Source organism: Chitinophaga rhizophila (assembly GCF_019492185.1).
Taxonomy (GTDB): Bacteria; Bacteroidota; Bacteroidia; order Chitinophagales; family Chitinophagaceae; genus Chitinophaga; species Chitinophaga rhizophila.
In genome coordinates this window covers 1-57,671 of sequence record NZ_JAICCF010000007.1, presented here as the reverse complement: position 1 = coordinate 57,671, position 57,671 = coordinate 1, and the positions used below count along the sequence as shown (strand labels likewise).

Genomic DNA, 57,671 nt, shown 5'->3' with positions numbered 1-57,671 from the left:
AAGATCCCTGGGCAATATCTCCGGTGAAAGCAGTATACACTGTTACGCCGAGCATAATAGCGGTGCCGATTTCTACGGTGAACATCACCGGATTACGGAACATTATCTTCGGAGATAGTTTCAGGAAAGCCTGTTTCAACGCGCCACTCATGAGGGCAGGTTCAAATAATGCAGTTTTATGAGTATTGTCAGACATATTATTCAATGTTTAGCAAACCGGGTTTTCATAGGATAGTCAAGTTGATAATGGTATATCACAAGATGATAACTGAGGGCATTAATAGGAGATGAAATGTTCGGCTATCGGTCCGAGTGTCAGTGCAGGGAAGAAGGCCAGTGCGGCAATGATCATTATCACGGCATATGTCATGATGCCAAATGTGACAGTGTCTGTCTGCAACGTCCCAGCTGATTCGGGGATGTATTTCTTTTTAGCCAGTATACCCGCAATAGCTACCGGACCGATAATCGGAATAAACCTGCCCAGTATCATTATGATGCCGGTACTGATATTCCAGAAGATATTATTGTCAGTCAGACCTTCAAAGCCGGAACCGTTATTGGCAGATGATGAGGTATACTCATACAGCATCTCTGAGAAGCCATGATTCGATGGATTATTAAACCAGCTGGCTGGCTGTACTGCCCATCCTATTTGCGGATGATGTGCTGCGAAGTATGCGGATAAGGCTGTACCCACCAGTATCAGGAAGGGATGGAAGAGTGCAATAATAGCTGCAATCTTCATTTCTCTGGCCTCGACTTTACGGCCCATGAACTCGGGCGTACGTCCTACCATCAGTCCGGATATGAATACCGCTATGATCAGGAAGATAAAGTAGTTGAGCAGCCCTACTCCCTTACCACCATAGAAACAGTTGGTCATCATACCCAGCATTTGCATAGCGCCGGATAAAGGCATAGAACTGTCATGCATGGAATTGACTGAACCGGTGGAGATGATAGTCGTCATTACCTGCCAGTAGGCTGATGCTGCAACGCCTATCCGCACTTCTTTCCCTTCCATGGCTGCGGCATCTTTCAATCCGATGTGGTGTAACACCGGGTTGCCCGACAATTCAGTGATCATAGCAGGTATCATCAGGGTAAGCATGCCTGCGGTCATTACGCCAAAGATGACATACCCCAGTTTCTTTCTGCGAATAAAGAAGCCGAACGCAAATATCAGCGCCATAGGTATAATCACCTGTGCGATTATCTCAGTCATATTAGTCAGGTAGTTTGGATTCTCCAGCGGATGTGCCGAGTTAGTGCCAAACCATCCTCCGCCATTGGTACCCAGGTGTTTGATAGCGATCATACCTGCTGCCGGACCTCTGGATACCTGTACGCTATCGCCCTGCAGCGTAACGATACTGTCTTTCCCGTCAAAGCTTGCCGGCGTACCGTTGAATACCAGGATAATCGCCATGATAATGCTTAACGGTAGCAGTATACGGGTGATGGCACGGGTAAAGAAAACGAAGAAGTTGCCCAGCTTTTCAGTCGTCTTTTCTGCAAAGGCTCTGAATAATACAGCTACTGCGGCAACGCCGGTAGCGGCAGAAACAAATTGCAGGAAGGTGACTACGCAAAGCTGTGAGAAATATGTTATACCAGATTCCCCTGAATAGTGCTGCAGATTACAGTTCACCAGGAAACTGATAGCGGTATTAAAAGCCAGATCAGGCGTCATGTCAGGATTGCCATCCGGATTAAGCGGCAGGTGCGACTGGAATAACAGTATCAGGAAGGCATATATTACCCATACTAGATTGATGGATAACAGTGCGGCCATATGCTGCTTCCAGTTCATCTCCTGGTGAGGATCAATACCACAGATGCGATAGATAAAACGCTCCGCCGGATTCAAAAAGTCAGTGATTGTCCGTTCTCCCTGCAGGACTTTGGCTATGTATATCCCCAGCGGGAAAGCTATTGCCAGTGTGATAATAAAGGTGCAGACAACACCGGGTATTTCGCTGTTCATGTATTAATCGGTTTGAGATCAGAATTTTTCAGGTTTCAGTAGTACGTATACCAGGTAGATAAATACGAGGACGGATATTATAAGCAGCAATGTCATCATAGTAGGTGCAGTTATATGTTTTCAAAAAAGTCAAGCGATTTATAGAATAGATAAAAGCAGACTAGTATAATCAGCAGGTAGATTGCTATTAACATATGAGTGGTGTTTTGTTGACAGTAAATATTTATACGCCTGGTTTTAATACCTGCTGGATGTAAAGAGAGAAGAGTACAGCCGGCATGATGCGCTGTACCTCCAGCCACTCCTGACGGGTGCAGGACATCCGGAAGCTGGAAAAGGAGAAGATAAAGACATTTTCTATCGCTGTCTTTACCAGCTGGTTGCCGCGATTGTAGATCTTTTCTGCCAACAGCATGCAACGGTGTACCTGCTTTAACTGATGTTGCTGTAACATCTTTGCCGTGTAATTAGCCAATACTTTTACTGAGAGATATGCACTTCCGAATACAGGAGCACGTACAATTTCTTTTTGTATGTCTGGTATTTCATCCGCTATCTGAGCGGCGGCTTCATATTGGTTCATATAACATGATTTACAGGGATAGTTAGGCGAATGCAATGCCCGAAGTGCTAACAGGCTGGCTGGCTGCTATTAATTGATTGATTATTATTTATTTGTGTATGATAGTGTCGCACATCCTGCCATCCGTGCCATTTAAAAACCCTCTCATTTTGAGAGGATGGTTTATCAAATTGGAGGGGATTCGCTATTCAGCTTACCTATTGTCCTGTTCACCGGTTGATTTGCCTTTCCTGCCTGCTTCCCCTTCTCTTTATCTGCCTGTTGGCGTCCACTTGTATAGTTATATCCATCACGTATACAGCAGCTAAACAAGCAGCATTATGAGACTTTTCGGTGTGTTTTTAATCGGTATTGCCCTGGTGGCAATGTTGATTGGTATGGTAGCATTTTCTGACCGGCGGAATGGGCAGGCCATCAGACAGCTGTAGCAGGCAGATAGTAAAGGATTTGCAGTAGTGGAACTGTTTACTTCTGAAGGATGTTCGGGTTGTCCGCAGGCAGATGAACTAATCGGCAGAATAGAAAAGGAGAGTGAGAACAGGCGCTTATATGTGATGGCCTACCACGTAGATTATTGGGATGGTCAGGGTTGGAAAGACCGCTTCAGTGACCATGCTTTCTCCCTCCGGCAGCAGATGTATGCCGCCGGAATGGGCCTTTCAGGCGTGTATACACCGCAATTGATCATAAACGGCACCAGTCAGTATATCGGGTCTGACGAGCATGCGGTGGTCGGGGAGATAGCCTGTGCACTGAAGCGGAATGTTACTGGTGATTGAGGCCGTATTCTTCTATCTTGCGGTAGAGTGTGGCCAGGCCGATATTCAACAGGCGGGCAGCTTCGGTTTTGTTATTTTTTGTATGGTGTAACACCCTGATTATATGCAGCTTCTCAACACTTGCCAGGTCGAATGCAGAAAGAGGCGTGTTAGCCTTGCCGGCAATCTGGAGATCAAGGGGAAGATGGTCTACTGTCAGCTCTTCACCACCGGCCATAATCACCGCTCTTTCCAGGACGTTTTTCAGTTCGCGGATATTACCTTTCCACTCGTGTAGCTGCAGCTTTTCTATAAACTCCGGCGAGATCTTTTGCTTACGCTGATTGATCTTCGCAGAGAACATACCTACAAAATACTCCGCCAGCAGTGGGATATCTTTTTTACGCTCTCTCAGTGGTGGCAGTGTAATGGCAAATACGTGGAGGCGGTAATACAGATCTTCACGAAAATGACCTTTTTCTGCTTCCTGTTTCAGGTCTCTGTTGGTGGCCGCAATGATTCTAACATTCACCTTCGTGGGTTTGGTATCGCCTACTTTGATAAATTCGCCTGTCTCCAGTACACGTAGCAGTTTACTTTGCAGATCGAGCGGCATTTCGCCTATTTCGTCCAGGAAGATGGTGCCAGCGTTGGCTTCTTCTATGAGCCCTTTTTTATCGCGGACAGCGCTGGTAAAAGCGCCTGCTTTGTATCCGAATAGTTCACTCTCAAGCAGTTCCCTGCTGAAGGCGCTACAGTTCAATGCAACGAAAGATTTACCGGCCCTTTTACTGTTATTGTGAATGGCCTGTGCAAAGACTTCCTTACCGGTGCCCGTTTCTCCCAGCAGCAGCACGGTAGTATCTGCCGGAGCCACCTTGCCGGCCTGTTGAATGGCATCCTGTATAACCCGGGAGGTGCCTAATATACTATCGAAGCTGTATTTCTTACCCACCTGGCTTTCCAGTTTTTCAATGCGCTTCTGTAGCTGTACTTTCTCCAGCGCCCTGTTCAGCAAAGGAATTATCCGGTTATTGTCGTCGCCCTTTGTAAGGTAATCAAAGGCACCGTTCTTAATAGCCTGTACACCATCGGGTATATTGCCATAAGCGGTCAGCAATATGACCTCCAGGGAGGAATTTTTCTCTTTAATAGTTCTGGCATAGTCTACGCCGCTGCCATCGGGTAGTTTCACATCACAGAGTATGACATCTATTTCTTCTTTGTCGATTATTTTCTGGGCACTTTTAATATTACCAGCTTCAAGGACATGAAAGCCTTCCAGTGCAATAATCCTTTTCATCAGGCTACGCAGTTTCTCTTCATCATCTATTATCAGGACAGTTCCGGGCATAAAATTATTTGGGTGCAAAAATAGGCATAGAAATTACAAATTATTGCGATTTAACTGTAATCGTCTGGTAATGGGTCTTATATCGGTTAATGTCTTATATCATCGGTACACCAATAGGGCATCAAAAGGGCACTTCAATATCCCCGGGATATTGAAGTGATATCGAAGTGACGACTTGGTGAAGGGTAGGAGTGAAAGGCAGACCCTGTTTAAGGCTATAACAGATAAGGGATGCTTCAGATACTCAGGAGGGGCAAACGGGTGGGTGTGGTCAGACCGGGTAAGCCCGTATTGCCATTACAGGCAACTACAAGCCAGGACCCGGTTTACAAACAATCTCTGCCGGAAGCGCTTAAAGGCCTTTAGGCATAAACTATTTTCATCATGATAATAAAAAGTATTATTTGAGAATAAAAGATAAATTATGCCATTTGCTTTTTTTGATTCTTTTAACATATATTTGAATTGCTAATAGAGAAAGATGTCATGTCGTTGAAATCAGTAGTATGTAGATCCTTTGAAACCTTCTTTCTTTTCATAACCATTCATATTCATAGCCAAAGCCTTCACTAAGAGTTTTTCTTTTATCAGGAGTATTTATCCTATAAAAGCCTTATTTTATTTCATAGCCCACTTCCACTTAAGAGTTACCATTGATTATGCCGTACGATTTATCGTACCATAACGCCATTTGATTTTACCGAACAACCAAACGTTATATATCACCTATTTCTATTTGAATGAGTGAACTTTACTGTCTTGGCCTTAAGAAAAGGCTGAAAATCTGGTGTCTGCTATTGGCAGCTATGACTATTACATGTCTTAGTGTAAAAGCGGAAGGTAGTAAGGAATTGAATCAGAGCGGAGGATATCGTGCTTACCTGAACTCTGCATCTGCAACAAGTGTAAACAATCTGTTTCCTACCACGGGAACGATGAAGGTATATGTCAACGTCGGTGAACGTATATTCGTCGGGTCCAGTGCACAGGGCATCGGTAGTGGTACCATTATTTTGCGCGCCCCTAACGGACAGACGTATACGACAGGTACAAGTACTACCACAGGTCGTATCACTAACCGTACGCAGGAGATTAACGGGCCTAATGTCGGTACACTTACAACAGGATATACACCCGGTATTGTAACAGTAGGCGCTGGACAGGCGGGTATATGGGAGATAGACTTTGTGCCACCGAATGCGGCAACTGCCAGTAACCCAACAGCAATTCTAGCTACCGGTAACTGGACGCAGCCTGCCAGTTCTTCCATGATTGCAGCTTTCGATGTCAGCGTAAGAAATGCCGCAAATACTGCATTTATTCCTGGTCGTCTTTATACTAATATATTTAACGCTAACCTGGGTGCTGCCAATGCAACCTTTAATGCTATCTTCCGTGTCCTGACCAACGATGGTTATATCTATACGGTTAATAATAACGGTCAGGCTGGTTTTGGTTTTTCTTTCCTGGCGAATAATAAAGGTTTCCGCACCACTACCGGCGATCCTACCTACAAAAGCGTAGACGACCTGGCAAATCTCAGACTGAAAGATCCCCGTACTGCAGATACGGAGACTGATATTACACATAAGATCTTTTTCAACACACCGGCGGTAGACCTTCCCGCCAGTGCACCTTCCGTTTCCGGAACGACGTGGCTGCTGACAACACCCCCGGTCATCACTGCCTCTATCCTGAATTTTACCGGGGTAGAGGGAACCCCCGGAGTGGCAGGAACCAATCCCTCGGGGGGTAATATTACTTTCACCGCTTCTTACGCCGCAAACTACGCCGTTGATATAGATATCAACGGCAATGGTGTTTATACTGACGCCGTAGACCGTCGTCTGACAGGTAGTGCTGTAGTAGGTACCAACAGCGTATACTGGGACGGTAACAACGGGCAGGGCGTGAAAGTATTGACGGGAACCTCCACTTATAATACGCGCGTAGTATTGTTTGCCGGTGAGGTACACTTTCCCTTTATAGATTGTGAGAATAACCCTGCCGGTATCATTATTACCCGTACCAACGGCTCCGGCGCTCCCAGCGATATTGTATACTGGGATGATACAGAGCTTACGGGAAGTGGTACGCCGTCTAATCCGCTCAGCACCGCTACTACCGGTATATCCAGCAGTGTGAACGGGCATAGGTTTGGTTCTACAGCATACAGTCTGACAGACTATGGTAATGAAAACGGTATTGATACCTGGTCTTACCTCACCAGTACTCCAATTACTACACCTATACTTATAACCTTACGTGAAGCGGATCTTGAGACTGTAAGTCTTACAAGATCTGCCCCTGCATTGTGTCAGGGGGCAACGGTTACTTACACTGCAGTGGTCAGAAACAATGGTCCAAGCAACGTGACCGGCGCAACTTATCAGTTGAACTATCCTGCGAACCTGACGAACGTCAATGTTACAGCCGCTCTGACCAGCGGCGTAGCTGTTATAGTGCCAGGCGCTACAACTGCTACACAGTATACGGCTTCACTGAATATGAACAATGCTGCCGTGGTGACATTCACCGTTACAGGTACTGTTGCTACCGTGCCTGCCGGAGGTACATTGTCTGTAACATCCGCCGTAATGCGTCCGCAGGACGTGACAGATCCGGATGCTACCAACCCCGATGCTGCGGTACCAACTGATCCGCAGTTAGAGTGTGACGCTGCACCATCAGGCCCAGGCTGTAACAATATCAAGACGGATGCAGTGGTTGTGTCACAGCCACCAACTACTGCGAATGCAGGTCCGGCACAACTACTATGTGCCGCTACATCTGCAACACTGGCAGCTAACGCACCTGCAGTCGGTACCGGCGCATGGTCGCAGGTAAGTGGCCCGGGCACAGCGGTTATCGCCAATGTCAGTTCGCCGGGAACGAGCGTTACCGGACTGGTAACCGGAACCTATATCTTCCGCTGGACGATTTCCAATGGAAGCTGTACGCCGAGTACCAGCGATGTCTCTATTACAGTACAGGCCTCATTGGCTAACAATACTGTCACGGCTCCTGCTACAACAACCTTCTGCGGATCCGGAGACCCGGCATTAATTACAGGTAGTACGCCTACCGGAGGTAGTGGTACTTATACTTATCAGTGGCAGCAGTCCGCCGATAACGTTACCTATACTAATATCGCCGGTGCTACAGGTCAGTCATATGATCCACCGGTATTATCAGGTACAACTTATTTCCGCAGACTGATCACTTCCGGTGCATGTACCACAGCCAGTGCCAGTAATGTGGTGACCATCACTATACAGTCAACTGTTACGAATAATACCGTAACAGCTCCTGCAACAACTACCTTCTGTTCTACAGGCGATGCGGCTGTCATTACCGGCACGACACCGGCAGGCGGAAGCGGTACTTATACCTATCAGTGGCAAAGCAGTACTGACAATACTACCTTCACAAATATCGCGGGTGCTACTACACAGTCCTATGACCCTCCGGCAGTAAGTACAACGACCTACTACCGCCGGCAGGTGACTTCAGGATCCTGTACGACTGCCAGCACCAGCAATGTGGTGACCATCACCATACAGCCTTCTCTTAACGGAGGCGCGATTGCTGCCAGTCAGGAGTTCTGTGTGTCCGGCGATCCTGTAGCCTTTACACAGACAACAGCACCAACAGGCGGTAGCGGTACTTATACCTACCAGTGGCAGAGTTCTGTTATCAGTGCAAGTACCGGATTTACAGATATTGCCGGGGCAACGGCCGCAACTTATGATGCAGCCGCCATCAGTCAGACTACATATTACAGAAGGGTTACCCGCTCCGGCGTATGTACGGATGGATTTAGTAACGTGCTTACTGTAACGGTGAATGCAGCGCTTACACCAGGAGTAGTGGCAGCAGATCAGACCTTCTGTACCAGCGGAGATCCGGCGGTGTTTACACAGACGACAGCGCCTGCAGGTGGTAACGGTATCTTCTCTTATCAGTGGCAGAGTTCTGTAACAGGTACTACTGCCGGCTTTACGGATATTCCGGGTGCCACAGGCGTAACCTATGATGCACCGGCAGTATCGCAAACAACTTACTTCCGCAGAATTACCCGTTCTGCCAGCTGTGCTGATGCCGTGTCTAATGTCATCACAGTAACTGTGAATCCTTCTCTATCTAATAATACGATAGCAGCATCACAGACCATCTGTAGCGGCAGTACACCTGCGACATTAACAGGTAGCACACCAGCAGGTGGTAACGGGGTGTATACCTATCTGTGGGAAGTAAGCACAGGTGGTGGCAGCTTCACCACTGCGCCGGGTACCAGCAATGCACAAAACTATACTGCGCCCGCACCGCTGACACAGACCAGTCAGTACAGAAGAACAGTTTTCTCTGACGGTTGTGCATTCAGCGTAAGTAACGTTATACAGGTAACAGTAAGTGGGACAACCACCGCTGCAAACGCCGGTCCTGACCAGGGACCGCTGAATGCAACAATGGTGACATTAGCAGGGAATGCTCCGGCAACTGGTACTGGCACGTGGACACAGGTGTCTGGTCCGAATACAGCGAATATTGTGAATCCGGCCAATCCTACCACCAGTGTTACAGGATTGGTACCTGGAACCTATATCTTCCGCTGGACTATTAACAATGCGCCATGTACCCCAAGCACTGATGATGTGCAGATCATCATTAATACAGCGCCTGTAGCAGGTAATGACGTAGTTACTACCAACGAAGACGTAGCTGTTAATATTAATATTCTTGCCAATGATACAGATGTAGACGGTACCATTAATACAGGTAGTGTGACGATTGTCAATCAACCCGCCAGCGGTACTGTTTCCATTGCTGCAAATGGTGTTGTTACTTATACGCCAAATGTGAACTATAATGGAAGAGATGTATTCAGTTATACAGTAAGAGACAACCTGGGCACATTGTCAAACACCGCTACGGTTACTATTAATATTACACCGGTCAATGATCCGCCAGTGGCTGTAGATGATGACATTAACCTGGTAGAGGATATGACCATTACCATACCTGCGCCTGGTATACTGGATAATGATAGTGATCCTGATGGAGATCAGCTGACAGCAGTGCTGGTTACACCGGTAACAGTAGGTACACTGGTATTGAATGGAAATGGTTCGCTGACCTACACACCACCAGCCAACTTCAATGGTATTGCCACCTTTACTTATCGCGTATGCGATGGCTCCGGAGCCTGTGATACTGCTACTGTAACACTGGAGGTGGGTAATGAGAATGATGCGCCTGTAGCCGTTAATGATAGTTATACTACAGATGAAGATACCCCGCTGGACATTCCGGCTAACGGTGTGCTGGCTAATGATACAGACGCAGATAACGATGTGCTGAGTGCTAATCTGGTTACCGCACCTGCAAGTGGTACGTTGACGCTGAATGCCAATGGCTCGTTCCGTTATGTGCCAGCGCCTAATTTTAATGGGGTAGTATCCTTTGTATATTCAGCTTGCGACGCAAGTGGCGCATGTAGTAATGCCACTGTGACTATTACGGTGAATAGTGTGAATGATGCGCCGGTAGCCAATGACGATACTTATGCAACTGATGAGGACAGAGTGCTGGACGTAGTTGTACCTGGTGTACTGGGTAATGATACAGATGTGGACGGTAATACGCTGTCTGTCAGCCTGGTGACTAATCCTGCCAGCGGTACTGCAACACTCAGTGCTAACGGCCGCCTGGTATATACACCTGCACCTGATTTTAATGGAGTAGTAAGCTTCAGTTACCGTGCATGTGATAATGGCATACCACAGTTGTGCGATACCGCGCTGGTGACAATAACTGTCAGACCAGTGAATGACACACCGGTAGCCGTAAATGACGCATATATCTTAAATGAAGACACCCCGTTGAACATAGCAGCGCCTGGTCTGCTGGCAAATGATACAGACGCAGATGGTAATACGCTGACAGCAGCGCTCGTAACTAATCCGGCTAATGGCAGGGTTACGGTGAATAGTGATGGCAGCTTTACGTATGTACCAGCAGCAGACTTTAATGGTAACGATGCGTTCACCTACCGGGTATGCGATGGCAGCGGTGCGTGTGATACAGGTACAGTTGTATTGACGATTAATGCAGTGAATGATGCTCCTGATGCAGGAGATGTCAGCTTCTCCGCCCGGGAAGATATACCGCTTAGTATCAATCCACCGGGATTACTGGGGGCCAGCCGAGACAAGGAGGGAGGTGTGCTGACAGCCGCACTGGTTACACAACCAGCCAATGGAACGATTACAGTAAACGCTGATGGCAGCTTTACCTATACACCGAATGCAAACTTCAACGGTACAGATGCTTTCACCTTCTCCGTATGTGATAACGGTACACCGCAGTTGTGCGATACTGCTACCGCAACAATCACCGTGTCAGCAGAGAATGATGCACCGGTAGGGGTGGACGACACTTACAATGGAACAGAAGATACGCCGCTGACTATAGCAGCGCCAGGAGTACTGGCTAATGATACAGATGTGGATGGAGATCCGCTGACCGCTGCTTTAGTAGCCGGACCAGTAAATGGTACAGTTACGCAGAATCCTGATGGCAGCTTCACTTATATACCTGGAAGGAACTTCAATGGAACAGATACTTATACATACCGTGTCTGTGACGGACAGGGAGGCTGTGATACCGCTACTGTAACTATTAATGTAGCAGCGGTTAATGACGCACCAATAGCCGGTGATATCGGGTATACCCTTAATGAAGACGTACCTTTGGTTGTCAATGCCCCAGGTCTACTCTTCAATGATAACGATCCTGATGGGGATCCGCTGACGGCCAGTGTAGTGCGGGCACCGGCTAATGGTACGCTTACACTGAATCCGAACGGTGCGTTTACCTATACCCCAGCCGCTAACTTCAATGGTGCCGACACCATCTTGTACCGGGTATGTGATCCGTCAGGCGCTTGTGATACCGGCATAGTTGTGCTGACCGTGCAGCCTGTAAATGATAAGCCGTTTGCCGGAGACGATAGTTACACCACTGCTGAAGAAGCGGTGCTGACCATAGCTGCGCCAGGTGTATTGACCAATGATACAGATGTAGACGGAGATGTACTGACATCCAGCATCCTCCGTAATCCTTTAAACGGAACGGTTACGCTGAACAGTAACGGCGCATTTGTATACCGGCCAAATGCTGACTTTAACGGAATAGACACCTTTACTTACAGAGCCTGTGATGGTAGCGGCCTTTGTGATACAGCGCTGGTAAGTATTACTGTTACACCAGTGAATGATACCCCACTTGTGGTCAATGACGTGTATTCTGTGAGTGAAGACAATACACTCACGATCGCTGCTGCCGGGGTACTATTCAACGACCGGGATAAGGAGGGCGATGCGCTGACTGCCAGCTTACTGGTTGCACCAGCAAGCGGCACAGTAGTACTGAATGCCAATGGCGGCTTTGTATATACACCTGCGCCAAACTTCAATGGTACAGTTACCTTTACCTACCTGGCGTGTGACAATGGTACTCCTTCTCTCTGCGATACAGGAACTGTAACAATCAATGTTACACCAGTTAACGATCCACCAGATGGCATAGATGATAGTTATACCTTACAGGAAGATGTGCCGCTGACAATACCTGCACCAGGCCTGTTGGCTAATGATACAGATATTGATGGTAATCCGCTGCAGGTAACAGGCATCTTCAGGCAGCCGCTGCATGGTACTGTAGTGGTAAATGCGAATGGTAGCTTCACCTATACGCCGCGGAGAGATTACAATGGAACAGACCTGTTTGTATATAACGTTTGTGATAATAACGTACCAGCCGCCTGTGATACAGCGGTGGTACGCCTGACTATCACGCCCCAGAACGATGCGCCACTGGCAGTGGACGATAACTACACTACGCCGGAAGACGTACCGTTAAATATTACAGCACCAGGCTTGCTGTTCAATGACGCAGATCCAGATGGAGATCCTATCACACTGAGTGGCATCGTGCAGAACCCTGCTAATGGGGTGGTTACCTTTAATGCAAATGGTAGCTTTGTTTATACACCAAACCGTGATTATCGCGGACTGGATACTTTCATTTACAGGGTATGTGATAATAATGGCACATGTGACTCAGCAGTAGTACGTATTGTGGTAACACCGGAAAATGATGCGCCGGTAACCTCCTCAGAGACCTATACCACTCCTGAAGATGTAGTGCTGAATGTCATTGCAGCCAATGGTGTGCTTGCCAATGATACAGATGTGGACGGTGATAGTCTGCGGGTAACGTTGCTGACGACCACTACGCATGGTACGCTGACATTGTCAGCCGATGGTGGCTTTAGTTTTGTGCCTGAAAGAGATTATAATGGCAACGACTTCTTTACTTACAACGTATGTGATCCTTCAGGAAGCTGTGTAAGCGATACTGCATATATCATTATTACGCCGGTAAATGATACGGTAATTGCCCGTGATGATGTATTAAATGGCGATGAAGACGTACAGATCAGCGGAAATGTTGGCTTGAATGACACAGATGCAGACGGTGATCCGCTGACCTTTACGCTGATCGACCTGCCGGCCAGGGGCACTATTGTATTCAATAGCAATGGTACATTTGTTTATACACCGACCCTGGATTCCACCGGATTGGACTCTGCATTGTACCGGGTATGCGATCCATCAGGCGCCTGTGATACTGCACGTATTTACTTCAACGTCGGAGATGAGAATGATCCGCCGGTAGCAAATGTGAATTTCTATACTACTAATGAAGATGAGATATTGAATGTGGCTGCACCGGGATTGCTGGGTAATGACACAGATCCGGATCCTAACAGTCAGCTGAATGCTACACTGGTAACACCACCGGCCAATGGCGTAATTACTATCTGGTCGGACGGTAGCTTCTCTTACAGGCCTAATGTAGACTTCAATGGTACAGACCAGTTTGTATATAACGCCTGTGATGCAAACGGTGCTTGTGATACAGCCCTGGTATTTATTACAGTAAGACCAGTGAATGATCCACCGGTTGCGTTGAATGACTCTGTTACTACAGATGAGGATACGCCGGTAAGTGGCAATGTATTAACGAATGACAGTGATCCGGAGAATGACGAACTGGCGGTATCGCTGGTAGCGGGACCGTCCAGTGGTACGGTTGAATTTGATATGTCAGGCGCATATACTTATACCCCGGGCGAGAACTTCAATGGTACAGACTTCTTCCAGTACCAGATCTGTGACGGTGGAGGGCTGTGTGATTCGGCATTTGTAATCATCACTGTTAATCCGGTCAATGACCCGCCAGTGACAGGTAATGATCAGTATACCGTAGCAGAAGACAGCGTACTCAATGTGCCGGTAGGAAGGGGTGTATTGATTAACGATACAGATGCAGATGGAGAAGCATTGGTGTCTACATTGTTGAGTCCGGCGAACGGCTCACTTACTTTGAATCCTGATGGTTCATTTGTTTATCGCCCGAATCTGAACTTCAATGGTACAGACGGATTCACCTATCAGGCATGTGACCTGAGCGGTGCTTGTACCCAGGCTACGGTGACATTGATTGTGACGCCGGTGAATGATGCACCGATAGCAGTTAACGATTATTTCTCAAGAGCAGAAGATACCGTGATCACGTTCCCACCATCAGTGATCCTGGCCAATGATATAGATGTAGATGGAGATGTGCTGACTGGCAGACCAATTGGTAACCTGCAGAACGGTACTTATTCGTCTAATCCGGATGGTACTTATACATATAGGCCAGCGCCAAACTTTAACGGACTGGATAGTATTCAGTATGAAGTGTGTGACGGTGGAGGCCTGTGTGATACCGGTCTGATTATTCTGGAAATAACAGCAGAAAACGATGCGCCGGTAGCAAGGCCGGATGCCTACGAGACACAGGAAGATGTAGTGCTGAATGTGCCCGCAACAGCAGGTGTACTCCGGAATGATACAGATCCGGATGGAGATGTATTGGTGTCGAGTTTAGTGAATCCTGCTAATGGATCATTGACGCTCAATTCAGACGGCTCATTTACTTACAGGCCAAACAGCAATTTCAATGGAAGGGATTCCTTCACATACCGGGCCTGTGATCTTGGCGGACTGTGTGATACTTCCAATGTAGTTATTACGATAATACCTGTTAACGATCCACCGATAGCAGTGAATGACTACTTTGTGAGGACAGAAGATACCGTCATTACGTTCCCGCCATCAGTCATTCTAGCCAATGATATAGATGTAGATGGGGATGTACTGACCGGCAGACCGATAGGAACATTGACAAAAGGAACAGTAGTATTGAATCCGGACGGTACGTATACCTATACCCCTGTCCGCGACTTTTATGGCCTTGATAGCATCCAGTATGCGGTGTGTGATCCTTCGGGCGCTTGTGACACAGGTATAGTAGTAGTGGAATTGCTGCCGGTAAATGATAGACCAGTAGCGCAGGATGATCAGTTCTCGGTGGATGAGGATGGTAGTCTGACGGTAGCGCCTCCAGGCGTCCTACGCAATGATACTGACGTGGACGGAGATCCGTTGGGTGTAACGGTGTTGACAAACCCTGCACGAGGCACAGTTGTTCTGAATCGTGATGGTAGTTTCACATACACGCCTGCACCTAACTATAATGGTCCGGACAGTCTGCTGTATAGCGTGTGTGATCCTTCCGGAGCCTGCGATACGGGTGTTGTAAGGTTTACAGTAACGCCTGTAGCAGATCCACCAATAGCAGCAAACGACAGTTATACAACAGATGAAGATACACCGCTGACAGTAGCAGCGCCGGGAGTGCTGGCTAATGATAGAGATCCGGATGGCGCTCCGCTGATAGCTAGTCTGGAGACTGTTCCGGCTAATGGTACTGTTACAATGAATGCGGATGGCAGCTTTACTTATACGCCAAACGCGAACTTCAATGGAACAGACAGATTTACGTACCAGGTATGTGATACGTTGGGCACTACGCAATGTGCAAGTGGCACAGTAACTATTAATGTATTACCGGTGAATGATGCGCCTGTAGGCCAGACAGATATCTATGTGTTTAAGGAGGACAGCACAATAGTTGTGGGAGCACCTGGCGTACTGGCCAACGATATCAATATTGATGGGGACCAGTTATCAGCAAGTATTGTTACTACCGCATTACATGGTCAGCTGTTGTTGAATCAGAATGGCGGCTTCACCTATACACCAAATAGGGATTACAATGGCAGGGATAGTGCAGTTTATAATGTTTGTGATCCATTTGGCGCGTGTGATACAGCGAAGATCCTGTTTATCATTAATCCGGTGAATGACCGTCCGGTAGCAGTTGACGATCAGTTTACGAGAAGCGAAGACACAGTAATTACCTTTACAGCGCAGGTAGCGTTGATTAATGACTATGATCCGGATGGAGATGCGTTACAGGGACGTCCTATTGGTACTCCGTTACATGGTTCTTACACAACTAATCCGGACGGAACGTATACTTACAGACCTGATCTCAACTTCAACGGTCTGGACAGTGTGCAATATGAGGTGTGCGATCCGTATGGCGCATGCGACACCGGTTATATCAGATTGACTATTACACCTGTGAACGATGCCCCTGTAGCATTGCCGGATGCTTATCAGACGGACGAGGATATTGTGCTGAGTGTGCCGGCACCAGGTTTGATGGCAAATGACAGTGATGTGGATGGAGATCCTTTATCTATTGCGATACAGGTACCGGCAGCACATGGCCGTGTGACCCTGAACAGTGAAAATTCATTTATTTACGTACCAGATCCTGGCTATAATGGTATTGACACCTTTATATACAGGGCTTGTGATCCGGCAGGCTTATGCGATACTGCACTTGTCACAATTACGGTGAACAGTGTCAATGACAGGCCGATAGCATTGAATAATGTCTATGCGTTACCAGAGGATAGTTTGATGACGGGTAATGTATTGGATAACGATACAGATCCTGACGGGGATCCGCTGGTAGCTACATTGATCTCTACTACGACCAATGGTGCGCTGGTATTTAATGCCAACGGCACGTTCACATATACACCAAATCCGGGCTATAATGGTCCGGACGGCGCTGTTTACACTGCCTGTGATCCTTCGGGCGCTTGTGATACAGCATTGTTGTCGTTTATTGTCACACCGGTGAATGACGCACCGGTTGCGGTGGATGACAATGTGATAGTAACGGAAGATGTGCCGGGCACGGGTAATGTGCTTACAAATGACACTGATCCGGAAGGGGATGGGTTGACAGCAAGCCTGGTAACTGCTCCTGTAAATGGCACAGTGGTATTAAATGCAGATGGTAGCTTTACCTATACACCGAATGCGAATTATAATGGTTTGGATAGCCTGGTGTACCGGGTATGTGATAATGGTGTACCAAGCCTTTGCGATAGTGCGATAGTAAGATTCACTGTTGAGGCAGTGAATGACGCGCCAGTAGCTGTGGATGACAACATCACAGTAACTGAAGATGTACCGGCCACCGGAAATGTCCTGACTAATGACACAGATGTAGAGGGTAATACGCTCACCGCGTCTTTGGTAACAGCTCCTGCAAATGGTATAGTGGTACTAAACGCAGATGGTAGCTTCACCTATACGCCAAATGCGAACTACAATGGCCTGGATAGTCTGGTATACCAGGTATGTGATAACGGAACACCGAGCCTTTGCGATAGTGCGATAGTAAGATTCACTGTTGAGGCAGTGAATGACGCGCCAGTAGCTGTGGATGACAACATCACAGTAACTGAAGATGTACCAGCGACCGGTAATGTCCTGACTAATGACACAGATGTAGAGGGTAATACGCTCACCGCGTCTCTGGTAACCGCTCCTGTAAATGGTACGGTAGTACTTAACGCAGATGGTAGCTTTACCTATACGCCGAATGCGAACTACAACGGACTTGATAGTCTGGTCTACCAAGTATGTGATAACGGCACACCAAGCCTGTGTGACAGTGCGGTAGTAAGATTTACTGTAGAGGCAGTGAATGATGCACCAATAGCAGTAGATGACGATATCACAGTAACCGAAGATGTACCTGCGACTGGCAATGTCCTGACTAATGACACTGATGTAGAAGGCAACACACTCACCGCGTCTCTGGTAGCCGCCCCTGCAAACGGAACTGTCGTACTCAATGCAGATGGCAGCTTTACTTATACGCCGAATGCAAACTATAACGGCCTGGATAGTCTGGTCTACCAAGTATGTGATAATGGTACACCAAGCCTTTGTGACAGTGCAGTGGTAAGGTTTACTGTTGAGGCAGTGAATGATGCACCAGTAGCTGTGGATGATAATATCACAGTTACTGAGGATGTACCAGCGACCGGCAATGTCCTGACTAACGACACAGATGTAGAAGGTAATACGCTTACCGCGTCTCTAGTGACAGCCCCTGCAAATGGCACAGTAATACTGAACGCAGATGGCAGCTTTACCTATACGCCAAATGCGAACTATAATGGTTTGGATAGTCTGGTATACCAAGTATGTGATAACGGTACACCAAGCCTTTGCGATAGTGCGGTAGTAAGATTTACTGTCAATGCCGTAAATGACGCACCAGTAGCAGTAGATGACAGTATTACTGTCACTGAAGATGTACCAGCGACCGGCAATGTCCTGACCAATGACACAGATGTAGATGGTAATACGCTTACCGCGTCTCTGGTAACTGCCCCTGTAAATGGTACAGTAGTACTAAATGCAGATGGCAGCTTCACCTATACGCCAAATGCGAACTATAATGGTTTGGATAGTCTGGTATACCAAGTATGTGATAACGGTACACCAAGCCTTTGTGACAGTGCAGTGGTAAGGTTTACTGTAGAGGCAGTGAATGATGCACCAATAGCTGTAGATGACAATATCACAGTAACAGAAGATGTACCAGCGACCGGCAATGTCCTGACTAACGACACTGACCCAGAAGGCGATGGTCTCACTGTTAGTCTGGTAACTGCTCCTGTAAATGGTACAGTGGTACTAAATGCAGATGGCAGCTTCACGTATACGCCGAATGCAAACTATAATGGCCTGGATAGTCTGGTATACCAAGTATGTGATAACGGCACACCAAGCCTTTGTGACAGTGCGGTGGTGAGATTCACTGTAAATGCCGTAAATGATGCGCCAGTAGCTGTGGATGACAACCTCACAGTAACTGAAGATGTACCAGCTAACGGCAATGCCCTGACTAACGACACTGATGTAGAAAATAACACACTCACCGCGTCTCTAGTGACAGCCCCTGCAAATGGTACAGTAGTACTCAACGCGGATGGCAGCTTCACTTATACGCCGAATGCAAACTATAACGGCCTGGATAGCCTGGTATACCAGGTATGTGATAACGGAACACCAAGCCTTTGCGATAGTGCGGTGGTAAGGTTCACCATAAATGCCGTAAATGACGCACCAGCAGCTGTAGATGACAATATCACAGTAACTGAAGATGTACCAGCCACCGGCAATGTCCTGACTAACGACACCGACCCAGAAGGCGACGGCCTTACTGCTAGTCTGGTAACTGCTCCTGCAAACGGAACTGTCGTACTCAATGCAGATGGTAGCTTCACTTACACGCCAAATGAGAACTACAACGGTCTGGATAGCCTGGTATACCAAGTATGTGATAATGGCACCCCAAGCCTTTGCGATAGTGCTGTTGTAAGATTCACTATAAATGCCGTAAATGATGCGCCAGTAGCTGTGGATGACAATATCACAGTAACTGAAGATGTACCAGCGATCGGCAATGTCCTGACTAACGACACTGATGTAGAAAATAACACACTGACCGCGTCTCTGGTAACTGCCCCTGCAAATGGTACAATAGTACTTAACGCAGATGGTAGCTTTACTTATACGCCAAATGCAAACTATAACGGCCTGGATAGCCTGGTATACCAAGTATGTGACAATGGCACTCCGAGTCTTTGTGATAGTGCGGTGGTAAGATTTACTGTAAATGCCGTAAATGATGCACCAGTAGCTGTAGATGATAATATCACAGTAACTGAGGATGTTCCAGCCACCGGCAATGTCCTGACTAACGACACTGATGTAGAGGGTAATACGCTCACCGCGTCTATAGTGACAGCCCCTGCAAACGGTACAGTAATACTTAATGCAGATGGCAGCTTCACCTATACGCCAAATGCAAATTACAATGGCCTGGATAGTCTGGTATACCAAGTATGTGATAACGGTACACCAAGCCTTTGTGATAGTGCGGTAGTAAGATTTACTGTAAATGCCGTAAATGATGCTCCAGTAGCTGTGGATGACAATGTCACAGTAACCGAAGATGTACCAGCGATCGGCAATGTCCTGACTAATGACACCGATCCAGAAGGAGATGGTCTGTCCGCGTCTCTGGTAACTGCTCCTGCAAACGGTACAGTAGTACTTAACGCAGACGGTAGCTTCACCTACACACCAAATGCGAACTATAACGGCCTGGATAGTCTGGTATACCAAGTATGTGATAATGGTACACCAAGCTTGTGTGATAGTGCAGTGGTAAGATTTACTGTAGAGGCAGTAAATGATGGGCCAGTAGCAGTAGATGACAATATCACAGTAACGGAAGATGTACCAGCCACCGGCAATGTCCTGACTAATGACACTGATGTAGAGGGTAACATACTCACCGCGTCTCTGGTAACTGCCCCTGCAAACGGTACAGTAGTACTTAACGCAGATGGTAGCTTCACTTACACACCAAATGCAAACTACAATGGTCTGGACAGCCTGGTATACCAAGTATGTGATAACGGTACACCAAGCCTGTGTGATAGTGCGGTAGTAAGATTTACTGTAAATGCCGTAAATGATGCACCAGTAGCTGTGGATGATAATATCACAGTAACGGAAGATGTACCAGCTACCGGAAATGTCCTGACTAACGACACTGACCCAGAAGGCGATGGCCTTACTGCTAGTCTTGTAACAGCTCCTGCAAATGGTACCGTAGTACTAAACGCAGATGGCAGCTTCACTTATACGCCGAATGCGAACTATAATGGCCTAGATAGCCTGGTATACCAAGTATGTGATAATGGCACACCAAGCCTTTGCGATAGTGCGATAGTAAGGTTTACTATAAATGCCGTAAATGACGCACCAGTAGCTGTAGATGACGATATCACAGTAACCGAAGATGTACCTGCGACTGGCAATGTCCTGACTAATGACACTGATGTAGAAAATAACACACTCACCGCGTCTCTAGTGACAGCTCCTGCAAATGGTACCGTAGTACTAAACGCAGATGGCAGCTTCACCTATACGCCAAATGCGAACTATAATGGTTTGGATAGCCTGGTATACCAGCTATGTGATAATGGCACACCAAGCCTTTGCGATAGTGCGGTAGTAAGGTTTACTGTAGAGGCAGTGAATGATGCGCCAGTAGCTGTGGATGACAATATCACAGTAACGGAAGATGTACCAGCGACCGGCAATGTCCTGACTAATGACACTGATGTAGAGGGTAACATACTCACCGCGTCTCTGGTAACTGCCCCTGCAAACGGTACAGTAGTACTTAACGCAGATGGTAGCTTCACTTACACACCAAATGCAAACTACAATGGTCTGGACAGCCTGGTATACCAAGTATGTGATAACGGTACACCAAGCCTGTGTGATAGTGCGGTAGTAAGATTTACTGTAAATGCCGTAAATGATGCACCAGTAGCTGTGGATGATAATATCACAGTAACGGAAGATGTACCAGCTACCGGCAATGTCCTGACTAACGACACAGATGTAGAAGGCAACACACTCACCGCGTCTCTGGTAACCGCTCCTGCAAATGGCACTGTAATACTCAATGCAGATGGCAGCTTCACCTATACGCCAAATGCGAACTACAATGGCTTGGATAGTCTTGTATATCAAGTATGTGACAATGGCACACCAAGCCTTTGTGATAGTGCAGTGGTAAGATTTAATGTAGCGGCAGTAAATGATGCACCAGTAGCTGTAGATGACAATATCACAGTAACTGAAGATGTACCAGCGACCGGCAATGTCCTGACTAATGACTCAGATGTAGAAGGCAACACACTCACCGCGTCTCTGGTAACCGCTCCTACAAATGGTACTGTAGTACTCAATGCAGATGGTAGCTTTACCTATACACCAAATGCGAACTATAATGGCCTGGATAGCCTGGTATACCAAGTATGTGACAATGGCACACCAAGCCTTTGTGACAGTGCAGTGGTAAGGTTTACTGTAAATGCTGTAAATGATGCGCCCGTAGCAGTGGATGACAATGTCACAGTAACTGAGGATGTACCAGCGACCGGCAATGTCCTGACTAACGACACAGATGTAGAAGGTAATACGCTCACCGCGTCTCTAGTGACAGCCCCTGCAAATGGCACAGTAGTGCTCAACGCAGATGGCAGCTTCACATATACGCCAAATGCGAACTATAATGGTTTGGATAGCCTGATATACCAGGTATGTGACAATGGAACACCAAGCCTTTGCGATAGTGCAGTGGTAAGATTCACTGTAGAGGCAGTGAATGATGCACCAATAGCTGTGGATGACAATATCACAGTAACTGAAGATATACCAGCAACCGGCAATGTCCTGACTAACGACACTGATGTAGAAAATAATACACTGACCGCGTCTCTGGTAACTGCTCCTGCAAACGGTACAGTAGTACTTAATGCAGATGGTAGCTTTACTTATACGCCAAATGCGAACTATAATGGCCTGGATAGTCTGGTCTACCAAGTATGTGATAATGGTACACCAAGCCTTTGTGACAGTGCGATCTTAAGAATTACCGTGACGCCGGCTAATGATGCACCAATTGCTACTGATGACGCACTGACCGTAATTGAAGACCAAACCGGCACTGGCAACGTCCTGACTAATGACGCCGATCCAGAAGGAGATAGTCTGTCCGCAAATTTGGTAACCGCCCCTGCAAACGGTACAGTAGTACTCAACGCAGATGGTAGCTTCACCTACACGCCAAACGCGAACTACAACGGCCTGGATAGCCTGGTATATCAAGTATGTGACAATGGTACACCAAGCCTCTGTGACACAGCGATCTTAAGAATTACCGTGACGCCGGCTAATGATGCACCAATTGCTACTGATGACGCACTGACCGTAATTGAAGACCAAACCGGCACTGGCAACGTCCTGACTAATGACGCCGATCCAGAAGGAGATAGTCTGTCCGCAAATTTGGTAACCGCCCCTGCAAACGGTACAGTAGTACTCAACGCAGACGGTAGCTTCACCTACACGCCAAATGCGAACTACAATGGCTTGGATAGCCTCGTATACCAGGTATGTGATAATGGCACGCCAAGCCTTTGTGATAGTGCGGTAGTAAGATTTACTGTAAATGCCGTAAATGATGCTCCAGTAGCTGTGGATGACAACATCACAGTAACTGAAGATGTACCAGTCACCGGCAATGTCCTGACTAATGACACTGATGTAGAGGGTAATACGCTCACCGCGTCTTTGGTAACTGCCCCTGCAAACGGTACAGTAGTACTGAATGCAGATGGTAGCTTCACTTACACACCAAATGCGAACTATAATGGCCTGGATAGTCTAGTATACCAGGTATGTGATAACGGAACACCAAGCCTTTGTGACAGTGCAGTTGTAAGATTCACTGTAAATGCCGTAAATGATGCGCCAGTAGCTGTGGATGATAATATCACAGTAACTGAAGATGTACCAGCCAACGGCAATGTTCTGACTAACGATACTGATGTAGAAAATAACACACTCACCGCGTCTCTAGTGACAGCCCCTGCAAACGGTACAGTAGTACTTAATGCAGATGGTAGCTTCACTTATACGCCGAATGCGAACTATAACGGCCTGGATAGCCTGGTATACCAGGTATGTGATAACGGCACACCAAGCCTGTGTGATAGTGCGGTAGTAAGATTTACTGTAAATGCAGTAAATGATGCTCCAGTAGCTGTAGATGATAATATCACACTAACTGAAGATGTACCAGCGACCGGCAATGTCCTGACTAATGACACCGATGTAGAAGGCAATACACTCACCGCGTCTCTGGTAACTGCTCCTGTAAATGGTACAGTAGTACTGAATGCAGATGGTAGCTTCACTTATACGCCGAATGCGAACTATAATGGTCTGGATAGCCTTGTTTACCAGGTATGTGATAATGGTACACCAAGCCTTTGCGATAGTGCGGTAGTAAGGTTTACTGTAAATGCCGTAAATGATGCACCAGTAGCAGTGGATGACAATATCACAGTAACTGAAGATGTACCAGCGACCGGCAACGTTCTGACTAACGACACCGACCTAGAAGGCAATAGCCTGTCTGCAAGTTTGGTGACCGCCCCTGCAAACGGTACAGTAGTACTCAACGCAGATGGTAGCTTCACCTATACGCCAAATGCGAACTACAATGGCTTGGATAGCCTGGTATACCAAGTATGTGATAACGGAACACCAAGCCTTTGCGATAGTGCGGTGGTAAGATTCACTGTAGAGGCAGTAAATGATGCACCAGTAGCTGTCGATGACAACATCACAGTAACAGAAGATGTACCAGCGACCGGCAATGTCCTGACTAACGACACAGATGTAGAAGGCAACACACTCACCGCGTCTCTGGTAACCGCTCCTGCAAATGGCACTGTAGTACTCAATGCAGATGGCAGCTTCACTTATACGCCAAATGCGAACTACAACGGTCTGGATAGCCTGGTATACCAGGTATGTGATAACGGCACCCCAAGCCTTTGCGATAGTGCGGTAGTAAGATTTACTGTAAATGCCGTAAATGATGCACCAGTAGCTGTAGATGATAATATCACAGTTACTGAAGACGTACCAGCGACCGGCAATGTTCTGACTAACGACACTGATGTAGAGGGTAATACGCTCACCGCGTCTCTGGTAACAGCCCCTGCAAATGGTACAGTAGTACTTAACCCAGATGGCAGCTTCACGTATACGCCAAATGCGAACTATAATGGCCTGGATAGCCTGGTTTATCAAGTATGTGACAATGGTACACCAAGCCTTTGTGACAGTGCGGTAGTAAGATTTACTGTAAATGCAGTGAATGACGCACCAGTAGCAGTAGATGACGACATCACAGTAACTGAAGATGTACCAGCGACCGGCAATGTCCTGACTAACGACACTGATGTAGAAAATAACACACTGACCGCGTCTCTGGTAACTGCCCCTGCGAACGGTACAGTAGTACTTAACGCAGACGGTAGCTTCACTTACACACCAAATGCGAACTATAACGGCCTGGATAGCCTGGTATACCAGGTATGTGACAATGGTACACCAAGCCTTTGTGATAGTGCTGTAGTAAGATTTACTGTAGAGGCAGTGAATGATGTTCCAGTAGCAATAGACGACAATATCACAGTAACTGAAGATGTACCAGTGACCGGCAATGTCCTGACTAACGATACTGATGTAGAAGGTAATACGCTCACCGCGTCTCTGGTAACTGCCCCTGTAAATGGTACTGTAGTACTCAATGCAGATGGTAGCTTCACTTACACACCAAATGCGAACTACAACGGCCTGGATAGCCTCGTATATCAAGTATGTGATAACGGCACACCAAGCCTTTGTGACACAGCGATCTTAAGAATTACCGTGACGCCGGCTAATGATGCACCAATTGCTACTGATGACGCACTGACCGTAATTGAAGACCAAACCGGCACTGGCAACGTCCTGACTAATGACGCCGATCCAGAAGGAGATAGTCTGTCCGCAAATTTGGTAACCGCCCCTGCAAACGGTACAGTAGTACTCAACGCAGACGGTAGCTTCACCTACACGCCAAATGCGAACTACAACGGCCTAGATAGCCTGGTATATCAAGTATGTGATAATGGCACACCAAGCCTTTGTGACAGTGCGATCTTAAGAATCACCGTGACACCGGCTAATGACACACCAGTAGCAGTGGATGACAATATCACAGTAACTGAAGATGTACCAGCGACCGGCAATGTCCTGACCAATGACACAGATGTAGAGGGTAATACGCTCACCGCATCTCTGGTAACTGCCCCTGTAAATGGTACAGTGGTACTGAATGCAGATGGTAGCTTCACTTACACACCAAATGCGAACTATAATGGCCTGGATAGTCTGGTCTACCAAGTATGTGATAACGGAACCCCAAGCCTTTGTGACAGTGCGGTGGTGAGATTCACTGTAAATGCAGTGAATGACGCACCAGTAGCTGTAGATGACAATATCACGGTAACTGAAGATGTACCAGTCACCGGTAATGTGCTTACTAATGACACAGATGTAGAGGGTAATACGCTCACCGCGTCTCTGGTAACTGCTCCTGTAAATGGTACAGTGGTACTGAATGCAGATGGCAGCTTCACTTACACACCAAATGCGAACTATAATGGCCTGGATAGTCTGGTCTACCAAGTATGTGATAACGGAACCCCAAGCCTTTGTGACAGTGCGGTGGTGAGATTCACTGTAAATGCAGTGAATGACGCACCAGTAGCTGTAGATGACAATATCACGGTAACTGAAGATGTACCAGTCACCGGTAATGTGCTTACTAATGACACAGATGTAGAGGGTAATACGCTCACCGCGTCTCTGGTAACTGCTCCTGTAAATGGTACAGTGGTACTGAATGCAGATGGCAGCTTCACTTACACACCAAATGCGAACTATAATGGCCTGGATAGTCTGGTCTACCAAGTATGTGATAACGGCACACCAAGCCTTTGTGACAGTGCCGTGGTAAGATTTACTGTAGAGGCAGTGAATGATGCGCCAGTAGCTGTGGATGATAATGCCACAGTAACAGAAGATGTACCAGCAACCGGCAATGTCCTGACTAATGACACTGATGTAGAGGGTAATACGCTCACCGCGTCTCTGGTAACCGCCCCTGCAAACGGTACAGTAGTACTCAACGCAGACGGTAGCTTCACTTATACGCCGAACACGAACTACAATGGCCTGGATAGCCTTGTATACCAAGTATGTGACAATGGTACACCAAGCCTCTGTGACACGGCAATCTTAAGAATCACCGTGACACCGGCTAATGATGCACCAGTTGCTACAGACGACGCACTGACCGTAGTAGAAGATCAAACCGGCACCGGTAACCTCCTGACTAACGATACCGATCCAGAAGGTGATAACTTCACAGCAAGTCTCGTGACCGCACCTGCAAACGGTACAGTAGTACTTAACGCAGACGGTAGCTTCACCTACACGCCGAATGCAAACTACAACGGCCTGGATAGCCTGGTATACCGCATATGTGACAATGGTACACCAAGCCTCTGTCACACAGCGATCCTAAGAATCACCGTGACACCTGCTAACGATGCACCAATCGGAACAGACGACGTACTGACCGTAGTAGAAGATCAAACCGGCACCGGCAATGTCCTGACTAACGACACCGACCTAGAAGGCAACAGCCTGTCTGCAAGTCTGGTAACCGCCCCTGCAAACGGTACAGTAGTACTCAATGCAGACGGTAGCTTCACCTACACGCCGAATGCAAACTACAACGGCCTGGATAGCCTGGTATACCTCGTATGTGACAATGGTACACCAAGCCTCTGTGACACAGCGATCCTAAGAATCACCGTGACACCTGCTAACGATGCACCAATCGGAACAGACGACGCACTGACCGTAGTAGAAGACCAAACCGGCACCGGCAACGTCCTAACTAACGACACCGACCTAGAAGGCAATAGCCTGTCCGCAAGTCTGGTAACCGCTCCTGCAAATGGTACAGTAGTACTCAATGCAGACGGTAGCTTCACCTACACGCCGAATGCAAACTACAACGGCCTGGATAGTCTTGTATACCGCGTATGTGACAATGGAACACCAAGCCTCTGTGACACAGCGATCCTAAGAATCACTGTGACCCCGGCTAATGACGCTCCAGTTGCTACAGACGATGCACTGACTGTAATAGAAGACCAAACCGGCACCGGTAACCTCCTGACTAACGATACCGATCCAGAAGGTGATAACTTCACAGCAAGTCTCGTGACCGCCCCTGCAAACGGTACAGTAGTACTCAACGCAGACGGTAGCTTCACCTATACGCCGAACGAGAACTACAACGGCCTGGATAGCTTGGTATACCAAGTATGTGACAATGGTACACCAAGCCTCTGTGACACAGCGATCCTAAGAATCACCGTGACGCCGGCTAATGACGCTCCAGTTGCTACAGACGACGCACTGACTGTAATAGAAGACCAAACCGGCACTGGCAATGTCCTGACGAACGACACCGACCTAGAAGGCAATAACCTGTCCGCAAGTCTGGTAACCGCCCCTGGAAACGGTATAGTAGTACTCAATGCAGACGGTAGCTTCACCTACACGCCAAACGCGAACTACAACGGCCTGGATAGCCTGGTATACCGCGTATGTGACAATGGTACACCAAGCCTCTGCGATACAGCGATCTTAAGAATCACTGTGACGCCGGCTAATGATGCACCAATCGCAACAGACGACGTACTGACCGTAGTAGAAGAGCAAACCGGCACCGGCAACGTCCTGACGAACGACACCGATCCAGAAGGCAATAGCCTGTCCGCAAGTCTGATAACTGCCCCTGCAAACGGTACTGTCGTACTCAACGCAGACGGTAGCTTCACCTACACACCAAATGCGAACTACAACGGCCTGGATAGCCTGGTATATCAAGTATGTGACAATGGTACACCAAGCCTTTGTGACACAGCGATCCTAAGAGTCACTGTGACCCCGGCTAATGACGCTCCAATTGCCACAGACGATGCACTGACTGTAGTAGAAGACCAAACCGGCACCGGCAACGTTCTAACTAACGACACTGACCTAGAAGGCAACAGCCTGTCTGCAAGTCTGGTAACCGCCCCTGCAAACGGTACAGTAGTACTCAACGCAGACGGTAGCTTCACTTATACGCCGAACACGAACTACAATGGCCTGGATAGCCTTGTATACCAAGTATGTGACAATGGTACACCAAGCCTCTGTGACACAGCGATCTTAAGAATCACCGTGACGCCGGCTAATGACGCTCCAGTCGCCGCAGACGACGTACTGACTGTAGTAGAAGACCAAACCGGCACCGGCAACGTCCTGACTAACGACACCGACCCAGAAGGAGATGGCCTCACTACTAGTCTGGTGACAGCTCCTGCAAACGGTATAGTCGTACTTAACGCAGATGGTAGCTTTACCTACACGCCAAATGCGAACTACAACGGCCTGGATAGCCTGGTATATCAAGTATGTGACAATGGTATACCAAGCCTCTGTGACACAGCGATTTTAAGAATCACCGTGACGCCGGCTAATGACGCTCCAGTCGCCGCAGACGACGCACTGACCGTAATAGAAGACGAAACCGGCACCGGCAACGTTTTAACTAACGACACCGATCCGGACGGAGATGACCTCACTACTAGTCTGGTAACCGCTCCTGCAAACGGTACAGTGGTACTGAACGCAGACGGTAGCTTCACCTACACACCAAATGCAAACTATAACGGCCTGGATAGCCTTGTATACCGCGTATGTGACAATGGTACACCAAGCCTTTGTGACACAGCGATCCTAAGAATCACCGTGACACCGGCTAATGATGCACCAATTGCTACAGACGACGTACTGACCGTAGTAGAAGACCAAACCGGCACCGGCAACGTCCTGACTAACGACACCGATCCAGAAGGCAATAGCCTGTCCGCAAGTCTGGTAACTGCCCCTGCAAATGGTACTGTAATACTCAATACAGATGGTAGCTTCACCTACACGCCAAATGCGAACTACAACGGCCTGGATAGCCTTGTATACCGCGTGTGTGACAATGGTACACCAAGCCTCTGTGACACAGCGATCCTAAGAATCACAGTGACACCTGCTAATGACGCTCCAATCGCCGCAGACGACGTACTGACCGTAGTAGAAGACCAAACCGGCACCGGCAACGTCCTGACTAACGACACCGACCTAGAAGGCAATAGCCTGTCCGCAAGTCTGGTAACCGCCCCTGCAAACGGTACAGTAGTACTTAACGCAGATGGTAGCTTTACCTATACGCCGAATGCAAACTATAACGGCCTGGATAGCTTGGTATACCAAGTATGTGACAATGGTACACCAAGCCTCTGCGATACAGCGATCTTAAGAATCACTGTGACGCCGGCTAATGATGCACCAATTGCTACAGACGATGCACTGACCGTAATAGAAGACCAAACCGGCACCGGCAATGTCCTGACTAACGATATCGACCTAGAAGGCAATAGCCTGTCCGCGAGCCTGGTGACCGCCCCTGCAAACGGCACAGTAGTACTCAACGCAGATGGTAGCTTCACCTACACGCCAAACGCGAACTACAACGGCCTGGATAGTCTTGTATACCGCGTATGTGACAATGGTACACCAAGCCTTTGTGACACAGCGATCCTAAGAATCACCGTGACACCTGCTAACGATGCCCCAGTTGCTACAGATGATGCACTGACTGTAGTAGAAGACCAAACCGGCACCGGCAACGTCCTGACTAACGACACCGACCTAGAAGGCAACAGCCTGTCTGCAAGTCTGGTAACCGCCCCTGCAAACGGTACAGTAGTACTTAACGCAGACGGTAGCTTCACTTATACGCCGAACGCGAACTACAACGGCCTGGATAGCCTGGTATATCAAGTATGTGACAATGGTACACCAAGCCTTTGTGACACCGCTATCTTAAGAATCACAGTGACACCGGCTAACGATGCACCAGTTGCAACAGACGACGCACTGACTGTAGTAGAAGACCAAACCGGCACCGGCAATCTCCTGACTAACGACACCGACCTAGAAGGCAACAGCCTGTCCGCAAGTCTGGTAACCGCCCCTGCAAACGGTACAGTTGTACTCAACGCAGATGGTAGCTTCACCTACAAGCCAAATGCGAACTACAACGGCCTGGATAGTTTGGTATACCGCGTGTGTGACAATGGTACACCAAGCCTCTGCGATACAGCGATCTTAAGAATCACAGTGACACCTGCTAATGACGCTCCAATCGCCGCAGACGACGTACTGGCTGTAGTAGAAGATCAGACCGGCAACGGCAACGTCCTGACTAACGACACCGACCTAGAAGGCAATAACCTGTCCGCAAGTTTGGTAACCGCCCCTGCAAACGGTACTGTAGTACTTAACGCAGATGGTAGCTTCACCTACACGCCGAACGCGAACTACAACGGCCTGGATAGTCTGGTATACCGCGTATGTGACAATGGTACACCAAGCCTCTGTGATACAGCGATCTTGAGAATTACCGTGACTCCGGTTAACGATAAGCCAATAGCTGTACATGACGCGGTTGCCGTAACAGAAGATACACCAGCTACCGGTAACGTACTTACCAACGATACCGACCCTGACGGTGATAACCTCACAGCAAGTCTGGTAACTGCACCGGTAAATGGTACAGTCATACTGAACGCAGACGGTACCTTCACCTACACGCCAAATACAAACTATAACGGGGCCGATAGCCTGGTATACCGCATCTGTGACGATGCAATACCTCAATTGTGCGACACCGCCGTTGTAAGGTTTAATATCATTCCTGTTAATGATGCGCCAATAGCTGTAAACGACGTGATTACCGTGACCGAAGATCAGCCGGTAACTGGCAACGTCCTGACTAATGACAGCGACCCTGAAAATGATGACCTGAATGCTAGTGTTGTCCGCGGACCATCAAACGGTACCATTGTACTGAATGCTGATGGTAGCTTCACCTACACACCAGGACGTGACTTTAATGGTGCTGATACCGTAGTTTACCGGACATGTGACAACGGCTCGCCTGTTCTCTGTGATACGGCACTCATCATATTCACCGTCGTACCTGGATTGGATGCTCCAATCGCTGTGGCTGACGAACTGACCGTCGTAGAAGATACGCCTACCAGCGGCAACGCACTCGCAAATGACTTCGATCCTGACGGTGACAGACTCACCGCTACGCTGGTAACACCGCCTGTAAATGGTACAGTGGTCTTCAACGCTGACGGCACATTCATCTACACACCAAACCTCGACTACGAAGGACTCGATAGTATGGTATACCGTATCTGTGATACAGATAATCAGTGTGACACTGCCATCATAAGAATTACCGTGGTACCTGGCAATGAAGCGCCAATCGCTACAAACGACGCGGTAACCATTGACGAAGATCAGACTGCTACTGGCAACGTCCTGACCAATGACACCGATCCTGATGGTAACGCCCTGACGGCAACAGTGATAACCGGCCCTGCAAACGGAACAATTGTCCTGAACGCAGATGGCAGCTTCACCTACACGCCAGACAATAACTACAATGGTGCTGATAGTGTGATCTACCAGGTATGTGACAACAGTAATCCGTCACGTTGCGACACTGCTGTACTCATTATCACTATCGTACCGGTGAATGATCCGCCGGTGGCAAACGTTCAGATCATCAGTGTAGATCTGAATACGCCACAATCCGGTAGTGTAATACCTGCAATCAGTGATCCGGAGGGAGATGCGCTCACCATCAGTCTCATCACCGCGCCGACAAACGGGGTAATTGAACTGAAAGCTGACGGTACCTTCACCTACTCTCCGAATACAGACTTCATCGGAAGAGACAGCCTGATATACAGGGTCTGCGACAATGGTACGCCAAGTCTCTGCGATACGGGTGTTGTTATCTTTAATGTCTCCGGTCCGAATGACAGGCCTGTAATAGGTATAGCGAAAGCTGCCGCAGAACCGGTACTGGAAATCAATGGTAACTATTCTGTCACTTACACCCTGGTAATAACCAACCTTGGTAACGAAGCGCTGAACGATGTACAGGTTGAAGATAACCTCCAGAATACCTTCCCGTCGCCAGCAACCTTCCAGATCGTAGGTGATGTGATCACTTCCGGCGGCCTCAGACCAGACAACCAGTTCAATGGTAGTACAATCAGTACACTGCTGGCTGATGGTAGCACCCTGGCAATCGGAGCAAGCGACACGATCAGGTTTACTGTGAACGTAAATCCGAATAAACAGTTCGGTACATTTAACAACAGCGCAACTGTCAACGCAACATCTGCAACGACGAATACCGATGTGACTGATGTATCTACCAACGGCCTGAGTGCTGATCCGAACGGCGACGACGATCCGTCTGAAAATGACGCTACACCTGTCACACTGAATCCCACGAAGATCCGTATACCACAAGGCTTCTCGCCAAATGGTGACGGTAAAAACGACAAGTTTGTCATCGGTAACGCGGGTAACGACAGAATCAGCCTGGAAGTCTACAACCGCTGGGGTAACATCGTCTATAAAAACGCAAACTATAATAATGAGTGGGATGGCCGCTGCAACTACGGTCTGCACTTCGGAGAAAATATACCAGACGGCACTTACTATGTAATTGTCACCGTCAATGACTCCGAGCGGTTTGTTAATTATATCACAGTAATACGTTAAATATGAAGAAGATCATTGCTGTAATAACTATTCTCATCCTGGGCGCTGCTGATGTCAGTGCCCAACAGGATGCGATGTACTCCCAATACATGTTCAATATGATGGGGGTGAACCCGGCCTATGCGGGAAGCCGGGGTGTATTAAGTGCTACTGCACTCTACCGCCGTCAGTGGGTAGGTATCGACGGCGCTCCTGAGACATATACTTTCGCCTTCGATATGGCTACCCGCGATAACAAAGTAGGGCTGGGTATCCAGGCGTTTAATGACAGGATAGGCATTATGCGTACCAACGGCTTCTATGCTACCTACGCTTACCGCATCCGGTTTGAGAATGAAGGCTCGCTGGCCATCGGCTTACAAGGTGGAATCAGCAACTTCAGGGCTGATCTGACCAAAGTAGATCTTATCGATGATGACGACCAGGCTTTTGCCCAGAATATCAATGTGCTGTTGCCGTGTTTCGGCGCAGGGATCTATTATAGCTCCGACAGGTTTTATGCGGGCTTCTCCATTCCGAATCTCGTGAAAAGTTATCTGCGCAAGGACGCTGTATACTACCGCGCAGACGTCGTCGCTAAGAAGTATATGCACTTCTTCTTCATCGCCGGATATGTGTTTGATCTGAATGAAGATCTTAAACTTAAACCTTCAACGCTTGTAAAGGCTGTAAGAGGAGCCCCGGTACAATGGGACATCAATGCCAACCTGTGGATCCGGGATGTGATCTCTGTAGGTGCGTCCTACCGCACGGGCGATGCCATCTGCGGACTGGCAGAAGTCCAGATTAATGACCAGCTCCGGCTCGGGTATGCCTATGACCACACTATCTCTAAACTGGTCAAGTTCAATCAGGGTACTCACGAGATAATGTTACGTTACGAATTTGGCTGGGAAAAAGGTAAAGTACTTTCTCCGCGCTACTTCTAAAAATCATCAGAATGAGATATATGCGTTTGCTGACAGTGTTGTTTCTTAGCGTCTTATCTTCCGGTGTATCTGCGCAGTTGAAAAGCGCAGAACGCGCATATGCTGCGATGCACTACGCGGAAGCCATCTCATATTACGAGGAGGCCGTAAAGCGGGACTCTCTGACAGCAACGGCGGTGGCTAATCTCGCAGATAGCTACGATAAAACACAGCAATACCGTAAAGCGCTGCACTGGTACAACCGGCTCATGACGATCAATACGGCGGATACCGCTCATCGTTACCGGTATGCCCAGCTACTAGCTATGGATAACAGGTACAACGAAGCTGCCGAACAATTCAGGTGGGTGCAGTCCGTAAAACCTGATCCGCAGCTCGAAAGTACCATCCGGTTGTATGAAAGTGGCCTCGCTGCCCTATATGCTGATACCCTGAACTGGTATACTGCTTTGCTGAATATCAACAGCGGCTATGCTGATTTCTGCCCGGTTACCTATGGTGCAGGACTGGTATTTGTGTCAGACAGACCACGTAATAAGTTATTCCGCGAAACAAACGCCTGGACAGGCGGCGACTTCCTGAGCCTCTACCGTATTATCGACACCGCCAGGGTAAAAGATGCCAGCCTTCGTACAAAAGAACTGGAACAGGTGCTGAGCTACGCCTCCAAAGACCTCCGGAATGTAGACAGCCGCACCGAAAGCAGCTGGGATAGTAAAAAAGTGTCCGTCAATCCGCAGGCTACCTTCGTTGCGGTACCTAATCAGCTCTCCCGGGAAATGATTACTCCATTCAATACAAAACTTAATAAACGTTATCACGAAGGCCCCGTTACATTCAACCGCACATGGGATACCATTATAGTTACCTATAATGAGCCGTCCAAAGGAAAGGAAAATGTCAGCAGACTGAAACTCCAGACATACACATTGCGGCAGGGCGACTGGATAAAACAACAGGACTTTCCATACAATAACAAAGATTATAATGTCGGTCAGCCGGCTTTACACCCCGACGGACAAGTCCTGTTCTTTACCTCCGATATGCCAGGTGGGGCAGGGGGGAAGGATATCTACTACTGCCGTAAAATGGGTGATTCCTGGAGCACGCCTATGAATGCCGGCCCGCAGGTCAATACCAGCGGTAATGAAATGTTCCCATATATAGATCCTGCCGGACGGCTGTATTTCTCTTCGGACAAATGGCCGGGACTCGGCGGACTGGATATCTTCAGCGTAGCGCTCGATACTGCCTACCGGCCTGTTACTGCTCCGCGTAACGAAGGTGCTCCATTCAACAGTAATCGTAATGACTTCGGCGTTCTGATAGAAGCCACCGGCAACAAAGGCTATTTCAGTTCTGACAGAAGAGGAAACGATGATATCTATATATTTCAACGGATTTCCCCGGCTATCGGACGGCAATAATGCTTTTTATCCATAGATCTGTGCCATATGTCAAAGATTGTTTAGCGCCCCCGGAAGCAACTATACTTTAGCAGAAAATACCCTGCTATGCAAACATCGCCTTCCTCTCGTCAGACATATCTCGACTGGCTACGGATCCTGGCCATCTTCGGCGTACTGGTCTTTCATTCCGCTATGCCCTTCGGCGCAGAGCTGGACTGGCATATCCGGAATAAAGATACCAGCAATATTTTCCTGGAACTGGTCTCTTTTATGCACCTGTTCCGTATGCCGCTCTTATTCTTCATCTCAGGCACTGTCAGCTACTATATGCTGCTGAACAGATCAGGAGGCAGCTTTATCGGCCTTCGTGTGAGGAGGTTGCTGACACCCCTTATTCTGGCTATACTGATCATTGTACCCCCGCAGGTCTATCTTGAACGTGTTAACCAGGGTTTCACCGGTAATTTCTGGCAGTTCTACTCAGGCATGTTCAGTACCGGCCCATATCCGCAGGGTAATCTGAGCTGGCATCATCTCTGGTTTGTTGCCTATCTGCTGATATACGACATTCTCTGTGCGCCCCTTTTCGTCTGGATCATCTCCCCTAAAGCTGCTTCCTTCCGTAATAGTTTGTTATGGCTTGCACAAGGGAAACGCGTTTTCCTGCTGACCTTACCCGGTATACTGCTCTACGGTGCACTGGCTGTGCATTTCCCGGAAACCAATGACCTGATCCATGACGGGTGCTGTTTTTTCTATTGGCTCTGTTTCCTGATACCAGGATTTGTCTGTATTGCTCAACCGGCACTGATGGATAGCCTGGAACGGAACCGCCGTTTTGCTTTTCTCATAGCCTTTCTGTCTATTCTATCTGTTAATTACGTTCGCTGGAATGATATCCATCCCTGGGATGTACTCGCCAACTGGCAATCAGATCCCCGTACCTATGGCTTTATTGCATTAAAGGCGCTCTGCGGATGGGCATGGGTGCTAACGGCCATCGGTTACGGTAAAAAATACCTTAATAAGCCGCATGCATCACTGCATTATCTCAATCAGGCTGTTTATCCTTTTTATATCTTGCACCAGACTGTTATCGTGATACTGGCTTTCTATGTTGTGAAAACAACAGACACCATCGCCACCAAGTACGTGTTCATCCTGATGACTGCCTTTGTCGTATCTATGAGCATTTATCACTTACTGATCCGTCCGTATAACGTCTGCCGTTTTCTTTTTGGAATGAAATCTGCCGGTACACCACCTGCTAAGAGCAAACAATCAGTTATCCGGCAGGAACAGATGTCATTGCCGGTGTCCTGATACATTAAATCATGCGCATGAACAATTTCCGCAGATATATATTTCCCGGCCTGTATGGCCTGATCAACTACCTGAGTATCCGGCTGCTGCTCGATACCGTCACAGGTATGAAGTTCTGGGAAAGACCCCTGCTGATGAATATTGCCGAGCTCTCCCTTTCGGCGCTATCCGGCTATCTGTTGTTAGGTATTCATCACCGCCTGTACGTTTACTTCGACAAGCGCTGGGGCAATGATCCGATGCACAGTAAGCGGGTATGGAAGGAAGCCGGTATCATTGCCCTGGTAACCATCCTCTTTCAGAACGTAACCTATACGCCCTGGGCCGCGCTGACAGATGACGGCCTGCAATGGTATGATGCCGCTGATATTAACATTATACCATTGCTGTATTCTCTGATCTACTATGGCATCAGCCGCAGCAACAAGTACCTGCAGGCGTATGTCAATAATAAAATGAAATTGCAGGAAGTGATGAATGACCAGTTACAGGCAGAACTGAAGTTCCTTAAATCACAACTGCATCCACACTTTATCTTTAACGCGTTAAATACTATTTACTTTCAGATGGACGAGGATGTACGCGCCGCAAAGAAAAGTGTTGAGCAATTCTCAGAATTACTGCGTTACCAATTGTATGATCAGCAGCAGACGGTGGCTATCCGGCACGAGATTCAATACCTGCACAGTTTCATCAATCTGCAGAAGGTCAGGGCGTCAGATAAACTGGTGCTCCACGTAGCGTTTGATCATGCCCTGTACGACCAGGAAGTCTACCCCTTGCTGCTCTTTCCACTGGTGGAAAATGCGTTTAAATACGTAGGAGGGGAGTACTGGATCAGGATCACAGCATCATTGGATGGCGATATAATCCGCTTCCGGGTAGAGAATGCCATTCCTGCTATCAGCATGCCGGCGCGGGCCGGTGGAATTGGTTTGGAGAATCTACGTCGCAGACTTCAACTCTTATATCCGGGAAAACATACCTTTGATATCAACAGAACAGACCGTACTTTTAATGCCGCAATAACTATCCAGCCGGAACTGGTTACTTACCCAAACGTCACAACAACAGCAGATGAAGATCAGATGCGTCATCACAGATGATGAGCCCTATGCACGAAAAGGCTTGCAGGGATATATCGGCCAGATCGATTTCCTGGAAGTCGCAGGTGTTTGCGAGAGCGCTGTCGAATTAAATGCCTTCCTTAGGAAGGAGCAGGTGGATTTGCTGTTCCTCGATATTGAAATGCCTTACCTTTCAGGGATAGAACTGCTAAAAACGCTGACTACTCCGCCGAAGGTCATTTTCACCACAGCTTATGAGAAGTATGCGATGCAGGGATATGAACTGGAAGTGCTCGACTATCTCCTAAAGCCAATATCTTTTGAACGCTTTCTTAAAGCCGCTAATAAAGCATATGATTATTTCACCCTGCAGAAGCAGGCCAAACCCCGTCCGGAATACTTCTTTATTAAAGTAGACAGCAAACTGGAAAAGGTCGTCATCTCCGATATCCTGTTCGTTGAAGGAATGGAGAATTACGTAACGGTCCACACCCGGCAGAAGAAGCTGATGACGCACCTCACTCTTAAGATGCTACAGGAACACCTGCCGGCAGATCAGTTCCTGCAACCACATAAATCCTATATTGTGGCTATAGACCGTATCGATGCCATCGAGGGGAATATGCTGATCCTGGGTGGATATCAGGTACCTGTTTCCCGCTATCAGAAGGAAGAGATTATGCAGAAAATCCTGCAGAACAGGATACTCAAAAGATAATCAATATCCTACTGCTGCCTCCGCATTGACCAGGCCCCATCCGAATTTACTGCTCCTGTTACTGGCGTTGCCCGAAGCTCTTACCATCCTGGCAAGGATACTATCCCGCGGATATGCCGGATATTTGCTCCATACCAGCGCTGCTATAGCGGCACAACTGGCTGTTGCAACAGACGACCCGCCTACTGTGGAAGGCGCGTCTCCTGTCATCGGTATAGTAAGCGGATTTCTGCCAGTGGCAGTCTTCTGCATAACAAAGGCAAAATCAACCTTGCTGCCGGTATGACAATTGTCGCACCTGTCTCTCAGGTTGTCTTTTATGCCGGTAACTGCGACAACCTGTGGCTGATTAGCGGGGAAGATCACACCTACAAATCCCGCGAAGAAAGAAGTGGACGTACCCGCAGCGCAAAACATCAGTTTCTGTTTCCCATAAGCATATGCCAGTGCATCCTTGACCTGGCCGGAACTGAAAATCGTTCCCATACTCATGCTGATGATCTTTATTGCAGGATCGTCTGCACCCTGGACATAAGCACCGGTTACACCATTAATCGCTGCGGTAGATAGCAATACTACATTCTCTGCTGCATGGACGATGGTCAGATCGCAATTGTACGCTATGCCGACAGTATTACCGTCCGTTCCTCTTGGCCCTGCCAATACCCCTGCCATACTGGTGCCATGCCCGCAAAGGTCATCCGGACTACCGTTAAAGGTGCCCAGCTTTTGTATAGTCCTGCCGGTAGACAAACCCTGGTTAAAAGTAGTGCCCAGATTCTCCTGCTGCGGACTCACACCGGTATCAATAATCATCACCTTGACACGCTGTCCGGTAGATCGCTGCCAGGCTTGTTCTATCCGGTGAAATCCATAGTTCCAGGATAGCTTCGCTCCGGGCGAGATAAGGGTATAATCTGTACCTGCTACCAGGTCCGACTTCGCATTATTATACCCGCATCCGGATGCGAGGATGTCTGAAGCAGCAGTAGCATCCTTGTCCGTCGCTTCTCTCATATAAGCGCCATAACCCACCGGTTCCGCATACCGGACCCTGTCTGACGCACGTAAGGCTTTAACTGTAGCATAGTCGCTCACACGTAACTGTAGAAAACGTAGCTTATCGCCGGTGGCTGTCCGCATTACACTGGCTGTCGCAGCCTTCTGTGGTATCAGCTGTAGTATTTCACCGGCGCTGCTGCCCGCTTCATAACCTACAGACAGTATATTATCTCCATGCAGCAGGGCGCTCCATACCATTGTATCACTTGCCATCTTCCAATCAAAATAACCGTGCGCCGCCAGTTGCTGTTGCACAAATGCATTAATCACCGATTTGGAAATGAGCGTATCCGGCGCTTGCTGCGTCGGTGGTATAACATAGCTGGAATCAGTTTTTACGCAGGAAATGAGTAGTACGAACACCATTCCCACAATAGCTAAATAAGCGGCTTTCATAAGTTCGTTTTTTAATAGTTAACAATCCTGCTTTCAGATAAAGTTGACACTAGAATTTACGAATTTTTACCGAGGATAGCAAATTCATTTTCTGATTTGGTTTTATCAATAAAAACTCTACATTTGCAACAGTGATGCAAATATAAAGAGCGGTTTACCAGCCGCTGTTATGATGCTGCCGGTGCTTACCTGCCGGCACATACCCTAATCTAACTAGTACAAATATGACAACGAACAGACTACCTGTTACGGTGCTGAGTGGCTTTCTCGGTGCCGGTAAGACTACTTTGCTCAATCACGTCCTGCACAATAAGCAGGGAATGCGTGTCGCTGTGATTGTAAATGATATGAGTGAGGTGAATGTAGATGCACAACTGGTCAAAAATGAACAGACGCTGCACCGCACGGAAGAGAAACTGGTAGAGATGAGCAACGGTTGTATCTGTTGTACATTACGGGAAGATCTGCTCATTGAAGTAGAACGCCTCGCCGCAGAGAGACGATTTGATTATCTGCTAATTGAGAGTTCCGGCATCAGTGAACCGCTACCGGTTGCACAAACCTTCACCTACCAGGATGAAAATACCGGCACCGATCTTAGTAAATTATCCCGACTTGATACGCTGGTCACCGTCGTCGATGCCTTTAACTTCATCCGCGATTTCAGTAGTATTCAGACCTTGCAGGACCGGCAGATCACCGATATGGAAGGTGATAACAGAACCGTCGTTAATCTGCTGACTGACCAGATCGAATTTGCCAACGTAATTATCCTCAATAAAACTGACCTGGTCAGTGAAGAAGAACTGGGCACATTGCAGGCTGTTATCAGAAAGATGAACGCAGGTGCACGTATCGTTACCACCGCTTTCGGCAAGATCGATCTGCAACAGATACTGAATACGGGTTTATTCAATTTTGACGAAACCAGCCAGCAGGCCGGATGGATCGAAGAACTGAATAAACCTTACCATGTGCCGGAGACAGAAGAATACGGTATCAGCAGCTTTGTATACCGCAGCCGCCGCCCGTTTCATCCTGCGCGTTTCTGGAACTATCTCAACCAACACTGGCATGCCAACATCATCAGAAGTAAAGGCCTCTTCTGGCTCGCATCCAGAAAAGATGAAGCCCTGAACTGGAGCCAGGCCGGTGGCAGCCTGCGCGCTGAACGTGCAGGTGTATGGTGGGACAGTATGCCCTATAAAGAAAGAATACGCTACCTGTCCTTCCTCGATAACCAGGAAACCATTGAACAACGCTGGGATAAGCGCTTTGGTGATCGGCTGAATGAACTGGTGATTATCGGGAAAGAACTGGAAAAAGATACCATTATCAACGAGCTCGAAGATTGTCTGTGTGACGATGCCGAAATAGCAATCATGGAAAAAGGCGGACGGTTTACAGACGAGTTTCCCCTTTAAGCAACCTGACAGAGATGATGAAGGAACGGGCTGGCCTTTTGGCCGGCCCGCGTTATGAATACCAAACAGTACGCAATAATAGTATAGCCTCACAGCAAAGCACCTCCTGCGCTGTGGTAAAACAGGAGACTCCTTCCGGTAATCATTACATTTTACTAGGCAACCACCGCCTCCAGAATAGAGAATGCAGGGTGCTTAAAGGTGGCCTGCACTGTGCCGAAACCTGCTTGCTGCAATAATCGCTACACCGTCAAATCCTGCCAGTCGAATTGCACGGAGTTTCTCCTGCATTTTTCCGCCAACGCAAACTATTGCAAAGGATATCATGAAAGTAAAAATTTAAGTGTCTTGCTGTGTGCATGCTGAGAGCTAAGAACAAAAGTAGTGATGATGTGTCTATTGATAGAAAGTATTTGCGACGACCTGCTGAACACTTAGTAAAGTGATGCTAAAACTATATTTTTATGCAATATTATTATGTTATGACTAACGCTACTATCTCTTTGCTACCCCCGCCTAAAAGCATCATTGCAGGCAACGTACAGGTTACCTATTATGAAGACGGTACTAACTCAGAAAGCCCGATTGTATTATTACATGGCTGGCCCCAGACATCTTACATATGGAGAAAGGTGTTTCCCGCGCTCGCTGAAAAGCACCGCGTCATTGCCATTGATCTACCTGGTATGGGCAATGACAATTTCGCAGACAAAACAGATACACAATCCATCGCTGCGCTGATTAAAGACGTGTGCGATCAGCTTCAACTGAAAAAGTTTCACCTTGCAGGACATGATATCGGTGCATGGGTAGCTGCAGCACTGGCTATTCAGTTTGAAGATAGTCTGCTGTCTCTCATCGTGATGGATGCAGGTATACCAGGCCTGATACCTGATGAAGTATTTGCGCCCGCTAATGCAGGTAAGATCTGGCAATTCTACTTTCATTCCATCTCAGAATTGCCGGAAATGCTGATCGAAGGGAAGGAAAAAGAATATATCACCTGGTACTTCACGAATAAATCTGCCGTGAAAGACGCATTTACTGCAGAAGATATCGATCATTACTACAAAGCTTACACAGGTAAGAAACGGCTGGCCGGCGGCTTTGCCTATTACAAATCTTTTCAGGAAAATGTTGTCCAGAATAATGCCCGCACCAAACACCTTGACTTGCCTATTTTAGCTATCGGTGGGGAAAAGGCGCAAGGCATGAATATGGGTAAGGCGATGAACAAAATGTGTGTTGACAATGTCACCGCAGTGAGCATCCCCGATTGCGGACATTATATACCGGAAGAACAGCCGGAAGAATTGATGCGTGTGATGAACGCATTCCTCGCAAACGTAAATAAGTAGCTATGCGAATGCTGTAATCTGTATATAGTAAAAGCCTCCGGAAACAACCGGAGGCTTTTTGTTTGCCTGCTGGTTGAGGACGGTTAAGGGTGGAGAGGTGTTGAAGCTGTAATGAGAAGATCACTTAAATCACGGATATCGACAAACCAAAATACGCCAGGCGAAGGGCACGCATTCAACAAGCAGCAACCGGATGAATCATAGATATAGGAAAGTAAACTACAATGAGTAATTCAAGCGGTGAACAGACTTCAGATAAGATGTAGACTCAGGTAGTCCAAGCGACGGCCAAGCGACGGCCAAGCGACCTCCAAGCATTTAACAAGCGATGACCTGGAGAATCCCAAACATAGTGAAATAAATTACCATGAATAGTCCCGGCGGAGCTGGAAGCTTCTCTGATTTTTTATTATATTGGTGAACCTTAACCCAACTGAAAACCATGCGAAAACTAACAGGATTATTCACTATCTGTCTGCTGCTGCTGCCCTTCAGCCACCTGTTTGCACAGCAGAACCGGTATGTGATCGATAGTACCCTGGAAATACCCATGAAAGACGGCACAGTGCTTAGCTGTATGCTGTTGTACAAGGAGGGGGCTAAGCTACCCTTACCTGTTGTACTGCGTGCTAACTGTTATCCTTCCAAATCAGATACGATACGTGCCCAATATGTTGCCGATAGTGGTTATGCAGGTGTATTTGTCTATAACCGTGGCAAGTCCCGCTCGGGAGGTAGCTTCCATCCGATGGAGAACGACGCGGCTGATAACTATGAAGCTATAGACTGGATCAGTAAACAGTCCTGGTGCAATGGTAAAATTGGTATGTATGGAGGCTCTTACCTGGGCTTTGCACAGTGGGCAACGGTAAAGAATGTCCATCCTGCCTTGAAGACCATTGTTCCCCAGGTAGCAGTCGGTGCAGGTATAGATTATCCGAATCCCGGCGGCATCTTCCTGACCTATATGTTGCAGTGGCTGAAATACGTCCGCAATAATCACTATCTCGACGATGCCACTTTCTTTAATGAACAGAAGTGGAAGCAGCTCAACAGCGATTATGTACTGCGCGGGATGCCTTTCGGTATGCTGGATTCCCTGGAAGGCAGTGGTATGGATACTATTTTCCAGCGTTGGATACAACACCCGGGTTATGACCAGTACTGGCAGCAAATGACGCCATCGAAAGAAGAGTATGCCCGTATCAATATACCAATCCTGACTACCACCGGGTTTTTCGATGACGATCAGCGCGGAGCAATGTATTACTATAACAGCCATCAGCAATATGGCCCCGCTGCAGGTGTAAAGGAACATTACCTGTTTATAGGTCCGTTTGATCATGCCGGCGGACAGGGAGGGCGGCGGCGTAACCTGATACCCCCATATCAGATTGATACAGTTGCTATGGTCGATCAGAAGCAGCTGGTGTTGGATTGGTTCAATTATACATTGAAGGGAGGACCTAAACCTGCGTTTTTGCAGGACCGTATTGCAGTTTTCGCAATGGGCGAGAACAAGTGGCATTATTTCCCATCGCTTGAGAAAATGAATCGTGATACCATGAGCTATTATCTGCCAGGCAGACCGGAAGAGCGAATGACTACGAAGAAAAGAGGAGGAAAGAAGCCCCTGACATTATCCTACGATGCCGCCGATACAGTGGATGACACGCTGGTTATTTATGATGGCAGCAGTTCTGTGATTACGGACGCTGTTTTCAGAAAGAAACACCTGCTAACCCTCAGTACCCCTACATTTGAGCGTGATTTTATACTGAATGGTAGTATTACTGCGGATCTTCGCATGTCTTCAGGAACGCCTGATGCCGATATTATGCTAAGCTGGTGGGAGGTGGATAGTGAAGGTAAGCGCTGGCCGCTGGCACATACTGCCCAGCGTCTGTCACTTAGTATTGACCGCACAAAACCGGTATACTGGAAAGAAAATGAGATCTATGAGGTGTCATTGAAGGAGTCTGCCTGGATATGTAAACAGATCAGAAAGGGCAGCCGTATCGTCATGACTATCAGTCCGGCGTCTAACATAGCCTGGCAGAAAAACTACGGTGCAGCAAAGGATGTTAGTCAGCAGACATTGCTGGATGCCCTGATGCATGAACTGCATTTCTATCCGGAATCCCGTATTAACATCCCCGTTATGTAGCAATAAGGGTTATTTTACAACGTAATAGGCGAGGGCCAGCCACACAAGTCCTTTGATGAGGAAAAAGATAAATCCCCAGAAGCCGAAGCGCTTGATCCATTTGATGAAGTTCTCTTTGGAGGAAGACGATTGATTTTCCATAATCTGCTAATAGTCTGTGCTGATTGCTGCAATTTAGTGAATGTCTCTATTGTACAAAAATCCTTGACAAATGCAGCTATAAATCAGCTGATATTCACTCTTTTTTGTATATATTTGCGCCATTCTATAACCACAACTTGATAAACCTAATGGGACAAACGAAATTACCTGACTTCTTTCATTGCGATGATTATTTTATAGATGAAAAGGTTGGGCTGCTGAAATTTGCGAATGCATACAAAGTATTTAATCAGGACGGCCAGCAAATTGGCAACATCCGCCAGGAAGTGCCTTTGCTGCATAAGTTCCTCCGCGTTATTCTTGATAAGAGAATTTTTCCATTTACCCTGAATATTGTTGATATCAATGAACAGGTAGTTGCATCTATCCATCGTGGATGGACTTTCTGGATGTCGAAGATTGAAATCCGTGATATGAATGGTGTACTGGTAGGTAGCATCAAGCAGAAGTTTAAGTTTATGAAACCATTGTTTCATATTCTCGATGCTAATAATGAAGTACTTGCAGAGATCAAAGGCGATTGGAAAGCCTGGAACTTCAAAATTGTAGATAAGCATGAACGGGAGCTGGGTGCTATTACCAAGAAATGGGCAGGCGCGTTCAAAGAAGTGTTCACGACTGCTGATAAGTACCGCGTTACCATTGCAGAAGAGTGTCCGGAAGATGTCAATAAAATGGCAATCGTGGCAGGTGCTATCACGATCGATATGGTATTGAAAGAATCTAAATAACATTCGCTAACAGTGTAAGGGATGGTACATGCACATGTGCCATCCCTTCTTTTTTGTGCCGGCGTGTGGTTAGTGGGCGAAACGCTGTTCTCCTCCCATGGCCTGATATTTGACGAGGTTGCTTCCTGTAACCAGGTAATCGACGCTTAAAATTCATAACGCATGGAAATTGTACGACAACAGCCAGCATTTTGTATTGGCGTGGGATGCTCCGCAGGAGGATTGGAATCAGTATGTGAATTTTTTCAACAAGTCGTGGAAAAGTCAGGCGCAGCATATGTAGTAATACCTCACCTGAGCCGGGAGCATCCGAGTAAGTTCAGCTCAATTTTAAAAAGATATACGGAAATGCCCGTGCATCGTGTGGAGCGGGATACCGTGATGAAGCCGGATAATATATATGTGCTGGTGGAAAATACGATGATGTATGTAGAGGGATACAAGCTGAAAGTCAGAAAACGCTACGCTTCTGAGATCATCAACAAGTCCATTGATATTTTCTTTACATCGTTGGCGGATGCTTACCGGCAACATGCGGTTGGTATCATTCTTTCAGGAATGGGGAACGATGGGATAGAGGGAATTAAGGCGATAGAGGACTATGATGGGCTGGTGATTGTTCAGGATCCGAAGACAACGGAGTTTAACATACTGCCTAAATTGGCTATTCATAAAGACGATCCGGATGCTATATTGCCTCCGCCGGATATTGCCCGTTTCCTGTTAAACTACCTGGGTGCATACAACAGTACGACCTGAGTTGATTTAATTTTTATATATTATCTTTAGCAGTCCTAATAGGAATTGAATAAAAAACCAGACACGAACTAAAGCTGTTTGTATGCCAGATACACATTCTGAAGGGGAGTTGAACAGGAGGCGATCTGGTTCTATACCCAATGCAGCGTTAAAAAGCATATTAGCGATTCTTTCGGAATTTTCCGGTGTGGATTTTCTGCAATACAAGGTTTCCACGATTACAAGAAGGTTACAGAGAAGGATGTCGCTTGTTAATATTCAGCGGTTTGAAGATTATCTCACGTTTATAAAAGACAATGAGAACGAGCAGAATATAGTGTATGCCGACCTGCTGATCCATGTATCTTCCTTCTTCAGGGATGAGAGCAGCTTTGAATACCTGCTCCGTTTTATCTTGCCGCAGGTTGTAAAACAGTCCCGCGAAAATGAGGAACAGGTACGTATCTGGGTGGCAGGTTGCGCGACGGGGGAAGAAGCATACTCCATCGCAATGTGCCTCTATGAGCTCATGGGAGATGAACACTTTGCCAGCAATGTTAAGATCTTCGCCACCGACCTTTCGGAGGCAGTGATTGCTACTGCCCGGAAGGCCGTTTATAGCGCTTCGCATGTAGAGACCGTCTCTCCGGAACGGCTGGAACGCTTTTTCATAGAAGTAGAGCAGGGGTACGAAATAGCTGGTATTATCAGAGATGCCTGCGTATTCGCCTGCCATAATATGCTGACAGATCCGCCTTTTGCAAAGCTGGATCTGATCAGTTGCCGGAACGTACTCATTTACATGCAGCCGGTGCTGCAGAAGAAGATGCTGAGCATCTTCAATTATGCGTTGAAAGACAGGGGGTTCCTGTGGTTAGGGAAGTCAGAGACCAACAGGTCCCCGGATCTCTTTGAAATGCCTTCAAAGAAGACGAAGATCTATCTTAAAAAGAATGTAGATAAATGGACGCTGAGAAATGCGTTCCCGACTAATAAAAAAATTAAGCATATGACTCCAAGCTTTGACCAGGAGAGGGATGAAAATGTGGATGCTCAAAAAGCAGCTGACAGTATTATACTTTCCATGTATGCACCATCTGCTGTATTATTGAACGAAAAACTGGACATCATCGAATTTAGAGGTGTCACCATGCAGTTTTTTGAACATAGCCCCGGTAAAGCCAGCCTGAATATTCTTAAACTCGCCCACAGAGATCTGGTACATAGTCTGAGAAGCGCCCTTAGTCAGGCTCAGTCCACCCGACGTAACGTCCGGAAAGATGGTCTGACCATCACCAATAGCGGAGGCGTTCATAATGTCTCCCTTGAAATTGTACCCATTAGTAACCTGCACGAGAATTATTACCTCGTGATTTTCAATAACCAGCAGATTGACGCGACAGGTACGGATGCCTCCATCAGAAGATTGGATGTGGCCGAGACCCCCGACGAAAAGAACCTGCGGATATTCCAGCTGGAAAGAGAAGTACAACGCTATAAGGAAGAACTGCGCGCCGTTGCCGAAGCGTATGAAGCTACCAACGAAGAGCTGCAGTCTGCCAATGAAGAACTGAAAAGCCTCAATGAGGAACTGGAGGTGTCACAGGAAGAGCTTCAGGTGATCAATGACGAACTCAGTACCCGTAATAATGACCTGCTGGAGCGTAACAACCAGCTGAACAATGCCCGCCTGTATGCGGAGTCTATTGTCAATACTGTTCATGAATCATTACTCATCCTCGATACAAATATCCGGGTAGTCAGCGCCAATGCATCTTTCTACCGCGCCTTTAAGATGGAGCGGAAAGAGACAGAAGGTAAGCTGCTGTACGAACTTGGCAGTAAACAGTGGAATACCTCTGACCTACGGTCATTGCTGGAAAACCTCCTGACTTCCAGAACGCCGTTCGCTAACTACGAACTGACCTACAAGTCTGCCGGTAATGGTCCCCGTACTATTATGATGAACGGACAGCTGATTACCTCTCAGGATCTCAAAGAGGAACTGATCCTGATCGCTATAGAGGATATTACAGAAGTGAGGGAGGCAAGAGAGCGTATCGCCCGTAAACAGGAGGTAGTACGCACAAATGAAGAACGCCTGCGCCTGGCGCTGGATGGTACCCGAACCGGCACCTGGGACTTCAACCCGATGTCGAAAGAACTGCTGTTGTCAGATAAAAGCCGGGAACTCTTTGGAATCACGACGACCACACCCCTGGAATTTGACAACTTCATCAAAGTCATACATCCGGCAGATGTCCCCAACGTACAGACGCGTATCTATGCAGCACTTGCCGGCAAAGAGAATGGGCAGATCAACCTGGAGTTTCGCATCAACCTGATGGATGACAATGTCACCTGGATCTCCTGTAAAGCACAGGTCTTCTTTGATGACCATGGACATGCAGTAAGGGTGTTGGGAGTAGTGACAGATATTACCGAGAATAAGCTGTTTGAAAAGCACCTCCAGGATGTGAACAATCGCTTACACTTCGCCCTGCAGACAGGTAGACTGGGTTCCTGGGAACTGGACATCGCGTCTGGAGTGCTTACAGGTAATGACCAGTTCAGAAACAACCTGGGACTCTCTTCTCAGTCGGGCCTTTCCAAAGAGAAGCTCTATAGCCTCATCCTTCCCGAAGATGTGAAAAGGGTGGATGAAGCGTTGAAGTATGCATTGAATAACCGCTCGCTGTACGTGGAGGAGTATCGTGTACGCTGGCCCGACAATTCTATTCACTGGATTGCGGCAACCGGTCAGGGCGTATATGAGGAAGATGGAAGCGTGAAGAAGATGATAGGAGTGACCGCTGATATTACCGAAAGGAAACAGGCACAGCTGCACCTCCAGCAAAGTGAGGCCTACTTCCGGATGATTGCCGATACAGCTCCTGCAATGATCTGGATAGCCGAAACGAACGGTTCCTTCTCGTTCTTCAACAAGGCATGGCAGAAGTACACAGGCCGTACCCTGGAGCAGAATAAAGACAATGGCTGGTATGATATCATGCATCCGGAGGATATCGATAAATGGAAGATCAACTTCAGCCGTTCCTCCCGCGACAGGAAGAACTTTTACGCAGAGTTCAGGTTAAAACGGCACGACGCTACCTACCATTGGCTGGCTTGCTCAGGCATCCCAAGATTTAACTCCCAGGATGAATTTGTTGGCTTTATAGGTGCATGTACAGACATAGATGACCAGAAAATGGTAGAAGATGCACTAGAGAGAAAGGTAAGGGAAAGAACTATCGCACTCGAAGATGCAAATGCTAACCTGTCCAAACGGAATCACGAGCTGGAACAGTTTGTTTTTATCACTTCCCATGATCTGCAGGAGCCGCTCAGGAAGATCCGCCTGTTCGCAGATATGCTGGAAAGTGTTAAACCAGGTTCTCCGAGTAAGATAGATACCACGCTCTACCTCAGAAAGGTCAAACAGTCTGCTATTCGCATGTCTGACCTGATCAGAGACCTTATCGCATATTCCCGCCTGGAACTGGGAGAAAATGCCTTCCTGCCGGTGGATCTAAACCAGATTGTGTCGAATGTGATCGAGGATTTTGAGCTGCTGATCAAAGATAAAAATGCGTTTATTGAGGCCAATGAGCTACCTGTTATTGATGCTGTGCCATTGCAAATGAACCAGTTATTCTATAACCTGCTGGGCAACGCACTCAAATTTTCGCGTTCTGAAGGGGAATGTCGTATCACTATCACAGCCAACAGAATATCTGATTCCGAAATGACAGATCTGCCGTTGCTGCCTAAAGGGCCATCTTATTTCCGTATTACAGTGTCAGATAATGGCATTGGGTTTAATCAGGCATATGCAGATAAGCTGTTTGTAATATTCCAGCGGCTGAACCAGAAGGAAAAGTTTGAAGGTACAGGTATCGGATTGGCTCTATGCCGGAAGATCATGGATATTCATAATGGTGATATTCAGGCTTTTGGAGTAGAACACCAGGGAGCATCTTTCCATATTCTTATTCCTGAGTCACAACAATAATTTGGATACTCCTTACAATAAAAACGCCGTATGAGCGTATTAATATGACTGACAAATGGCTCTTAACGGAGCCATTTGTCATTTCTGCTAATAGGCGATCAAGCCAGTGTTAATCTGTTGGTTATCAGTTTATATTATTATTTGAATTTTTAATATAAATTTGTGTAATTTTTCGACCTAATTAGTATTTTAGACGCTGGTCAGGTTTTCAGAAAGATAACCAGACTGATTGAATAACTATGAGGCCTATCCTATGTCTATTTTTCTTACTCGTGCAAATGATTGTCCGTGGGCAAACGGCAGGGCCAGCGCCGTCTACAGGGCCAGCTCCGACAGGAGCTACCGCACCGGCCGCACCACAGAGAAAGGGCAATTTTGAAACGGAATTTAAGATGAAATCCGGCACTTATCTTGGCTTTGGCCAGGTTAACCTGGGTATGGGAGAAATCGGGTTTAAAGTGGTTGTATTCTGCCAGAACAAGGAGAAGAAGAACGGCCGGCTGGAGTTCCGGATCGATCATCCGAAAGGGAAGAAAAGCAGACGCATAGGTACGCTCAAAATACCGTTCACCGGTGATACGACTTATGCGCTGAAGCTGGTAGGTAATCCCAAATATTCATATGGTATACATGACCTCTACCTGGTAGCTAAAGGTAACCCATTTAGTATCACTTCTATTACGTTTGTCCAGGACTATTGACCCGAACTTCCTGTTGTATAATCTGCTATAGATAATTGCGACTGCATCCTTACAAGGAACGCAGGTATGGATGACTAATGTCTATTGCTCAGCTGATCGCCATTAGCCAATAAAGGGTTTTCCGCTATAATACCCTAAAGTGTAAGCATGCCTGTAGTATAAGTAATAATTATCTTGTTTACTGCTTGCTGCGTCACATCCGGGCTGATTAACGCAGACCGATGACGTTCAGACGAGAGGGGAGGGTACTGGTTGTCTGTCAGCCCGAGTATCTGATGTTCCGGCAATTGCACATACAGTCCGATAGAAAAACCCACCTTACAGTGAACTGATGCTGCTTTCAGATTAACTGCAAGTACCTGAGCGAATGTTGTACACGGTTGGTCTTTATTATATGCCCGCACCTGCATCAGAAACTCTTGAGAGCTTTCATTAAATACGTCTTTTTCAGAAGCAATCTGCGCGTCGGCAGTAATGATCTGTCTGAAGGAAAGTATGATCAGCCCTTTTTCTATTGTTCTTGTTTATGAGAGGAACTAATGTACGGCGTTCCAGTCTGCGCTCCAGTTTGACGGTAGCAGTCAGTGGGCAATAGACCTGTTCCTGCGGCCAATATGATTGATGTGTGTATATGTTTTCACTAAACTATGACCGCAGTCTGTTAAAAGAAATATAAAAGTTGATTATTTTTTCTATTTTAGGTGTGAGATCGACACGATGAGGAGTATTAATCGTTATGAAAACATGCTGCACACTATGTAACAAACCTATGTAGTTGTATTGTGCTATTGACCCGCTACCTTATATTCTTTAACTAGTATAAACCACGTTTAATGATGAGAACCAGTATTAGCGTCTGAAAAGTGGATGTTGTCACATCTCTTTTTGCAACCAAAATCCAGCGATTTGTAATCAGCCTTTATTAACCACACAAATCAAACGTATGAAAAATGTAGACCTGTTGAAGGTCAGGCATAGCTATGCCTGGCAGTCGGCTCTATTACGCATGAAATTTACCCTGCTGCTTTTTTTACCTGCCCTGTATCCGCTTGTTGCGGTGGCGGATGGTTATCACACCTTATTCTCTGTTCAACAGGATATTACACTCAAGGGAAAGATCGTTGATAAAAATAATGAGCCTGTTATCGGCGCTACCGTAAAAATAGTAGGTACCTCAAAGGGTACTACCACTTTGCCCGATGGTACATTCACTTTGAGCGTACCGGGTAATGCCCAGATTTCCATATCTGCAATCGGTTTCCTCCCACAGACACTGCAGGTATCAGGGAACGGTCCCATGACCATCACCCTGGATGCAGACACCAAAGGTCTAAGTGAAGTGGTGGTTGTGGGTTATGGTGCACAGAAAAGAGAGGCCGTGTCAGGGTCAATTGCCACCGTAAAAGGTGCCGACCTTGTAAAGTCGCCGGCTACTAACCTGTCTAATTCCATCGCCGGACGTATGCCTGGCGTCACTGCTATGCAGAACAGTGGCGAGCCTGGTGCTGATGGTTCTTCCCTGCGTATCCGCGGTTCCAACACATTGGGTAATAATGACCCGCTGGTGGTGATAGATGGCGTTGCCGGTCGTACCGGTGGACTTGAGCGCCTGAACCCCCAGGATATTGAGAGTATCTCAGTACTGAAGGATGCTTCTGCTGCCATTTATGGGGCTCGTGCCGCGAACGGGGTTATTCTTGTAACTACTAAGCGGGGTAAAAGCGGTAAGCCGCAACTGGGGTATTCCTTTAATCAGGGATGGTCTCAGCCAACCCACGTGCCTGAGATGTCTAATGCAGCCGAATATGCCCAGGTAAGGGACGAATTAAGCCTTTACCGGGACGTACCAGGCAGAGAGTGGGGAGACGCCTGGGCCGCCTATAAAAGGGGAGAAGCCTATACTTCTCCGAACACCAATAAGAAGTGGGATGTTGCTTTCGGCCCTTCCGAAATAGACAAATTCCGTAACAGCACCGACCCCTGGTTATATCCTAATACCAATTGGTATGATGCTACTTTTAAAAAGTGGGCCCCTCAGTCCAACCATAGTGTGCAGGTATCAGGTGGCAGTGAAAACATGCGCTACCTTACCTCATTCGGATATCAGTCCCAGGATGCATACTATAAGAAGTCAGCAACCGGGTATGACCAATACAGCCTCCGTGTCAATCTCGACGGCAAGATCAACAAGTATGTAAATGTCAGCGTAGACATGTTAGGCAGGCAGGAAGAACGTAACTACCCTACCCGTAGCGCCGGAGACATCTTCCGGATGCTGATGCGCGGTAAACCTACCGAACCGGCCTTCTGGCCAAACGGACTACCAGGTCCGGATATCGAGTATGGTAACAACCCTGTGGTAATTACTACAGACCAGACAGGGTATGATAAGGATAAGCGCTATTACGTTCAGACTAACGCCCGTCTCGATGTGCTCATTCCCGGTGTCGAAGGACTTAAAGTAAGTGGTAACGTCGCATTCGACAAATTTATCAAACGTACCAAAAGATGGATGACCCCATGGTACCTTTATACATGGGACAAGAAGTCGTATGAGGCTGATGGAACCACGCCGGTGCTTGTAAGAAGTAAGCGCGGTACAGACCAGGCTACCCTCAACCAGGGAGACGAAGACCAGAGCAATATGCTGCTGCGAGGTTTGCTGACTTACGACCGTACCTTCAATAAAAATCATACGCTGAATGTTGTATTCGGTATAGAAAGAGAGACCGTCAACTCGGATAATTTCAACGCCTTCCGCAGGTATTTTATCTCTCCGCTCATTGACCAGATGTTTGCCGGCGGCGATGCGGAAAAGGATAATGGCGGTTCAGCCTGGGACCGTGCACGTTTGAACTACTTCGGCCGTGTGGCTTATAACTACAAGGAGAAATACCTGGCAGAATTTGTATGGCGCAATGACGGTTCTTATATGTTCCCGTCGTCTTCCCGCTTCGGCTTCTTCCCTGGTCTGATGTTAGGCTGGCGTATTTCTGAAGAGAACTTCTGGAAGGATAATGTGAAGTTCATGAACTACCTGAAACTCCGCGCTTCCTGGGGTCAGCTGGGTAATGACCAGGTATACTTCGATGATAATAATGATGGCACGCTTACATTGCAGGAATACCAGTATTATTCTACCTATGGATTCAGCAGTTATATCCTGGGTGGCAACGTGCTTAAGTCATTATTTGAAGCGCGTATTCCTAACCCCTACATCACCTGGGAAGTGGCCAATAACTATAACGTCGGTCTGGATGGAGCGCTGCTGAATGGTAAGATTTACTTCGAGCTCGACGCGTTCATGAATAAGCGTTCCGGTATTCTTGTAAGGAGAAATGCTTCTGTTCCGCAGACTACAGGTATGACATTACCAGCCGAGAACATCGGGAAGGTGGAAAACAAAGGCTTTGAATTTCGGATTGGCTATAATAATACTATCGGTACTAAGTTCCGCTATGACGTGAGTGTAAATGGTGGTTATTCAAAGAATAAGATAGTATTCTGGGACGAAGCGCCAGGCGCTCCTGCTTGGCAACGTTCTACCGGCAAGCAGATGAACACGAACCTCTATTATGAGTACGACGGGGTATTTAAAGACTATGCTGAGATTGATAAGAATACAATGGACTACTCTGCACTGACCAACAACCTGCGTCCGGGCGATATGAAGTTCAAAGACATAGATGGTAATGGTAAGATAGATGGGGATGATAAAGTGCGCTATGGCAAGAGTACGCAGCCAACCTTCACCGGAGGCCTGAATGTCAATCTGCAGTACGGCAACTTTGACTGTGCCATACTGGTACAAGGCGCTACCGGTGGAGCACTGCATATCAATACTGAATCCGGCGAGATCGGCAACTTTACTAAAGACTACTATGATAATCGCTGGAGTCCTGATAACCCAAGCAGTGTAGATCCACGCGTAAATGACCGTAATGACACCTATTGGGCTACCGGTAACACTTACTGGATCCGCAGTACTAACTATGTACGTTTGAAAAACCTGGAAATAGGTTATAGCATTCCGGACTTCCTGAAGAAGAAAGCAGGCATTACCAATCTGAGGATTTATATGAATGGCCTGAACCTGTTCACCATTGATAACCTCAAGATCCTGGACCCTGAGTCTGTGAACGGAAACGGTCAGTATTACCCGCAATCAAGGGTATTGAATGCCGGTTTCAATTTAACCTTTTAAATCATCAGCATCATGAAGCAGTTATTGAAGAGAATATATATCAGCGTTGGTATTGCCGGCCTGTTCACCCTGGGAGCCTGTAATACTGATTTCCTGAATACAAAGCCATTGGGCGAAGCAACAAAGGATGACGTGTGGCAGGACCAGGCCCTGACAGAAGCTTTTGTTAATGAGATCTACAACGGGTTGAGCAGTGGTGGTTTTTTGGAGACAATGCTGTCATCGGCCACAGATGAGAGCATGTTCACGCATAACTATGGTATGAAGAATATGGGAGAGGCTACTATCAGCCCCACAGATGCGGAATATGTAAATACCCGTAGCACCTTCCAGTGGGGAGAGATGTATAAGCGTATCCGCGCCTGCAACGTGTTCTTTCAGAACATAAACAAGGTGCCTTTTGAAAAGACCGCTACAGGCGAACGGTTAAGAGGTGAAGTGTTTTTCCTGCGTGCTTATTTTTATCATCAGCTGGTACGTGCTTATGGTGGGGTTCCACTGGTCGATATCGTATATTCACTGGATGATAAGGACTACACCATCGAGCGAGCATCTTTTGCAGATTGTGTGGAGCATATTGTAAAGGACTGTGACTCTGCCGCTTTTTATCTGCGTGCAAAAGATGCCAGTATCATCAAAGGACGCGCTACAGAAGGCGCTGCGTTATCACTGAAGTCGCGCATACTTGTATATGCAGCCAGTGATCTGCATGATATTCCTACTGCCAGTGCTAAGTCAACTGTCATTGCAGCAGCCCCTAAACCTGATGTATTAGGTTATACCAGTGGCAGCCGCACAGAACGTTGGCAACGGGCAAAAGCGGCCGCTAAAGCAGTAATGGATCTTGGACGTTACTCATTGGCCTATCCTACGCCTGCCAGCCCTGAAGAGGCCAGCAATAACTACCAGCAGATGTTCCTCGGTGATAATACTGAAAGCATCTTCTCCCGCTACTTTGAGAACGAAAAGTCAGAAGCCGGTGGACAGATTGGCTTATATAACGGCTTGAACGGATACCATAACTGGTCAGGCAATACGCCTACGCAGTTGCTCATAGACGACTATGAGATGAGCGATGGTACGCCTTTCAATTGGGGAGATGCCAGTCACAAGGCCAATCCTTACCGTAACCGTGATCCGCGGTTTTATGCCAGCATTCTGTATGACGGTGCTAACTGGCGTCAACGCCCTACGGATGTAGCGGCGAAAGATCCGGCTAATCAGGCGCAAACAGGCGTATACCAGGTATGGGAGCCTGATCAGCAGCGCGTAATTAACAGCCCCGGACTTGATACCCGTCAGGGGCCTATTGAGAACTGGAATGGCAGTTTTACCGGCTACTATATGAAGAAGTTCGTTGATCCGAACGTAGATGCTCAGTATTTCCGTCAGGAAGTACCTTACCCTTTCTTCCGGTATACAGAGGTACTGTTCAACTATGCAGAAGCATGTATGGAACTTGGCCAGGAAGACGAAGCACGCCAGTACCTCAATATGATCCGTACGCGTGCGGGCATGCCTGCCATCACAGCTGCCGGTGCAGCACTCAAAGCCCGGTTCCAGCGTGAAAAGGAGATAGAAATGGTATTTGAAGAGCAGCGCTTCTATGACGTCCGCCGGTGGATGATTGCTCCTACTACTGTTGGCCGCGCCCTGCGTGGTATCAATGTAGTAGGTCAGCTTAAACCGAATGTGAGAGTTACGCTGTATCAGCATGATGAAAATAATTATACCTACACTTATACACCCGTAACCCTGGTAAATGAAAACAGGATCTGGCTGGATAAGATGTACTTCATGCCGCTGCACCGTGATGAAATGAATAGGAATAATAAGCTGGTTCAGAATCCGGGCTACTGAGTGTCCTGCATGGTGATCAGCTATCAAAATAATTCTTTGATAGCTTAACCAATGCTTGATAAATGATGATGGGCGGCCCATCGCTGGCGGCTTTCAGGAGCAGCCCGCAAACCACTTTCAG

At 47.4% G+C, this 57,671-nt stretch carries 25 protein-coding genes (1 of these 25 running past the window's edge); 18 read left to right on the top strand and 7 right to left on the bottom strand.

Annotation, left to right across the window (positions count from 1 at the left end):
- From kdpB to K1Y79_RS28250, 4 genes are all read right to left on the bottom strand, one after another.
- On the bottom strand, positions 1-196 hold the beginning of the coding sequence (gene kdpB, locus K1Y79_RS28265) for a potassium-transporting ATPase subunit KdpB (protein ID WP_220253589.1). 1,862 nt of this gene lie to the left of the window's left edge; 196 of the gene's 2,058 nt are visible here — the first part of the coding sequence; it begins with the start codon at positions 194-196; the stop codon falls past the left edge of the window.
- A gap of 81 nt (positions 197-277) precedes the next feature.
- Entirely contained in the window at positions 278-1,990 is a 1,713-nt protein-coding gene (kdpA, locus tag K1Y79_RS28260) for a potassium-transporting ATPase subunit KdpA (RefSeq protein ID WP_220253588.1), read from the bottom strand.
- Positions 1,991-2,008: 18 nt separating this feature from the next.
- Positions 2,009-2,086 carry a K(+)-transporting ATPase subunit F gene (gene kdpF, locus K1Y79_RS29625; RefSeq protein ID WP_368677926.1) on the bottom strand — a complete coding sequence of 26 codons (78 nt, stop codon included), beginning with the start codon at positions 2,084-2,086 and terminating at the stop codon, positions 2,009-2,011.
- 127 nt (positions 2,087-2,213) lie between these two features.
- Positions 2,214-2,573, bottom strand: coding sequence for a DUF7674 family protein (locus K1Y79_RS28250; protein ID WP_220253587.1), 360 nt, complete (start codon positions 2,571-2,573; stop codon positions 2,214-2,216).
- A 455-nt stretch (positions 2,574-3,028) separates the two neighbouring features.
- Here K1Y79_RS28250 and K1Y79_RS28245 point away from each other — a divergent pair, with 455 nt between their 5' ends.
- Positions 3,029-3,352, top strand: a complete 324-nt coding sequence (locus K1Y79_RS28245) for a DUF1223 domain-containing protein (protein ID WP_220253586.1) — start codon at positions 3,029-3,031, stop codon at positions 3,350-3,352.
- Here the strand turns inward: K1Y79_RS28245 and K1Y79_RS28240 are convergent.
- Positions 3,339-4,685: a sigma-54-dependent transcriptional regulator gene (locus tag K1Y79_RS28240; protein WP_220253585.1), complete on the bottom strand. Its 1,347-nt coding sequence runs from the start codon at positions 4,683-4,685 to the stop codon at positions 3,339-3,341. The two genes, K1Y79_RS28245 and K1Y79_RS28240, sit on opposite strands and share 14 nt — an antisense overlap.
- 231 nt (positions 4,686-4,916) lie before the next feature.
- Between K1Y79_RS28240 and K1Y79_RS29385 the strand changes: the two genes are divergently transcribed.
- The 7 genes from K1Y79_RS29385 to K1Y79_RS28210 all read left to right on the top strand — a co-directional run bounded on the left by K1Y79_RS29385 (position 4,917) and on the right by K1Y79_RS28210 (position 38,732).
- The gene (locus tag K1Y79_RS29385) at positions 4,917-5,051 is read left to right on the top strand and encodes a hypothetical protein (RefSeq protein WP_262903208.1); all 135 of its coding nucleotides are present in this window, start codon (positions 4,917-4,919) and stop codon (positions 5,049-5,051) included.
- Positions 5,052-5,425: 374 nt separating this feature from the next.
- Entirely contained in the window at positions 5,426-33,286 is a 27,861-nt protein-coding gene (locus tag K1Y79_RS28235; protein WP_220253584.1) for an Ig-like domain-containing protein, read from the top strand.
- 2 nt (positions 33,287-33,288) lie between these two features.
- Positions 33,289-34,215 (top strand): PorP/SprF family type IX secretion system membrane protein, encoded by a 927-nt coding sequence (locus tag K1Y79_RS28230; protein WP_220253583.1) that lies wholly within the window; start codon positions 33,289-33,291, stop codon positions 34,213-34,215.
- 11 nt (positions 34,216-34,226) lie between these two features.
- A complete protein-coding gene (locus K1Y79_RS28225; RefSeq protein ID WP_220253582.1) occupies positions 34,227-35,642 on the top strand; it encodes a tetratricopeptide repeat protein in 1,416 nt (471 codons plus the stop codon).
- Between the two features lie 87 nt (positions 35,643-35,729).
- The gene (locus K1Y79_RS28220) at positions 35,730-36,947 is read left to right on the top strand and encodes an acyltransferase family protein (RefSeq protein ID WP_220253581.1); all 1,218 of its coding nucleotides are present in this window, start codon (positions 35,730-35,732) and stop codon (positions 36,945-36,947) included.
- 17 nt (positions 36,948-36,964) lie between these two features.
- Positions 36,965-38,053 (top strand): sensor histidine kinase, encoded by a 1,089-nt coding sequence (locus K1Y79_RS28215; RefSeq protein WP_220253580.1) that lies wholly within the window; start codon positions 36,965-36,967, stop codon positions 38,051-38,053.
- Positions 38,025-38,732 carry a LytR/AlgR family response regulator transcription factor gene (locus tag K1Y79_RS28210; RefSeq protein WP_220253579.1) on the top strand — a complete coding sequence of 236 codons (708 nt, stop codon included), beginning with the start codon at positions 38,025-38,027 and terminating at the stop codon, positions 38,730-38,732. Before K1Y79_RS28215 ends, K1Y79_RS28210 begins: the two co-directional genes overlap by 29 nt.
- On the opposite strand, the gene K1Y79_RS28205 is transcribed toward K1Y79_RS28210, so the two are convergent.
- Positions 38,733-40,190 (bottom strand): S8/S53 family peptidase, encoded by a 1,458-nt coding sequence (locus K1Y79_RS28205; protein WP_220253578.1) that lies wholly within the window; start codon positions 40,188-40,190, stop codon positions 38,733-38,735.
- Positions 40,191-40,414: 224 nt separating this feature from the next.
- Here K1Y79_RS28205 and K1Y79_RS28200 point away from each other — a divergent pair, with 224 nt between their 5' ends.
- The 3 genes from K1Y79_RS28200 (at position 40,415) to K1Y79_RS28190 (ending at position 45,139) form a co-directional block, all read left to right on the top strand.
- Positions 40,415-41,614: a GTP-binding protein gene (locus tag K1Y79_RS28200; protein ID WP_220253577.1), complete on the top strand. Its 1,200-nt coding sequence runs from the start codon at positions 40,415-40,417 to the stop codon at positions 41,612-41,614.
- Positions 41,615-42,078: 464 nt separating this feature from the next.
- Complete coding sequence (locus K1Y79_RS28195) at positions 42,079-42,972, top strand: alpha/beta fold hydrolase (protein ID WP_220253576.1); 894 nt, start codon at positions 42,079-42,081, stop codon at positions 42,970-42,972.
- Between the two features lie 442 nt (positions 42,973-43,414).
- On the top strand, positions 43,415-45,139 hold the full coding sequence (locus tag K1Y79_RS28190) for a CocE/NonD family hydrolase (RefSeq protein ID WP_220253575.1): 1,725 nt from the start codon (positions 43,415-43,417) through the stop codon (positions 45,137-45,139).
- 9 nt (positions 45,140-45,148) lie between these two features.
- Here the strand turns inward: K1Y79_RS28190 and K1Y79_RS28185 are convergent, their stop codons facing one another.
- The gene (locus K1Y79_RS28185; RefSeq protein ID WP_220253574.1) at positions 45,149-45,280 is read right to left on the bottom strand and encodes an alanyl-tRNA synthetase; all 132 of its coding nucleotides are present in this window, start codon (positions 45,278-45,280) and stop codon (positions 45,149-45,151) included.
- A 149-nt stretch (positions 45,281-45,429) separates the two neighbouring features.
- Between K1Y79_RS28185 and K1Y79_RS28180 the strand changes: the two genes are divergently transcribed.
- The 7 genes from K1Y79_RS28180 to K1Y79_RS28155 all read left to right on the top strand — a co-directional run bounded on the left by K1Y79_RS28180 (position 45,430) and on the right by K1Y79_RS28155 (position 57,550).
- On the top strand, positions 45,430-46,032 hold the full coding sequence (locus K1Y79_RS28180; protein ID WP_220253573.1) for a phospholipid scramblase-related protein: 603 nt from the start codon (positions 45,430-45,432) through the stop codon (positions 46,030-46,032).
- A gap of 21 nt (positions 46,033-46,053) precedes the next feature.
- The gene (locus K1Y79_RS29380; RefSeq protein ID WP_262903207.1) at positions 46,054-46,182 is read left to right on the top strand and encodes a hypothetical protein; all 129 of its coding nucleotides are present in this window, start codon (positions 46,054-46,056) and stop codon (positions 46,180-46,182) included.
- 12 nt (positions 46,183-46,194) lie between these two features.
- Positions 46,195-46,791 carry a chemotaxis protein CheB gene (locus K1Y79_RS28175; protein ID WP_220253572.1) on the top strand — a complete coding sequence of 199 codons (597 nt, stop codon included), beginning with the start codon at positions 46,195-46,197 and terminating at the stop codon, positions 46,789-46,791.
- Between the two features lie 82 nt (positions 46,792-46,873).
- On the top strand, positions 46,874-50,785 hold the full coding sequence (locus tag K1Y79_RS28170) for a CheR family methyltransferase (RefSeq protein WP_220253571.1): 3,912 nt from the start codon (positions 46,874-46,876) through the stop codon (positions 50,783-50,785).
- 278 nt (positions 50,786-51,063) lie between these two features.
- Positions 51,064-51,486 carry a carbohydrate-binding protein gene (locus K1Y79_RS28165; RefSeq protein WP_236059919.1) on the top strand — a complete coding sequence of 141 codons (423 nt, stop codon included), beginning with the start codon at positions 51,064-51,066 and terminating at the stop codon, positions 51,484-51,486.
- A 943-nt stretch (positions 51,487-52,429) separates the two neighbouring features.
- Positions 52,430-55,690, top strand: a complete 3,261-nt coding sequence (locus K1Y79_RS28160) for a SusC/RagA family TonB-linked outer membrane protein (protein WP_220253569.1) — start codon at positions 52,430-52,432, stop codon at positions 55,688-55,690.
- A 12-nt stretch (positions 55,691-55,702) separates the two neighbouring features.
- Complete coding sequence (locus K1Y79_RS28155; RefSeq protein WP_220253568.1) at positions 55,703-57,550, top strand: RagB/SusD family nutrient uptake outer membrane protein; 1,848 nt, start codon at positions 55,703-55,705, stop codon at positions 57,548-57,550.
- Positions 57,551-57,671: the final 121 nt, after the last annotated feature.

What these genes read in the sequence shown, in the direction of transcription:
- kdpA (WP_220253588.1), bottom strand. Translation starts at nt 1,990, where the DNA reads ATGAACAGCGAAATACCCGGTGTTGTCTGCACCTTTATTATCACACTG.
- K1Y79_RS28170 (WP_220253571.1), top strand. Translation starts at nt 46,874, where the DNA reads ATGCCAGATACACATTCTGAAGGGGAGTTGAACAGGAGGCGATCTGGT.
- K1Y79_RS28230 (WP_220253583.1), top strand. Translation starts at nt 33,289, where the DNA reads ATGAAGAAGATCATTGCTGTAATAACTATTCTCATCCTGGGCGCTGCT.
- K1Y79_RS28160 (WP_220253569.1), top strand. Translation starts at nt 52,430, where the DNA reads ATGAAAAATGTAGACCTGTTGAAGGTCAGGCATAGCTATGCCTGGCAG.
- K1Y79_RS28225 (WP_220253582.1), top strand. Translation starts at nt 34,227, where the DNA reads ATGAGATATATGCGTTTGCTGACAGTGTTGTTTCTTAGCGTCTTATCT.
- K1Y79_RS29385 (WP_262903208.1), top strand. Translation starts at nt 4,917, where the DNA reads ATGCTTCAGATACTCAGGAGGGGCAAACGGGTGGGTGTGGTCAGACCG.
- kdpF (WP_368677926.1), bottom strand. Translation starts at nt 2,086, where the DNA reads ATGACATTGCTGCTTATAATATCCGTCCTCGTATTTATCTACCTGGTA.
- K1Y79_RS28200 (WP_220253577.1), top strand. Translation starts at nt 40,415, where the DNA reads ATGACAACGAACAGACTACCTGTTACGGTGCTGAGTGGCTTTCTCGGT.
- K1Y79_RS28240 (WP_220253585.1), bottom strand. Translation starts at nt 4,685, where the DNA reads ATGCCCGGAACTGTCCTGATAATAGATGATGAAGAGAAACTGCGTAGC.
- K1Y79_RS28165 (WP_236059919.1), top strand. Translation starts at nt 51,064, where the DNA reads ATGATTGTCCGTGGGCAAACGGCAGGGCCAGCGCCGTCTACAGGGCCA.
- K1Y79_RS28175 (WP_220253572.1), top strand. Translation starts at nt 46,195, where the DNA reads ATGGAAATTGTACGACAACAGCCAGCATTTTGTATTGGCGTGGGATGC.
- K1Y79_RS28185 (WP_220253574.1), bottom strand. Translation starts at nt 45,280, where the DNA reads ATGGAAAATCAATCGTCTTCCTCCAAAGAGAACTTCATCAAATGGATC.
- K1Y79_RS28180 (WP_220253573.1), top strand. Translation starts at nt 45,430, where the DNA reads ATGGGACAAACGAAATTACCTGACTTCTTTCATTGCGATGATTATTTT.
- K1Y79_RS28235 (WP_220253584.1), top strand. Translation starts at nt 5,426, where the DNA reads ATGAGTGAACTTTACTGTCTTGGCCTTAAGAAAAGGCTGAAAATCTGG.
- K1Y79_RS28190 (WP_220253575.1), top strand. Translation starts at nt 43,415, where the DNA reads ATGCGAAAACTAACAGGATTATTCACTATCTGTCTGCTGCTGCTGCCC.
- K1Y79_RS28205 (WP_220253578.1), bottom strand. Translation starts at nt 40,190, where the DNA reads ATGAAAGCCGCTTATTTAGCTATTGTGGGAATGGTGTTCGTACTACTC.
- K1Y79_RS29380 (WP_262903207.1), top strand. Translation starts at nt 46,054, where the DNA reads ATGGTACATGCACATGTGCCATCCCTTCTTTTTTGTGCCGGCGTGTGG.
- K1Y79_RS28155 (WP_220253568.1), top strand. Translation starts at nt 55,703, where the DNA reads ATGAAGCAGTTATTGAAGAGAATATATATCAGCGTTGGTATTGCCGGC.
- K1Y79_RS28210 (WP_220253579.1), top strand. Translation starts at nt 38,025, where the DNA reads ATGAAGATCAGATGCGTCATCACAGATGATGAGCCCTATGCACGAAAA.
- K1Y79_RS28195 (WP_220253576.1), top strand. Translation starts at nt 42,079, where the DNA reads ATGCAATATTATTATGTTATGACTAACGCTACTATCTCTTTGCTACCC.
- K1Y79_RS28250 (WP_220253587.1), bottom strand. Translation starts at nt 2,573, where the DNA reads ATGAACCAATATGAAGCCGCCGCTCAGATAGCGGATGAAATACCAGAC.
- K1Y79_RS28220 (WP_220253581.1), top strand. Translation starts at nt 35,730, where the DNA reads ATGCAAACATCGCCTTCCTCTCGTCAGACATATCTCGACTGGCTACGG.
- K1Y79_RS28215 (WP_220253580.1), top strand. Translation starts at nt 36,965, where the DNA reads ATGAACAATTTCCGCAGATATATATTTCCCGGCCTGTATGGCCTGATC.